The organism is Mycolicibacterium pyrenivorans, from assembly GCF_025821625.1.
GTDB lineage: Bacteria > Actinomycetota > Actinomycetes > Mycobacteriales > Mycobacteriaceae > Mycobacterium > Mycobacterium pyrenivorans.
The window spans coordinates 1-57,288 of sequence record NZ_JACKSH010000257.1; the positions used below are offsets into that span (position 1 = coordinate 1).

Consider the following 57,288-nt stretch of genomic DNA (forward strand, 5'->3'; position numbering starts at 1 on the left):
ATGTGATCCTCGAGAAATCTCATTCTTTCACCACGACAGGGCATTTCGCTGTTACAACCCGCCTCCCATCCCTACCTCATCGGTGAATCCAGGCTAAGGTCCAGCCATGAGCCTCGTCACCTATGAGCTGGACGACCACGTCGCCACCATCACGCTGAATCGCCCCGAGTCGCGCAACGCGATCAACGGCGCGATGCGCACCGACCTCAACGCGGCCTGGGATCGATTCCGCGACGACGAGGACGCCTGGGTGGGCATCCTGACCGCCAACGGCGACGTCTTCTGCGCCGGCGGCGATCTGAAGGACGGTGCCGGTTCGGTGGGCACGTTCGGCGGAACCTTCTGGGAGAAGCCCACGATCAACTCCTTCGAGAGCGGGATGGAGTTGTTCAAGCCCACCATCGCCGCCGTGCACGGTCCGTGCATCGGCTACGGGCTGACCGGGTTGCTGTTCTGCGACTTCGTCATCGCCAGCACCGAGGCCAGCTTCCGCTTCCCCGAGGTGACGCTCGGGGTACCCACGATCGTCGGGGCGATCCGCCTCCCCGACCGGGTGGGGTGGGCCAATGCGATGGAACTGCTGTTGACCGGCGAGACGATGAGCGCCGAGCGCGCCAAGGAGATCGGACTGATCTGGAGGCTCGTCGACCCCGGCGACCTGCAGGCCGAGGCGCGGGCGTGGGCCAAGACCCTGACCAGGGCGGCGCCGCTGGCCCAGCGGGCGACCAAGGAGGTCGCGTGGCGCACCGCGAACATGGGCTGGATCGAGTCGGTCCGCTTCGGCGAGACGATGCGCAAGGTGGCGGGCGCGACCGAAGATGTCGCCGAAGGCCTGCAGGCGTGGCGCGAACGGCGCCCGCCGCAGTGGCGGGCGCGTTAGGCACGGCGGCCTTCGCGTTCGGACCTTCGACGGTCAGGCGGGCGCGAACAGGCGCGGCTCCAGCCACGCGCCGTTCCTGGACCGGCGCATGGCCTTCGCGGTCGCCAGGACCGCGAGGTCGGCCAGGGGCTCGACGATGATGACCGCCAGGTACGCGGCGCCGAACAGCGCGACACTGCTCACCGTCTGGCCGGCGAAGCCTTCCCCGTAGAACGCCCAGAAGGCCACCCAGGACACGATGCCGGCCTGATAGGTCGCCGAAAGGCCCAGTGCCTGACGGTAGTTGAGGTCCACATAGGCGGTGCGTGGCGCAATGGTCCTGCGGGCGACGTACTGAAGCGCGAACAGGGGCACCAGCAATGTGGTGATGTTCATGCCGTACTGCGGGAGGTCGAACGGGGCGACGAGCACGCCCTGGATCAGCAGGCCCAGCGCGAGTCCGAACGCCGCGGGCGCAGCCCCGAACAGGAGGAACAGCGTCGATCCGAGGATGAGGTGAACTTCGGAGACGCCGACGGGGTAATGGGGCAACACCTGGAAGAACCCGAACACCATCGCTGTGGTCGCAACGCTTCCGAGCACCAGTGACGCCGAGCCGCGCTCCTTGAGGTGCTTCCAGGCCGAGCTCAATGCGTAGGCGCCGACGCCTCCGGCGGTGAGGTAACTCAGGGTGATCTTCGCCCCGTCGACGATTCCGGGCTCTATGTGCATCGGGGTTCCTTTCTTCGGTGAGGGCAGCTGGTTGGAGTGTGCTCAGTGGTGGTCGTCGGTGACGGCGTGGTCTCCGTCGTCGGTGATCAGCGGTGCGGTGAGGATCTCTCGCTGATCGACGACGTGCTCGAGTGCTGCGACCCAGTGGTCGTAGTACTGCCACTCACCACGCGACGATTCCGGGGAGGCTTCCCAACCGCCGATCGTGTCGATCAGACTCTGCTGGAACTCACTCCACGGGTAGTGGCCGAACTCGGAGAGCGCCAGCGCCAGACCGAACGCCCGGCGCTGCCAATCGTGGTCGAACGACGGGGCAGCCTGGTCGGTGGTGCAGGTTTCGTGGAGTGCTGTCATGACAGCTGCCCCGCCAGCGCGACACCGATCATCGACTCGGTGGTGACCAGGTCCATCAGCTGTTCATCGGTGAAATCCTCGGTGCCGGTGGGCCGCTCGGGAATCACAAACCACCGTGAGTGCCCGCTGGAATCCCACACCTTGATCTCGGTCTCCTCGGCCAGCTCGACGCCGACCTCGGCGAGAACGGTGCGGGGTTCCCGTGCCGCGCGGGACCGGAACACCGGATCCTTGTACCAGTACGGCGGCAGCCCCAGCACCGGCCACGGGAAACACGAGCACAGTGTGCAGATGACGAGGTTGTGCACGCCCGGCACATTGGCGACCGCCTGTAGGTGTTCGCCCTCGGCGCCGGCCATGCCCTCGGGGAGGTCCAGCTCGGCGATCGCCGCCGGGGTGTCGACGACCACGCGAGCGGCGAAGTCGGGATCCTTCCACGCCTTGACGACGATCTTCTTGCCGTTCAGCGGTGTCATCTCGGACTCGAAGTAGGACAGCACCTTGTCGACGGTCTGGCCGGTGATGACCCCCTTCTCGATCAACAGATGCTCCAGGGCCGCAACCTTTTCGGCGCTGGTCTGCTCCCGATCGGATGGGTAGGCAAACTGGTCGGTCACTTGTCCTCCTCGACGGGTTGGAGATAGGCCTCGAACAACTCGGCGTAAAAGCTGTTGGCACCGGGTTCGGCACGCGCGCCCCAGAGTTCGTCCGGGGTGAACTCGACGATGTAGATCGGCATCGGGTCGCCGATACCGTCACCGGTGTGGACGAAATAGGCGTAGTCGCCCTCGAAGATGCGGGTCACTGTGCCGGTCCGCGTCCGCAGGGCCCCAGGCAGGCGGGTGTGGGCGCCGGCCGGGACATTGGTGACGCGGACCTGCTGTCCGACCGCGAACTTCGGGTGTGCGACGTCCCGCCGGGGGCTGTCGCCGCGGCGCAGGTAGTCGATGACCTGATCGTCGATCGCCACGGCGCCCGTCTCACCGGACTGCGGTGGGGACGCGCCGAGCAGGGCGCTGATCTCGTCCTCGGAGACGTAGCCCTTGTCGATGAAGAACTGCGTGATCCCCCCGAGCCACTTCTCGTAGTAGCGAAACTTGAAGTAGTCGAACGGGTTCATCCTCTCGGCGCCGGTGCGCAGGTCCGCCCATGTCCACTCGTCCCGGAACTTCGTCGGCACGTCGGCGATCGGGTACTGGGGCAGCGCCGAACCGAGATGGTTGCTCAGACCCATCATGGCGACGTGGATGCCGAAGATCCGCTTCTCCCACTCTTCGACGAACACCCGCTTCTCGAGATTCAGCGGCTGGGGTAACCCTTCGAGTCCACCCAGGTAATGCTGCAATTTCATGCCGTCGCACCTTCCGTATCAGGACGGCCGGCCGCAGCGGCCGGCTCCGTTCTCGTCATCACGTTGGCCAGATACTCCGAGACGATCCCGAACGTCGCACCCAGCACGCAGGCCACCGCCGCCACCAGCCCGGGGTGGGAGATGCTCGTCGCCGTCACCAACTGTCCCGTCCCTGCGACGGTCGAGACCGTCGATGCGAAGCCCACCACCACCGCAGGCGTGGTGGAGAACATTCCGATCCAGGAGGCCTGCACCATCAGTGCGCTGCCGACACCGACTGCGATGGCGGTGAGGGTGAGCCCGCCGCCGAGGAGGTGGGCGGCATACAGGCTTCCGCAGGCGATGGCCACCCCCACCAGATTCGACAGCACCGAGCGGACCCAGCCGGCAGGCCCGCCGCCGACGAAGAAGAACGATGCCCAGGCCAGGAAGACGACCCAGATCGGAACGGTGATCACGGTGGCGGTGAATGCCACCGCCACCCCGCCGAGCACACCGATGCTCAGCGTCAGCGCAGACCGTGAATCCATGCAACTCCACCTTGCTCTATCGACAGATCCGGAAACGACGCCCGGCGCCCCGCTGGGCGCCAGGTGATGTGAACAACGTTGAGGCCGCTGTGTTTCCGCGCGGTAACCCAGGCTTTTCGGCTGATCACCGACATGGACATCTATTGCGCAGAACAGGACATCGCGCCGCCGGCGGCCCTGCGGCGTGACGGCCGCTCTGTACCGGGGACGACCGTCACGGACACGTCGTACGCAAATGCGGACATCGGCGCGCACGTGGTTGCGGCCTAACCCAGGCTGGGTCAATGAGTCGCGCGGGCATGGGCCAACCCCGGCGCATCGCGATGCTCGTGTTCGACGGCGTCCGCACCCTGGACGTCACCGGTCCCCTGGAAGTCTTCGACGTTGCCCGGGCGCTGGGGTGCGCCTACTCCGTGGGGCTCTACTCGACGGCGGACTCGGCCTCGGTGCGGTGCTCTTCGGGGCTGTCCCTGAACGCCGCACCCGCCTCGGAACTGGCGGCGCACGTCGACACCCTGTTGGTGCCGGGTGGTGACTGCCTGGTCACCGACGGCGTGCCCCATCATCTGCAACGGGTCATCCGCGCTCACGCAGCCGACGCCCGCCGGATCGCGTCCGTCTGTGCCGGGTCGTTCGCGCTCGCTTCCGCGGGCTTATTGAACGGCAAGCGCGCGACAACCCACTGGCGACACCTGGACGCGTTCGCCGCCCGGCATCCCTCGACGATCATCGACCGCAACTCCGTGTACACCCGCGACGGCGCAGTCTGGACGTCCGCCGGTGTGGCGGCAGGTATCGATCTGGCCTTGGCCCTGGTCAGCGACGATCACGGTGCGGGCGTCGCGCAGGAGATCTCGAAGGACATGGTGGTGCTCAGCAGGCGGATGGAGGGCCATCCACAGATCTCCGTCGCCGCCCGGACGCCTCGACCGAAACATCCGGAGCTGGAGCGACTACTGGCAACCGTCAACGCCGATCCGGCGGGGCACTACGAACTCGACACCGTCGCGGCTCGGCTCGGCATCAGCCCGCGGCACCTGGCCAGGTTGTTCAAGGCGCAGGTCGGTGTGACGCTGCACCAGTACGTCCACGAAGTCCGGTTGGAGAACGCCGTCGCCCTGGTCCTCGCGGGTGAGTCGTTCCACGCCGCGGCGCGGCGCAGCGGCCTGAGCTCCGGCGCCCGGGTTCGGGACCATCTCGCGGCGCGCAGTGTTCATGCGTCGTGACGGCGGCACCCACATCGGGGTGCCGTCGCCTCACGTCTCGATACCGGTGGTGCGGAAGCGCTTTCGGTAGGTACCTGGAGAGACGCCGAGGTTGCGGCCGAAGGTGCGGCGCATGGTGTCGGTCGTTCCGAACCCGGCCCGCCGGGCAACGGCTTCCTGACTGTGATCTCCCGTCGCCAGCAGCACCTTGGCCGCCTCGAGGCGTGCCTGTTCGACGAAACGGGCCGGCGTCATGCCCACCTGATCACGAAACATCCGCACCAGGTGCCGCTCGCTCACCGCGACCCGTGCCGCCATCGACGCGATCGAGTGGTCAGCACCCGGATCGGCGATCACGGAGTTCACGACCTCGCGGAGACCACCCCCGGTCGGGAGCGCCGACTCGGCCCAGACGCTGAACTGGGCCTGCCCGCCGGGGCGTTGGAGAAAGACCACCATCCAGCGGGCCACCCGCCGGGCCACCGCCGGGCCGTAGTCGCTCTCGACCAGGGCAAGCGCCAGGTCGATGCCCGCGGTGATCCCGGCGCCGGTGATGAACGGGCCGTCCCGCACGAACAGCGAGTCCGGGTCGACCATCACCTTGGGATAGACGCGGGCCAGCTCCTGGCAGTGGGCCCAATGGGTGGTCGCGCGACGTCCGTCCAGCAGCCCCAGCGCCGCGAGCACGAAGGCGCCGGTACACACCGACGCGACCCGCCGCGACCGCGGCGCGAGTTCGCGCACCATCCTCACCGCATCCGGTACGGCATCGGGTGTCGGCTCTTCCGGGATGTCGTGCAGACCGGGGGTGAAGGTGAAGTCCGCCGGGACCCCGCCGGGGACGACGAGTGTGTCGATCGAGTCGGGAACCTCCGCCAGCGGGATGTCGACGTTCAGCCTCGCGAACGCCGTGGTGCCGACGGCCTCGCCTGTCGGTGAGGCCAGCAGCACGGTGTAGTTCGCCCCGAAGTCGTTCGCGCGGGCGAAGATCTCCAACGGCGCCGCCACATCCTGCAGGGTCACCTTGTTGTAGAGGGCGAAGACCACCGTTCTGGCGGGACCCGCAGGCAGCCGGTCCGGCGCGCCCGGGTCATGTCTGGAACCGTCGGCCACGTGTCCTTGCCGCCCTTTCGTTGACCCCGACCAGTCCGCGGCGCATGTGGCCGATCGTTTCCGGACCCGTCGGCAACGAAGCCAGACCCTAGCTGAACGGGAGGCCCAACGTAGCGGGTTTCTGTTTCGGGAACGTTTCGATGCGGCGCTCGATGGCCTCGGTCAGACAGCCGCACGCGGCGACGGTCCACAACGCCGGTCCCAGCGCGACGCGGTCAGGGACTCACCCGGCTGCAGGGAGGCTGTCGACGGGACGGAGCCGCTCCGGTGCCTCGATGAGACGCCGGCGACGCGCGGCATCACCCAACAGCACACGTAGCTGGCGGCGGGCCCGGTGCAGCCTCGACATCACGGTGCCGACGGGTGTGTCCATCACCTCGGCGATCTCCGCGTACGAATGACCTTCGACATCGGCCAGGTAGACGACCATCCGGAACTCGTCGTTCAGGGTGGCCATGGCCGCCTGCACCTCAGTATCGGGTTGTGCAGCAATCAATGTCAGCTCAGCGGATCGTGAGCCGGTCGGCGCCGGATCGGCGCCGCCTCCGCATTGTTCGGCGACGGCATCCATCGGCACTTCCGTCACCCGCCGTTGGGCGGCCCGATAGTTGTTGATCCACGTGTTCTTCAGAATCTGGTGCATCCACGCTCTCGCGTTCGTTCCGGGGCTGAAGGTCCCGTAACTGCGGTACGCGCGGAGCAACGCGTCCTGAACCAGGTCTTCGGCGTAGGCACCACGATTGGTCAACCTCGACGCAGCCCGCAGCAGCTCCGCACGCAAGGGGACCACCTCACGCTCGAAACATGCTCGCAATTCCTCGCATTCATCCGGAGCACTACTGCTCTGCACCGACACACCTTGTCCCGTTATCGATCTCATGAGTTCGACGGTAGGGTCGTCTACGGTGCCGCGAGCGATTCTCACATCGAACACAAAGATTGCCGCGAGCCCATCCCGAATGCCGCAGATGCAGAACAGTTTTGGCGAATAGAATCCGGTGCGGCGGGGCGACATGGGCTCATGTATGAGGTCCGTTCGCGCCCGAAATGTGCAGGCACAGTCGTCATCTGCCATCCAACCGGGTGAACCGGCCGTGGTCACGTCCCTCATAGCCGATTCACATCTTCTCGCCGTGGCTCGGTCCGGTCCGGGTAGCACCGTCCGCATGTTCGCCGGGCAGCCGGCGCAACATATGAGATGTCTATGAACACCCCTGGCCAGGATCCGGCGAAGGCGCGACAATGGCTCGGTGACGTCTGCGCCGGTGAACGACCACGGACCCCGTCGCGCGATCCTGGGCCAACTCCCCAAGATGTACCGCGTCGACGGGTCGCCGATCCGCGTGCTGCTCGTCGACGACGAACGCGCCCTGACGAACCTGGTCCGGATGGCCTTGCGCTACGAAGGGTGGGAGATCGACGTCGCCCATGACGCCGCGGAGGCTGTCGACAAGTACCGGGCCAACACCCCCGATCTCCTCGTGCTCGACATCATGCTGCCCGACACCGACGGTCTCGGCGTGCTGGCGCAGATTCGTGATTCCGGCAGTTACACGCCCACCCTGTTCCTGACCGCGCGTGACTCGGTGGCCGACAGGGTCACCGGGTTGACCGCCGGCGGCGACGACTACATGACCAAGCCGTTCTCGCTCGAGGAGCTCGTCGCCCGGCTGCGTGGGTTGTTGCGCAGGACGGCCTACCTCACCCCGGCCGACGACGAGTCGCTGAAGGTGGGCGATCTCGCACTCGATGTCGCCAGCCGCGAGGTGACGCGCGGCGGCGTGTCGATCTCGTTGACCTCGACCGAGTTCGAACTGTTGCGTGTGTTGATGCGAAATCCGCGACGGGCGTTGAGCCGCAACGAGATACTGCGGCAGGTGTGGGACTACGACTTCGGCGGGCGGACCAGCATCGTGGATCTGTACGTCTCGTACCTACGCAAGAAGATCGACACCGACCGCATGCCGATGCTGCACACCGTGCGCGGTGTCGGGTACATGCTGCGACCGCCGGAATGATGCGCACCTGGCAGAGCTGGAGTCTGCGTCGCAAACTCGTGGCCGGCGTCTCGGTCGTCGTCACGATCGCTCTGGCGACGTTCGGGACGATGGCGATCCTGACGATGCGGTCCTCGTTGCTGGGCATGATCGACGCTCAGCTGTCCGGCTCTGCCGAGGGTTTCAGCAAGACGATGACGAAGTACCGGACCATGCCGTTGCCCACGGGTGAGCTGCCGCAGCCGGGAGCGATGAAACCCCTCACGCAGGTGATGGGCCAGGCACCCGGCAACGTCATCGCGCTGATCCAGGACGGCAGGGTCGTCGACTCGGCGTACTTCGTCGACGGCGAGGCGCAGCCGTTGCCGCCCGCGGCTGTCGAAGCCATCGAGAACCTGCCGCCGTCCGGCGCGGAGCCGCGCACGGTCAAACTCCCCGGCCTGGACTGGTACCGGATGGTCAGTCGCCCCGGTGACGGCGACGAGATACTCGTGACCGGGGTGTCGCGCGCACCGGCATGGGCCTCGATGGTGCGGGCGACGGCGCTCGTCTCCGGGATGACGGTGCTTGCCCTGGCCATCACGGCGCTGTTAACCGTCGCGATCGTCGGCATCGCGCTGCGCCCGCTGCGCCGAGTCGCCGCGACCGCCGCGGAGGTGGCGACGCTTCCACTCGACCGGGACAACCACGCGATCACACTGCGCGTGCCCGCAGGTGACACCGATCCTCGGACCGAGGTCGGGCTCGTCGGTGACACGCTCAACCGGCTGCTCGATCACGTCGAACGCGCGCTGGCGGACGTCGCCGCATCCGACCGGCGGATGCGGCAGTTCGTCACCGACGCCAGCCACGAACTTCGCACGCCGTTGGCCGCCATCCACGGCTACGCGGAGTTGACCCGGCAGGACAGCTCGGTGCTGCCGGAGACCACCGAGTACTCTCTGGCGCGCATCGAGGCCGAAACTCAGCGCATGCACGCTTTGGTCGCCGACCTGCTGCTGCTCGCCCGACTCGACGAGGGCCAGGACCTACACACCACCGACGTCGACCTCACCGAGATCGTCGTCGACGCCGTCAACGACGCGGCGGTGTCCGCCCCGGCCCACCGGTGGCTCACCGAGGTGCCCGACGGTGCGGTGCCGGTGCGCGGGGATCGGGCCCGGCTCCACCAGGCGCTTGCCAACCTGTTGTCCAACGCCCACGTGCACACGCCCGCTGGCACCACGGTGGCCACCGCCCTCGTCACCGTCACCTCCGAGGACGGCACCGACCACGTCGAGCTGACGGTCACCGACGACGGACCCGGAATCGACCGCGAGTTGCTGCCCCACCTGTTCGAGCGGTTCGTCCGTGCCGACAAATCGCGGTCGCGTCAGGCGGGGAGTTTCGGACTGGGCCTGTCGATCGCCTCATCCATCGTCGAAGCGCACGGCGGGTCGATCGGTGCCCACTCTGACTCCGGCAAAACGACATTCACTGTGTGCCTGCCGGCCGTTGCGGTGGCCGCCGAGTATGCGCACCTGACGTAGGTCATCCCACTCCTCATCCACCCCGAGGCTGTCGGACGCTTCGCGTACTGACCCCGAGACGATCGGCGACACAGCCCCGGCGAGACATGTTCGCGGCGTTGTCTCACTGAAGAGACGGAATATAGATGGTGTTGCTGTTGACCGCGGCTCCTGCTAGACCTAGAGGCGCAGTGTCCTAGATGACACTTTTGAGGAGGCGGGATGCGTCGTCCACCAAGCCACAGGACAGCTGCGCCTCAGGAAGAGTCGCGGCCCTCAGCGGGGCACGCCAGATTCGTCGGCCGGGTAGGCGCGCTTGCGGTGTTCCTCGGCGTCGGTGCGGCCCTCGCCATGCCAACTGCGCACGCCGAGTCCGACGGTTCGTCCTCGTCGGGCTCGTCCTCGTCGGGCTCGTCCTCGTCCGACTCGTCGGATTCGTCGTCGCCGTCCGACTCGTCGGATTCGCCGTCAACGTCGGACCAGTCGGACTCGTCGGACTCGAACGACGCGAAGACCGGTCCGGCCGCCGACAGCGAGGATGAGGCGCCGGACGAGGACGCGTCGATCACGGACCCGAGTGACCCCGACGAGCGCGACTCCCGGCGTACGCGCTCCGCCGCCGACGATGCGCTTGACGACGCAGCCGGCGAAGAAGCAGCCACCGAGGACCAGACCGTCGCCGTCGCAACCTCGGTCGCCACGGCGACGTCGGAGGTGGAGGTGGCGGCGGCCCCACCCGCTCGGTCGGCCCCCGGCGAGCCCCAGGCCCCCGTTGCCTCACCCGCGGAATGGGCTCTGGCGGCGTACACACGGCGCGAAGTTGGCCACACCACCACCGCACCCGACACCACCGCAGCCGTGACCACTCAGGTCACCGCCACCCAGGACACGGCGAACCTCGCCGACAGCGCACTGAGCAACCAGGTCAGTCCGCTGGGCACCCCCGAACAGATCGCCCGCGAACGTATCGCGATTCGGACGGCCAACTCGCTGCCGGTGGCCTTCATGAAACTGATACTGCGCATCGGGTTCCTCGCCGCGGCCAAGGAGCAGTTCGCCCTCGTCGGTGGCCCGGACGCGGCGAACCGGGAAGCATTGAACAGGGCCGTCGACGAGTACGCGCTCGCTGCGGCGTTCCAGCAGCAGATCCTCAATCCGATGGATCCGGCGGTGGTCACCCAGGTCGCGCCTCCGCACAGCTGGTATGGGATCGATGTCGCCGGCTCGCGGCTGCTGTATGACAACCCCGACACGATCTACCGCTTCATGCCGGTGAACAAGACATCGGAGTACGTCCTCACCGGCCGGCTCTACGACGGCATCCCCGCTGACACCACCTTCAGCGTGCTCGAAGGGACCGCCGGCACGACGTCGACCATCCTGACGTTGAGCGACCTCGTCATCAACGAAGACGGCACGTTCGTGATCACCGTCAGCGGTGAGGCCGCCGCTCCCGGGCAGACCAACCATCTGCAACTGACGTCCCGGTCCACCCTCATTGCCGCCCGAAACACGCTGGGTGACTGGAACACCGAGGATCCGATGGAGCTCTCGATCCACCGGGTCAGCGGCCCACGCAACAGCCTGTTCGCCCAACTCGGCGGGTTCGTGCTCCTGGGCGGGCTCGTCAACGACAGCCCGCTGCTGACCTCGCTGGTGTCGTTGGTCCCCCCGCTCCGCATTGCCGAAACACCGCTCGTCCGCGGCTCCCTGACCGCCCTGCTGCTGATCGTCCGCGGCGCCAACGAGCAGGCCAAGTACATGGCGCTGGCCACCACCGACCCGGACACCGGCGAGCTGCGGCCCCCCAATGTGATGACCCAGCCGGAGAGCAATGCCGAGTTCCTGGCAAACCAGCTGCAGAGCAACGGCTATTTTCAACTCGCCGACGACGAAGCATTGGTGCTGACCATCGATCCGGGCAATGCGGGGTTCTTCACCGTGCCCGTCTACAACGACTGGACGATCACCGACGACTACTGGAATCAGCAGACGAGCCTGAACAACGCGCAAGCCGTGGCCAACCCCGACGGTACGTACACGATGGTGGTCGCCAAGGCCGATCCCGGTGTGGCGAACTGGGTTTCGACCGGCGGGCTGAATCAAGGCATCATCTCCATGCGGTTCCAGAACCTCGACCCCGAGTCGACGGACGCACCCGCAGTGCAATCTGCGGTGGTAAAGCTGGAGGACCTCGACGAAGAGCTTCCGGCCGCCACGGTGTACGTGACACCCGAGCAGCGAGCAGCGCAGCTGGCCGAGCGTAAGGCAGGCTTCGACAAGCGTTGGGCCCCCTACGTTCAGTGACTCTCACCGAGACCCGGCCGCGCGATCACGGCCGGCGCCGTTCACGTGAGCGGCTCAGCGGTGTCCGGGTGATCAACTAATCGGGACAAAGTCCCCCAGTTTTGTTCGGTCGCCGCGGCGGCCGCATCCGCATCGCCCTTGCGGCAGAGATCGATGATCCGCTTGTGCTGGCTGATGTACTCGCGCCCGGAAAGCGGCGCACGACCTGCTCGTCGCTCAGCGCAGGTCGTGCTCGATGACCGCCTCCGCCAGCCGCCGGCCCCGCTCGATGGGCGCTGCGTCGACGCCGATCGCCAGGCCGCTGAGCATGCCGTCATAGATGAGCGCAATGTCACTGGCCGCGCGGCCAGGATCGCGCAGGCCGGCGGCCCCGGCGAGCGCGGTCAACCGGTCGATCACATGACGCTTGTGCCCGGCGGCTACGCCGATGCCGGCGTGGCCGTCCGGCAGCTGCGCGGCCGCGGCCACGTGTGCACATCCTCGACGCAGATCGGCCTCGAGTGCCCACTGCTCGGTGGCGCCGAAGATGGCCAGCAGTCGACCGACCGGATCCGTCTCCGCCTCCACATGTGCGTCCCACATCCCGCGGAATCGCTGATCGCGCTCGGCGAGGTACGCGGCCACGAGATCGTCCTTGCCGCTGAAATTCTTGTAGAGCGATCCGGTGGCCACACCGGCCTTCGCGATGACGGCGTCGACGCCGGTGGCGGCGATCCCATTGGCGTAGAACAAGGCGTCCGCGGCGCGCAGCAGGCGCTCACGGGCGGGTTGCCGAATGGACGCCATGCTGACACTATAGGCCGAGTGCAACGATCGTTCTACTCCTTGGTCGCTTCGGGATCCGCGTTGATCGGGTGCTGCTACGGGTTTGCGCGCTTCGCGTACGGGCTGTTCACGCCGGTGCTCACGACGGAGTTCGGCCTGACTTCCACGACGGTGGGTGGGATCGCGGCCGGAAGCTACGTCGGTTACTGCGCGGCGATCATCGTCGGCGCGATCGTGACCAGCCGGATCGGCCCGCGGTCGGTGGCGATCGGCGCAGGAACCATCGCCACGCTGGGGATGACCTTGGTCGCACTGGCGCCGTCCGCGTGGGTCTTGGCCCTCGGGGTCCTGATAGCCGGGACCAGCACCGGCATCGCGTCACCACCCCTGGCCGCGGCGGTCTCCCAGCGGATACCCGGCGCGGCCGGCGACCGTGCGCAGACCATCGTCAACGCCGGAACCGGCATCGGCGTACTCGTGTCGGGTCCAATCGCGTTCGCCCTGTTCGACCACTGGCGGGTCGCCTGGGGCGTGTACGCCGTTCTCGCCGCCGCCACGACGGTGTGGGTCGCGTCCAGCGTCAACGGCACCCCGGACCCCACCAACCACCGAGCGCCCACCCGCCGGTGGCGCGATGGCAGTGCCGGCCTGGTGGCCGCGTCATTGCTCACCGGCGTCGGCAGCATCGCGGTGTGGAGTTTCGGCCGCGATCTGATCAGCACCGCCGGGTCCGCGAGCGTCGCTGTCGCGTCGATCGCGTGGACGGTGTTGGGCGCCGCGGGCATTGCCGGTGCGCTCGGGGGCGACCTCATGCAACGTATCGGGACCAGGCGCGCGTGGATGATCACCACCGTCGCCATGTCCGCCGCAACCGCGGTGCTCGCGCTCGCGCCGTGGAGCCTCGTCGCGATCATGCTGGCAGTCAGCGTGTTCGGTGCGGCCTACATCGGCCTCACGGGGCTCCTCCTGGTGTGGAGCACCCGCGTCTACCCGGACAAGCCGTCCCTCGGCGTCGGACTGTCGTTCTTCATGGTTGCGTTCGGGCAAGCCCTCGGCGCACCCACCGCGGGCGTACTGATCGACGCACGTGGCGCCACAACCACTTTCATCCTGTTCGCGATGGTGGGTGTCACCGCAGCCGCCGTGCGTCCCGCTGCCGCTCGGGTGCACTCCATCGACGGTCAGCGCTGATCTCGATCGGCAGTCCGTCCCTGCGGTGCGGCACCGCAACCGTTGTCGCTCAGACGGGCGGCCAGTGCCGCAGCGCGCCGTCAACGACTCGCTGGAGATCGTCGCGGGCCGCCCGAGCGGCGTCGCCCGCCGCCAGCGAGCCCTGTACGACCAGGCATCCGATCGGCCGACTCGGCCGACCCGAGGAAGTGGCGGCAGCGCTGGCCTTCCTCGCCTCCACCGACAGCAGCTTCATCCACGGTGCGAACCTGGACATCGACGGCGGCGAGCACCAGTTCTAGGTGCCGATCAGGTCCCGTCGTGCGTTGACTTCACACGGCGACGGCGGTGCCACAGATGCCGCAGACCTCGAACTGGCGGCGCTTCCAGCGCGCGACCGGCACGAAGAACAACGTGAACTGCTTGAACTCCCGCATCCGCGTCCACTGCGTGGTGTTGTGGCAACGCGGACAGTTCCGGACCTCCCCCGCGCCAAGGTACTTCTGCTTGGTACCGAAGCCGAAGAGGAGGAACAACACGACACCAGCGTAGGCGTGCTGTCGGTGAGCGCCACGACTCGCGGGCTACGACTCGCTGACCCGCCCGTCGTCGACCACCCATGTGCGGTCCAACCGCACGTTCTGGAGCATCCGGCGGTCGTGCGTCACCAACAACAACGCACCGTCATACGCGCCGAGCGCCTGTTCGAGCTGCTCGATGGCGGCGAGGTCGAGGTGGTTCGTCGGCTCGTCGAGAACCAGCACGTTGGTGCCGCATGCCTGCAGCAGTGCCAGGCCTGCGCGGGTTCGCTCGCCGGGCGACAGCTCGTCGACCGTGCGTTCGACATGGTCTGCGCGCAGTCCGAACTTCGCGAGCAGGGTTCGCACATCGGCGGTCGACCATGACGGCACACGTTGCTCGAAGCGATCCACGAGCCGCCCGGGGCCGGTGAAATCTGCTCGGGCCTGGTCGATCTCACCGATGGAGACGTTGGCGCCCAGGCTCGCGCGGCCCTCGTCGGGCTGCCGGCGTCCGAGGAGTAGCCGCAACAATGTCGACTTACCCGCCCCGTTGGGGCCGGTGATGCCGATCCGCTCGCCGGCATCGACCTGCAGCGACACCGGTCCCAGGACGAAGTCACCCTGGCGCACAACGGCATTGTCGAGCGTCGCGACGACCGAACTCGACCGCGGCGCGGCACCGATGGTGAACTCGAGCGTCCATTCCTTGCGGGGTTCGGCGACCTCCTCGAGGCGGGCGATCCGGCTCTCCATCTGCCGGACTTTCTGCGCCTGCTTCTCACTGGACTCGGTAGCCGCCCGTCGCCGAATCTTGTCGTTGTCGGGAGCCTTGCGCATCGCGTTGCGGACACCCTGGCTCGACCACTCCCGCTGAGTGCGTGCCCGCGCCACGAGGTCGGCCTTCTTGTCGGCGAACTCTTCGTACTGTTCGCGCCGGTGGCGGCGGCCGACCTCACGTTCTTCCAGGTAGCTTTCGTACCCACCGCCGAACACGGTGGTGGTGTTCTGGGCCAGGTCCAGTTCGAGGACGCGGGTGACGGTGCGGGCCAGGAACTCTCGATCGTGACTCACCAGCACCACACCACCGCGAAGGTCTCGGACGAACTGCTCGAGGCGGGCGAGTCCGTCGAGGTCGAGGTCATTGGTCGGTTCGTCGAGCAGCACGACGTCGAACCGCGAAAGCACCAGTGCCGCAAGGCCCACCCGCGCCGCCTGTCCACCCGACAAGTCGGACATCGGCGTCAGCTCCGGTCGCACCGCGCCGGAGTCCAGCCCCAGATCGGCCAGCACCGCTGGCAGCCGCTCGTCGAGGTCCGCCGCGCCGGTGGCCAGCCAGTGGTCCAACGCCGCAGAGTAGGCCACGGCTGGGTCGCCACCCGCGGGACTGTCATCCGGATCCGCCAGGGCGGCCGCCGCTGCTTCCATGGCCTGCGTCGCGTCGGTGCAACCCGTACGCCGGGCGATGTATGCGGCCACGGTCTCCCCGGGCACCCGCTCGTGCTCCTGGGGAAGCCACCCGACGAACGCGTCGGCCGGCGCGAGGCTGACCACACCGTCGAGCGGTTCGAGATCCCCGGCCAAGATCCGCAGCAGCGTGCTCTTGCCGGCGCCGTTGGCGCCGACGACTCCGACCACGTCGCCCGGTGCGACGGTCAGGTCGAGCCCCTCGAAGAGGGTGCGGTGGGCGAACCCGCCGGCCACGTTCTTCGCGACAAGCGTTGCGGTCATGGCTCTATCGTCGCAGCGCGTCGTCGGGCCCGCCGCCGCGGGAGCACCTACCAGCCGGCGTTGCCGGCCAGCTCGATGGCGTACTGGCTGACGAAGGTTCCCGCACTTGATGCGCCGCGGCACGAACCGTCGGACTCACCGGGTCGCTTGACCCACAGGAAGGCGTCGACCTGTGGGTTGCCGGTGTCTGTGGTGGGCCGGGCGCCCAGGGCGCGACCGCTGGGGTTACACCAGTACAGCGGGTCGCCCTCGACGGGTCCGGCACCGTTGCGGGACGTGTCGATGACGAAGGGCTTGCCGCCCGTCATTCCCGAGACCGCTCCGCCGTAACCGAAGTTCTCCTCATTGGTGAAGAAGTTGGCGGTGTTGAGGCTGAAGCCGCGCGCCTTGGCCACGCCGACCTGGTTCAGCCTGTCCGCCATGACGTCGGCGGCCACCCAGCGCGGGTGGCCGGCGTCGACGTACACGGCCGTCGCCGGATTGCGGGTCAGCGAGTCGACGGCATAGCGGATCAGGTCGAAGCGTTCCTGCTGCTGGCCGGGGGACAGACAGTCGGCCATCGCGAGAGCGTCGGGTTCGAGGATCACCGCCGCCGGTCCCCCACCGATCGCGCCTGCGACACCGTCGATCCACGCCCGGTACGAATCAGCCGACCCGAACCCGCCCGCGGCGAAGCTCCCGCAGTCGCGGTTGGGGATTCCGTAGAGCGCCAGTATCGGCATGGTGCCTGCCGCCTGCGCGTCCGCGATGTACTTCGCGTCCACGGCGGGAGTGGAGAGGTGGTCCATCCAGTACGCCGTCGGCGTATTGACCACGGCGGCCAGCAGAGGGTCGGGATTGCCCGCCGCGGCACGCGTCCCCTTCGAGTTCGGGTTGACGTAGAACGGCCTGCCGACCAGCGGGTTCGCGTCACTGGCCAGGCGCACCGCCGGGCCGGGAGCGGTGTCCACCGGGGTGGGCGCAAGGCCGACACCGGCAACGACCGCTACCGCGAACAGAGGGGAGATCCACCGCGCAACTGCTTGAACAGCTGAAGACAACACCCTCAGGAAGCTAGTGCCGCTTCGTGATAATCGCCAATTGCCGGCAGCAGGTCAGACACCAGGCCGCCATCGTCGGTTTCCTGGCAGGCCCCGAGGCCGGTTACGTGACCGGCGCGAACTGGAACGTCGACGGCGGTTTCACCGTCTAGTGAGTTCGCGGCGCAGCCGGTGGGTGCAGCGCCGGCGATCGTGAGTGCCACGGCGGCAGCAGGTTAGTGTGCTTGGGTCGGCCACCGTGAACCAGCCGATAGAAATGTTGAGCAATACATGACCGCAGCAGCAGAAACGTCGGCGCTCGAAGCGCGGGTCGGCCACTACTACCAGATGGACGACACCTATCTGGTCGGCCGGGAGAAGCTGCGCGAGTACGCCCGCGCGGTGCAGGACTACCACCCCGCGCACTGGGATGTCGCCGCCGCCGCGAAGCTGGGATATTCGGGCCTGGTGGCGCCGCTGACCTTCACCTCGACCCCTGGCATGACGTGCAATCGCCGCATGTTCGAACAGGTCGTCGTCGGCTACGACACCTATATGCAGACCGAAGAGGTCTTCGAGCAGCACCGCCCGATCGTGGAGGGCGACGAGCTGCACGTCGACGTCGAACTGACGTCGGTGCGCCGGATCGCGGGCCGAGACCTGATCACCGTGACCAACACCTTCACCGACGCGGCCGGCGAGCGGGTGCACACCCTGCACACCACCGTTGTCGGCGTGACCGCCGAAGACCTCAACCCGGAGATCAAGACCGCCGTGCACAGCAAGATGATGCACGACGTGGACATCTTCGGGGTCGGCGAAGAGGAGTACCACAAGACGGTGCGCCCGGAGGGTGAGATCCGGATCGCCGACGGAGGCACCACCCGCACGCCGGGAACACCGTCGTTCGATGACGTGAAGGTCGGCGACGAGCTCCCGGTGCACCACACCCGACTGTCCCGCGGCGATCTGGTGAACTATGCAGGCGTGGCAGGCGACGCGAACCCCATTCACTGGGACGAAGACATCGCCAAGCTGGCCGGGCTGCCCGATGTGATCGCCCACGGCATGCTCACCATGGGTTTGGGTGCCGGCTTCGCCTCCGCATGGTCGGGCGACCCCGGCGCGGTCACCCGCTACGCGGTGCGGCTGTCTGCGCCCGCGATCGTGTCGGCCAACGAGGGCGCGGACATCGAATTCAGCGGTCGGATCAAATCATTGGATCCGGCGACCCGCAGCGGCGTCGTCATCGTCGCCGCGAAGTCCGACGGCAAGAAGATCTTCGGCCTGGCGACGTTGGACGTCCGCTTCCGCTGACCTGACAGCCCTGGGCGTTCACCCCGGGACGCTGGACTTCAACGACGCGAGCGCATCGGTGCTCAGCCGGGCCAGCTCGTCGGCCTCTGCCGGATCGAGTGCGGCCGCGAAGATCTCCGCCATCCGCCGGTTGGTGGCCTGCTCGATCTCTGTGTAGCGGTCCTTCTTCCCTGCGCCGTCCGCGAACGGTTCGGGCCAGCCGAACATCATGGCGTACTGATGCCCCTTGTTGAGCATGTGCGCCTCGACCGGGCTGATGCCGGAGATGGTGAGCGCGTTGAAGTGCACGCCGGCGCGCAACTCCCGCATCACGAACATCACCTGCAGTGCGCGTGCGGGGGCATCGGCGGCCAATGGCATCGTGCGCCAGCCGGCGAACAACGGCAACCCAGCGGTCGGCGTCGCTGTGATGATCTTCTCCCCCAGCGCGGCGAGGCGATCCAGCCCGGAGGCGCCCGTCAGGTACTTGCGGCCGAACTCCGCGGCTTGGTCCCAATACTGTTGTGCGGCACCGGCGGCGCCGCGCACCGCGATACCTTCCTCCCACATCGCGGCGAGCGAGGTCGGCTCGAACACCGCGAACACCGAACTGACGGTGGCGCCGCTGGCCTCACCCAGCACTCCGCCGCGGCCTGCGACGTACGCCGCCAGGGGGTTCTGATAACCGGCGGCGATGCTCTCGCCGAAGGTTTCCGGATGCAGCATGAAGACCGCGACTGCTTCCTCCATCGCCGCGCCCGCGGCAGCAGCCGCATCGGTCATGCCGGTGTCGCTCATGGCAGAGGCTCCTCTTGATTAGATGGTGGGTTATTCCGTCGCCTGGTTCGGCTCGGTCGCCACCCTGACCGGATCGTGTTCGACGACCTCGTCGGTCCCGGGCAGGTCGTCGTAGCGGGACATGTACGCATCGATCTCGCGGACGATCTCCGGGCCCGGTGTGCCCCAACCTTGCTGATAGCCGTACACAGCGGCGAGCGGTCGGTGCCCGCGGTCGCCATCGAGGATTTCGACGTCGTTCGGGCTCAGCATCGCCGGGTGCCGAACGCCGGCCGCCTCTGAGACCTTCAACAGATCGCGGCGCAACGTCAGGACGTAGTTGGCCAGCCGATGCGACTTCTGCTCCGGATCCAGCCCCCGCGCCAGCCACGTGTTCTGCGTCGCGATGCCCGTCGGGCAGCGATCGGTGTGGCATTTCTGCGCCTGGATGCAGCCGATCGCCAGCATCGCCTCCCGCGCCACGTTGATCAGGTCGACGCCGAGGGCGAATGCCACGATCGCGTTCGCGGGCAGGCCGAGCTTGCCCGAACCGATCCATGTGACGCGGTCGTTCAGGCCCTTCTCCGCGAACAGCCCGTAAACCTCGGCGAAGCCGACGCGGAACGGGAACGACACGTGGTCGGCGAAAACCAGCGGTGCGGCACCGGTGCCGCCCTCGCCGCCGTCGACCGCGATGAAGTCGACGCCGCGCTCCCCGTCAATCATCTTGTCTGCCAGCGTCTGCCAGAAACCCGACTCCCCCACCGCCGACTTGATGCCGACGGGCAGCCCGGTGACATCCGCGATCTGTTCCACGACGTCGAGCATCTCGTCGACGTTGCGGAACGCGGTGTGCCGGGACGGGCTCGCGACGTCCTTGCCCTGCTCGACACCCCGGACCCGGGCGATCTCCGCGTTCACCTTTGCGCCCGGCAGGTGGCCACCCAAACCGGGTTTGGCGCCCTGGCTCAGCTTGATCTCGATGGCACGTACCGGGGCGGAGGCGACGACGTCGACCAGCCGGTCGAGATCGAAGTTGCCGTGCCCGTCACGGCAACCGAAGTAGCCGGTGCCGATCTGGAAAACCAGGTCGCCGCCCTGTCGGTGGTGATCCGACAGGCCGCCCTCGCCGGTGTTGTGCCAGAAATCGGCGATCTTGGCGCCCTTGTTGATCGCCTCGATCGCCTGCGGACTGAGGGAGCCGAACGACATCGCCGACACGTTGACGACCGATGCCGGACGGAAGGCATGCCGGCGTCCGCGGGGGCCGCCGAGCACTTTGGCGCCCGGCACCTCGATGTCGCGCCCGTGGATCGGGGAGGCGGGTACGACGTCGGAGAACGTGGCCTGCTTGATGATCGGGTACGCGGCGTTCTCGGTGTCGTTGTCGGTGCCGAACGAGAAGTAGTTGTTCTCCTTCTTGGCCGAGGTGTACACCCAGCGCCGCTGGTCGCGGCTGAACGGCCGCTCGGAGTCGTTGCTGGTGATGATGTACTGGCGCAGCTCCGGGCCGACCGACTCCAGCAGGTACCTCATCCGCGCGATGACCGGGAAGTTGCGGCGCAGGGCGTGCTCCGTCTGGAGCAGGTCCTGCAGCGCGATACCGGCGAGGGTGGCTGCGGGAGCCAGTGCGGCGAGCCTCCGCTTCTTCATGTTCGCTCGCGCAGGTCTGTGACCTGGTAGGCATCCTCGGCGTAGCGCGACCGGATCAGCTTCTTGTCGTACTTGCCGACGCTGGTGCGTGGAATCTCCTCCACGAACGTCCAGCGTTCCGGGAGCCACCAGCGAGCGACCTTGTCTGCCAAGAAGTTCCGCAACTGCTCGGGGTCCGTCTCGGCGCCGTCCTGGACGACGACGGTGGCCAGCGGCCGCTCCTGCCAGCGTTCGTCGGGAACTCCCACCACTGCGGCTTCCCGCACCGCCGGGTGCGCGATGAGGTGGTTCTCCAGCTCGACCGACGAGATCCATTCACCGCCCGACTTGATGACGTCCTTGGCGCGGTCGGTCAGGGTGATGTAGCCCTGCGGGTCGATGCGGCCCACGTCGCCGGTGCGCAGCCAGCCGGACTGGAACTTCGACTCGTCGGTGTTGCGGTAGTAGGAGCCGGTGATCCACGGGCCGCGGACCTCGAGTTCGCCGACCGCCTCGCCGTCGTTGGGCAACAGCTCGCCCTCGTCGTCGACGATGCGGGCCTCCACCCCGCACACAGGCCTGCCCTGCGTGGCCCGGATCTGCCACTGCCTGTCCTCCGGGGTGTCCGGCGGCGGCCACGCGAGTGTCGCGACGGGGGAGGTCTCGGTCATCCCCCACAACTGGCGGATCTGCACGCTGAACTTCTCCTCGAACTCCTTCATCAGCGACACCGGCACCGCAGACCCTCCGCAGGCGACGAGCCGCAGCGAGGAGATGTCGTGGCCGGGGTTGCGTTCGAGGTGGTGCATGACGTCGTTCCAGATCGTGGGCACTGCACCTGCGACGGTGGGCCGCTGCGTCTCGATCAGGTCGACGACCCGCTCGGCGTCCATGAAGCGGTCCGGCAGCACCAGGTCCGCACCGGCCATCAATGCGGCGTACGGCAGACCCCAGGCGTTGGCATGGAACATCGGCACGATCGGCAACGCCTTGTCGGAGAAGCTCAGCCCCAGCCCGTTGCCTCCGCACACTGCCATCGAGTGCAGGTAGCTCGACCGGTGCCCGTACACCACGCCCTTCGGGTGGCCGGTGGTTCCGCTGGTGTAACACATTGCGGCGGCGGAGTTCTCGTCGATATCGGGCCAGTCGAAATCGTCGGACTCGGCGGCGGTGATCTCGTGGTAGCGCAGCACCCGCTTGCCCGAGGCCTGCAGCGGCGCCAGATCCCCGTCGCCGACGACGATCACCGTGTGCACGGTCTCCATCGATCGCAGCACCGGGGCCAGCAGCGGGACCAGCGACACATCGGCGATCACCACCTGGTCCTCGGCCTCGTAGGCTACGAACTCGATCTGCTCCGGGAAGAGCCGGATGTTCAGCGTGTGCAGCACCGCCCCCATCGATGGCACCGCGACGTAGGCCTCGAGATGCTCCTGGGTGTTCCACATGAACGTGGCGACGCGATCGTCACCCTCGATGCCGAGGCGGCGCAGCGCGTTGGCGAGCCGGGCGGCCTGCCGGCCGACGTCGCGGTAGGTGGCGTGCCGGTAGCCGTCTCCCGTTGCGGTCGTCACCGTGCGGTCGCCGTGGACCGTGACGGCGTACCGGAGTATCGCCGCCACCGTCAGCGGGGAGTTCTGCATCGTGCTGTACATCGTTGTACCGCCTTCACCCGTGTGGTCGGTTGGGCGCGATGTTAGCGCGCCCGCGGCGTCAAGGGCGGCAAGGGCCGCACACCCGCCGCAACGAGGCGCTCAGCCGTCTCCGCCCGAGAGGCGCTGGCGGAGGGTGGCCGCTCGCAATGTGAGGTGGTTGCGCTCGGCGACGGTTTGCGCCTGCGTGGCAGCAGCCACGTAAAGGTCTGCCGCCGTGGCGATCTCACCGGCCCGCTGGTGGAGGTAGGCGGCCGATGCGGTGTACCGGGGCAGCGTCGGGTCGAGTTCGGCGAGTGCGGCGAGCCCCGCGTGCGGTCCGTCCGCCTCACCGACCGCGACGGCCCGGTTGAGCCGCACCACCGGGCTGTCGGTGAGCCGGACGAGCTCGTCGTACCACTCGACGATCTGCACCCAGTCGGTCTCGTGGACGGTCTGCGCGTCGGCGTGCAGGGCCGCGATCGCGGCCTGCGCTTGATACTCCCCAAGCCGGTCGCGGGCCAGCGCGGCCTGCAGCACGGCCACGCCCTCGGTGATCAGGTCTCGTCGCCAGAGGCTGCGGTCGTGATCGGCCAGCGGCACGAGGCTGCCGTCGGCGCGGGTGCGGGCCGGGCGTCTGGCGTGGTGAAGCAGGAACAGGGCGAGGAGTCCCGTGACCTCCGGGTCGTCTGAGGTCGCCGCGAGTTGGCGGGCCAGCCGGATCGCCTCCACGGCGAGGTCTGCAACCTTCGGGTCGCCACCGGTGTAGCCCTCGTTGAACACCAGGTACAACACCTTCAGAACGGTGCGCAGGTTCCCGGGTTGATCGAGCCGGACCGCGCTCACCGTGCGTTTGGCCCGGCTGATCCGCTGGGCCATCGTCGATTCGGGCACGAGGTAGGCGTGCGCGATCTGGCGGGTCGTCAAACCGCCGACGGCCCGCAGCGTCAAGGCAACGGCCGACGCGGGGCTCAGGCTCGGGTGCGCGCACAAGAAGTACAGCTGCAGCGTGTCATCCGCGGATTCGGTCGGTCCGGGCGTCGGCTCGTCGGACACCCGGGCCTCGCACTCGCGCCGCGCGACGTCTGACCGGGTCAGATCGAGGAAGCGGCGCCACGCCGTGGTGATCAGCCAGCCCTTCGGGTCCTCGGGATGGTGATCGGAACCCGTGCCCCACTTTTCGATCGCCCCGATCAACGCCTCTTGGACGGCATCCTCCGCGGTGGCGAAATCCGCCCCGCGACGGACGAGGGCCGCCAAGACGCCGGGGATCAGGTCCCGCAGCTGAGCCTCGTCCATCGCGTGGGCGGCCGCTACTCGGTGACGGTCGGTGGAGCGGTCAGAAACGGCCGCACCTCGAGCCATTCGTGGATCGGCTTGCCGCCCGCGCCGGGTGCCGCGGACAGCTCGCCGGCCAGTTCGACGGCGCGTTCGTACGAGTCGACGTCGATGATCATCCAGCCCGCGATCAGGTCCTTGGTCTCCGCGAACGGGCCGTCGGTGACGGGCGGGTTGCCCTCACCGTCGTAGCGGACCCACGCGCCGTCCGGCGCCAGGGCCTGGCCGTCGACGAACTCGCCGCTGTTTTCCAGCCGGGCGGCGAAGTCGTTCATGTACTGGATGTGCGCCTCGACCTCCGCGGGTGTCCACTGGTCCATCGGCACATCGTTGACGGCCGCCGGCGCGCCTCGGTAATGCTTGAGCAGCAGGTACTTGGCCATGACGATTCTCCCTTCGCAAGTTGCGACCCTAGTTGGTCGCTCACCCCTGGGACGGAGCCGTCACGGCGTTCTCGACATCAGCCGCCGAATCTTTCTGATCCCGGTCCCGGGGGCCAGCGGGATGCGAGGCGGGTGATCAGCCCACGGTCGCCGTCCACCCTGACGCGATCGCCGGTCTTGAGCACCTGGGTCGCCACCAGCGTGTTGACGACGCACGGAAGCCCGTACTCCCGCGCGACGACCGCGCCGTGCGATACCGCGCTACCGATGTCGGTGACCAGTGCGGCGATCACGGTGAAGTACGGGGTCCAGCCCACGTCGGTGACTGGTGCGACGAGAATCTCCCCACGCTGCACTTCACGAGCGTCCTGGATCGACTTCGCCACGCGCACAGTCCCTTCCGCGATGCCGCGGCTTGCCGGGCGTCCCAGGATCTGGTCGTCGGTCACGGAGCCGGGGGGTCGAGCGACGATGGGTGCGGGCCGTCCGACCGAGACGTCGTCGAACTCCAGTGACTGTTGGAACGCCAGCGCATCGCGGCGCTGCAGCGCACGCTGCACCAGGTCGGCGATGTCGCCCTCGCCGACCACCAGGGGCAGTTCCGCGCGGTCGAAGAAGAAGATCAGGTCAGCATCGGGAAGGCGGCCGGAGTCCGCCAGCACCGCCCCCAGGTGGCGGTAGCCGAGCTTGAGGCGATGCGCCATCAGCGCCATCTTCGACTTGGTCTCCTCACGACCGCGGGCGCCGCCCTGCGCCAGGCGCGCAAGCAGCCTGACGGTCCGCGACCCCGGCTCTTCGACGCGCTTGCGAGTTGGAGTCTCGCCGGCGTGATCACGGGCTGCTTGCACCATGACCTGCATCATGGACCCGAGCCCCTCGGCGTCCTGGGCCCACGCGGGGTCACGCATGCACAGTTCGCGGTATCCGCGATGTCCATGTCGAGTCAGGAACTGCCGCAACGCCGCAGCGCCGGGGCCGGCCGCACTGCGCAGGCCGGTCAGAGCATCCGACGGCGCCGCGGCGAGGAACTGCTCGGCGGCGGTGTCGTCGGCGGCGATGTCCCGCACCACCGCGTGCAGTTCGTCGACCATCACGGCGCTCTCGACATCGGCGGCACCCGCCATGAGCCGGGCGGCCTCTGCTTGGCCCTCGCTCTCATCGCGACCGCCCCTGACGGCACTGCGCACCAGATAGCTCTCGAGCACGTTCGCGCCCACCGCAGCTCGTGACGAGGACCGTACGTGGACCAGCGTGACGTGGCAGTACAGATCGACACCCGACTCCAGCTGCTGCAGAACGTGTTCGGCGTCGCGACTGGTGGGGATGGGGAACGCGGCGATCTGATCACCGAGGCGCCGGATCGCGGGCCCGGCCGACAGCGCATGCGAAGTGAGGCGGACCGTGTTGATCAGTTTGGAGACAAACGGTTTGGGTGGCTTGGGCTCGAGTTCATCGATGACCCGACCGCAGATGGACATCGAGAACTGTTCCAGCGAGTTTCCGAGAATGCCCGAACTCAGTGCCGTCCCCTCGGTCATGTTCAAGAACAGGTGCCCGTAGAAGTAGCCCACTTGAAGCCATGGCTTGTCGTAGCGTTCCTGCGCCCGTGCCACCACTTGGGTCATCTGCATCGCGTAGTCGATCGCATGTCCCGACACCGATGCGGTGAGCGGGCAGAAGGCCCCCGGCATCATCTCGCCGATGTTGCATCGGGTGTAGACGTGCGCAGGGCCCGCCACGGGGGTGTCCATCTCGTTGAGGTCCCCGGGCAGCGTGGTGATCGGCCGCGCCTGAAGCCACCACAGCTGCCCGGCTCGGTCGATCGCCCATTCCAGATCCATCGGCCTGCCCCAGTGCTGCGACGCACGCAACGCACCGGCCCGAATGCGGGCGACATCCTCGTCGGACAGGACGGGCACGTCACCGACCTCGCGCACCGCCTGGGTGCCGTCCCGCGTCACCACGAGATGGTCGGAGACGGCAGATCCGTCGACGAGCGCTTCGCCCAGCCCGGCGATGGCATCGATGACCATGAGATCCCTGCGGCCGGTCGCCGGGTCTGCGGTGAAGACCACCCCGGCCGCGCGCGCATCGACCATCTGTTGGACGACCACATGCATCGTGACCGCATCCGGGCCGCCGTAGGAGGAGGCCCGTTCGGAGCCGACGGAGACCACACACTTGCCCACAGCCGCGGCGAAGCCCTCGGTGGAATCGACGCCGAGCACGGTGTCGTACTGGCCGGCGAACGACTGCTGGGTTCCGTCTTCTCCGGTGGCCGAGGACCGGACGGCCACTTGTGACGCACCCGATTCCAGCATCCGGGTGAAACGGTCGGTCACCGTGTCCGGAAGGGGATGCAGGGAGGCTTGCCCGATGACGAAACCCGTTGGGACGGACAGCCCGAGGCGGGTCAGCTCGGCCAACCCCAGCGCCTTGCCGCCGAACCGGTCGTCGACGATCTCGTCGAACTCGATCGGGTGCATCCGTCAGCCCAACGCGTCGATGATCTCGGCGAGAGCTTCGGCAGCGATGGGTCCGGGTTGATACAGACAGATCCGGTCCGAGACGCCGTCGACGCGGTCCCGGATGTGGGCGGCCACCTCGGCCGGAGTCCCGCAGGCGGCGATCGTGTGCAGTATCTCGTCGTCGATCAGCGTGGCCATCTCCTGCCATCGCCCCTGTTTGGACATGGCGTTGAGCTCTGGTTGCAGGTCGCCCCAGCCATGTGCATCCAGCACCGGCCGGTAGGCGGGCGTGGAGCCGTAGAACGATAGGAGCATCCGAGTCGACGTGTGATCCTCACCCACCGAGACGATGATCTCGGGTACCACCGCGAAGTCGGCGCCGTCCCGGCCGGCGGCCGCCAGTCCCGCGCGCACTGCGGGCATGGTCTTCTCGTGCAGGAACCGCTTCGACCCGAACGGCATCACCAGCAGGCCGTCGGCGACTTCGGCTGTCGCCCGGGTCATCTGCGGGCCGAGCGCTCCGAGATAGATCGGCGGCGGTCCGAATGGGTTCGGGCCGGGGTTGAACGTCGGCGTCATCAACGTGTGCCGGTAGAACTCACCGCGGAAGTCGAGACGCTCGCCGTTGTTCCACGTGGCGAAGATCGCCCGCAGCGCACCGACCATCTCCTTGATCCGCGCCACCGGGCGGTCGAACTCGGCGCCGTAGCGTTTCTCGATCTGCGTGCGGATTTGGGTGCCGAGGCCGAGGATGAAACGCCCCTCCGAGATCTCCTGGAGATCGTTTGCCTCGTGGGCCAGCTGGATGGGATTGCGGGGGAAGGCAATAGCGACGTTGGTCATCAGGTCCAGGCCCTTGACCGTCGAGGCCAACACCAGCGGGGTGAAGACCTCCCGCGGACCCTCGAAGGTGAACACCCCGGAGGCTCCGGCCTCCCGCAGGAGTGCTGCCCGTTCGACCGCATCGGTCGGGCCGAACAGCGCTGTCATGACCTTCATGAAGGGGTCCCTTCCGGGACGTCGGTCCAGTCGGAGAACCCCGACGGGTGGTGCGGGCCGCCCTTCCACGTGCCGAGCTGGGCAAAACGGCACGCCTGCAACGTCACTCGTCGTTCGGAGTTCATCTGGTGTGGATGTTCCAGAGCGGCCGGGAACAGGCCGCGCCACCGGAGGTCAACTGAGATTCCCTCGGTTTCAGCGACGGTCAGATGCAGTTCCTGCAAGGGTTCGACGACTTCGAGCCGGTACCCGTTCACGTTCTGATCGAGACGGTACCCGTCGATCGCGTCACTGAAGCGCACCGCGGTCTGAGTGTCTCCGCGCCGGATGACCACGTAAGCGTCCTTGACGCCCAGTCGGGGGTAGGAGCCGATCCCGGTCAGCGCCATGAAACGGCCCTCGCGATCAAGCACGTTGAAGTACGAACGATCGTAGAAGTTGCGATCCGATGTGGCCGGGGTGCCGATGGGCACCGGCGCCTGGTGAATCGGGTACTCGTCGAGCGGACTCAGGATCAACAGGCACTCCCAATAAAGATACGATGCGAGTTATATTGGAATCATGAGAACAGATCGGCCCGGAGATGACAAGGGACCGTCCCGGCCGTCTGCGGGGCGACCGCGCGACAGCAAGATCGACGCCGCGATCGTTCAAGCCACCCGGGAGCTCCTGCTGGAGACGGGTTACCCCGCGCTGTCGCTGTCTGCGATCGCGGCGCGCGCCGGGACCACGACCGCTGCCATCTACCGGCGTTGGTCGGGCAAGGCACAGCTCGTCCACGAGGCGATACTGCCTGCCGAGGTCATGGCCATGCCGAGTGCCTCCGGTGACGTCACCGAGGACATCCGCGCGCTGGTGGAGGCGACGCGGACGATGTTCGACCGCCCGGAGGTCCGGGTGGCGCTACCGGCGTTGATCGCCGACACCGTCGCCGATCCCGATGTGCACAGCCGAATGACTTCTCGTTTCGCCGAGAGTCTCGCCACCTTCCGGACCAGGATCGACCAGCAGCCCAGCGACGATGGCGACCTACCCTTGCTCGCCGAAGTCGTTGTCGGCAGCGCGATCTTCCGCATCATCGTGCGGCACGACGCCCCGCTGGACGCGGCGTGGGTGGACGACCTGACCCGCCTGGTCAGCTCCGGCTGGGCCTCGATGTCTCACGCCGCGAGCCGCAGTTCGGCACCGGGGTGAGTACTGAGCGTCACGACCACCGTGCCGCTTCCCGTTTCGAACGTGGTGTTGGCATAGCCGAAAAAACCGTAGTGCCCGTCAATCGTCGATACCGCGGTGATGTCACCACTGCCCGAGGCCCCGGTGTGGAGATTCACCCAAGAGGCGGTCACGGTGAGCGCACAGGAACCGTCGTAGGTGCCGGCGTCATAGTGGATCGCCACGCGGACACCGTCCTCGACACGTTCGTCGACCTGCACCGGCGTCACCTGAGCCTCGGCGCTGACGGTGCCGGCACACGTCGGGGACGCCACCACCGGGACCCGGTCGAGTTGCGCGAAGTCCTCGGCGTGGGCCGTTGCCGTCCACAACCAGGGCACAATCAGCGCGACGGCGAGCGCGCCGCCAACACGGAACGGACTCATGCTCCCTTATCGACGGCCACCAGGGTGGCGTTAGCGCCGTGGGCGTGAGGCGCGCAGAGCCGGAATCAAACAACGAAGCTCAGCCCTTGGCCGCGGTGCCCCGAATACGACGATCGCGTGACGCTCTGCATGGCGTCGAACTACCGTCGGCCTGGTGACGGTGTCTGGGTTGCTCGCCCGGGCCTACGCGGCTGGACTCCTCCTACTCACAATCGTTGCGGTCCCGTCGTGCGAACAAGCGGCGCACCCACCACCAGGCACCAGCACACCAACACCGGTTACGACCGCGCCGGCCGTCACGCCCGAGGGTGATTTCACCGCCGTCTCCCAACTCATGGACGATGCGATTGCGGCACATCGGCTGCCTGGCGCGGTGGTCCAGATCGGGCACGCCGGCAAGATCGTCTTTCGGCAGGCGTTCGGCTCGCGCAAGCTCCCCGTCGAACCGGGATTGACTGGGGTGCCCGCACCCGCTGAGCCGATGACCGAGGACACGATCTTCGACCTCGCCTCGTTGACGAAGAGCCTCGCGACGGCCACCGCCGTTCTCCAACTCTACGAACAAGGCCGCGTCCAGATCGACGATTCCGTGGAGACCTACCTGCCGGACTTCAACCCGACGAACGACCCGCGACGGGCTCAGGTGACGCTACGCATGCTGCTCACGCACACATCGGGCATAGCGGGAGATCTGAGCCTCGACGGTCCGTGGGGACTGGACGATGCCGACAAGGACGAAGGCATTCGCCGTGCCCTCGCCGCGTGGGTGGTGTTCGGTCCAGGGGAACTCTTTCACTACTCCGACATCAACTTCATCCTGCTTGGCGCGATCATCGAGAAGATCACCGGTGAGCCCTTGGACAATTACATGCAGGACAACGTCTTTGCCCCACTGGGCATGAACGACAGCCGCTACCTTCCCGCGGCCAAAGCATGTGGTCCGCACCAGATCCGCGGAACCGCAGTCACACTCGGCGATTACGTGCCGTGGGTCGGTCGATGTCCGGCAGGTACGTGGAGCACCGGGCTCTTGGTGCGCATCGCTCCGACGGCGCGTGACGAAGACACCCCGGGCATCAACCCCGACTACGGCCACCTCCTTCGCGGTACCGTGCATGACCCAACGGCACGCCGCATGGGTGGAGTGGCAGGCAATGCCGGACTGTTCTCGACAGCCGATGATGTCGGCCGGTTTGCCCAGGCCCTTCTCGATCGCCGCGCCGGCCGGCCCAGCACGTTCCCGTTGAGGCAATCCACCCTGGAGTTGATGACGACTCCCCAACAGCCCGGACACACCGCGGGACAACTCGAGGCGGCGAACGACGCCATCCGGCTGGCCATCGAAAAGACACCCAACACGACACATCCCCTGCTGGCCCCCAACTATCCTGCGCTCGCCGGACAGAACCTCCGAGGCTTCGGGTGGGACATCGATACGGCACATTCCAGACCGCGCGGCATGATCTTTCCCATCGGCAGCTTCGGGCACACCGGCTTCACCGGGGTGACGCTCTGGATGGACCCGGGGTCGAACACCTACGTGGTTGTCCTCGCGAACGTGATCCATCAACGCGGCGGCCCACCGATTGCGGGCCTGAGCGGTGATGTCGCCACAGAGGCAGCCCGGGCCCTGGGTCTCCTCGGGAACTAGTCAGCTCAACGGCCGCCGTGGGGCGCATTTGACCAGAATGTCACTTAGTGACACTCTGTATTCTGTCGCTAAGTGACAGGAGGTCCCGACGTCGTCACGTCTGCAGCATCAACCCCGACCGACGACAAGCAGGCGCAGGCACGCCTGCGGGTGTCCCGTCACGCCTGCGAGTTGTTCTGGGAGCGGGGCGTCGCCGCGACCACCGGTGACGACATCGCAGCCGCGGTGGGCCTGTCGACCAGAACGATATGGCGCTACTTCCGTTCCAAGGAGAGTTGTGTGGAGCCGGTGCTGGCGTTGTCGGCGAAGCGCTTCATCGCATTGGCCAACCGCTGGCCCGCCGAGCTGTCACTGGCGGAACACATGGCGGCCGACATGGTCCAGAATCCGCTCACCGAGCGGGAGATCGCCGACGAAGTGGCCGCGCTACGGATCGCGACCATGTCGGCGACCGAGCCGGCACTGCGCACCGCCTACCTGATGGTGCACGACGAGATGGAGCGCGGCTTCATCCCCGTCGTCGCCAGGCGGCTGCGTCTTCCCGACGACGACCTCACCGTGCGCCTGTGTGCGGCGGCGGTCACCGGAGCGTTTCGTGTGGTCGACGAAGACGTGGGGCGCCGGACCATCATCGACAAGGAGAAGGTCACTCAACAGGAGGCTCTGGCGTTGATCGACCGCGCCATCCGGGACGCCACCAACGGCCGTTTGGGCGGGCCAGTGGAGCCCTGAAACAGCTGAAATAGCCACCACCACAACGAAATAGAACTGCAATCGCGACCGCGGGGCGACCACGACATCTGACGGTGCGATGAACCCTGCCTGAACCAACCACGCGAAAGGACTGTCATGGCACTGCCCGAACTGATCTCAGTGGAGGACTTCTTCAACCCGCCCACTCGCGCGGCTGCGACGATCTGCCCGGACGGCACGAAGATTGCGTTCCTCGCACCCTGGAAGGACCGCCTCAACGTCTGGGTGCAGAGCCTCGAGGACTCCGATGAGCCGCGGTGCGTCACGGCCGACGACAACCGCAGCGTTCTCCACTTCGAGTGGACCGACGACCCCCGATGGCTGATCTATCTGCAAGACACCCAGGGCGACGAGAACTGGCACATCCATCGAGTCGACCTCGACGACCCGGACGCCGCCGCCGTCAACCTCACCCCGTTCCCGGGTGCGATGGCCGCACCCCTACGGGAGGTCAGGAACGGCACGACGACCGTCATGCTGAACAACCGGGACGCCACCCAGTTCGACGTCCACGAACTCGACATCGTCACAGGCGAACTCACCCTGATCGCCGAGAACCCCGGACGCGTGTACACCTGGATGTCCAGCGACAAGGGCGACCTGTTCGCCACGTCGCTGACCCCCGGCGGCGACCTCGAGTTGTCGCGGTGGGACGGCGCCGCCCTGCATCCCATCACCAGATTCGACGGCACCGACTACCCGATGGGCATCCACCCGATGGTCGTCACACCGGAAGGAACCGGTCTGTGGATGGGCTCCTACCGCGGCAGCGACCACACCCGCCTCGTGCGCGTCGACCTGACCACCGGCGAGGAGACGGAAGTCGACAGCCACCCCGAATTCGACCTCGACCCGCGGGCTATCGTCAGTCCCGCCATCCCGGCGCCGCTGATTCAGGATCGGCGCACCAGCGAGTTGCTCGGAGTGCGCTATTTCGGTGAGCGGCAGGTTATTCGGGCACTGGATCCTCAGTTCCGCGACATCCTGGCGAACCTGGAGAAGCTGTCCGACGGGGACATCGGGCGTCTCTCATCGGACCGGACCGGCCGGCGCTGGGTCGTCGGTTTCAACCACGACCGGGACCCCGGCGCCACCTACCTGTACGACCACGGCACCGGCGAGAGCCGACTGCTGTTCCGGCCGCTGCCGCACCTGGATCCCGCCCAATTGGCCGCCATGCAGCCGGTCACGATCACCGCACGCGACGGCTGGCCGTTGCACTCCTATCTGACCCCGCCTGTCGGGGTCGAGCCCCAGGGTTTACCACTGGTGCTCGTCGTACACGGCGGGCCGTGGTACCGCGACAGCTGGGGTTTCGATGCCGGGGTTCAGATGCTGGCCAACCGCGGGTATGCGGTGCTCCAGGTCAACTTCCGCGGGTCCATGGGCTTCGGCAAGGCGTTCCTCAGCGCGGCGAAGGGCGAGTTCGCGGGCAAGATGCACAACGACCTGATCGACGGGGTGACCTGGGCGGTCGAGCAGGGCTACGCCGACCGTGACCGCGTCGGCATTCTGGGCGGTTCCTACGGAGGGTATGCCGCGCTGGTCGGCGTGACGTTCACGCCCGACGTCTTCGCCGCAGCCGTCGACTACGTCGGCATCTCGGACCTGGCGAACTTCATGCGAACCCTGCCTGCGATCGCGCGACCACACCTTGCCAACAACTGGCACGCCTACGTGGGCGACCCCGACGACCCCGAGCAACTCGCCGATATGCTGGCCCGCTCCCCGATCACGAAGGTGGACCAGATCCGCACGCCGTTGCTGGTGATCCAGGGTGCCAACGATGTCCGCGTCGTCCAAGCCGAGTCCGACGACCTGGTCAACGCGTTGCGCGACCGCGGTGTCGAGGTGGACTACCTCATCCAGACCGACGAAGGCCACGGCGCCGTCAACCCGGAGAACGTCATCGAGATGTGGGAGGCGATATCCCGCTTCCTCGCAGAGCAACTCGGCGGCCGCGGATGACCGACCTGCTCGGTGTGGCGATTCGGACCCGACCGCCGCTATGTGATGGCGATCAGTTCCCTGGACCCCACCGGCGACGCCGCCGCCCGCGCGAACATCACTCAGGCCGTCAAGACGATGTTCCCGGGCGGCAAGATCTGAGACCGCCTGTGCGCCAGCTCTCGTCGCTGTTGGGCACAGCTCAGAGCGGCCAGTCGGCAGGCGGTGACGAGTAGCGCAATTCCGGCACGGGATGGAGTCGGCGCCCCTCGATCGTCGTCATCCCATCGAGCACCAGGGTGACGTAGCGTCGCCACCCCTTACCCGACGGATCCATGGGTTTACAAGACGCTGTGCAGCATCGCGATGATCCCGGGTAGGTCCTCGGGCTCGAGGTCGGCGCGAATGAGACCAGCCTCCTGCGCGCGCCGGAGAAGTTCCCGCAGCGCTTCGTCAAGCGGAACGGAGATGTCGGCAAGCACCCCGGCCCGCCGCCCTGCTGCAAGAAGACTGTGCTCCTGCGCCCCAAGGGAAATGGCCGCCTCAATGAGCTCGGTCAGCCCGTGCAACGGGTCTGCCCTGCGACGTGCCTGCTTTATCGCAGGCGACAGGTTCTCGGCAATGCTCTGATCTAGGGCCGCCCGGATCAGCTCTCCCTTGCTGGGGAATCTGCGGTAGAGCGTGCGCTCGCCAACTCCGGCGCGGTGGGCGACCGCCTCGACCGGTCCCAACGCCGCCGTTGCCGACGCCTCCCTCTACCGACGACCTTCCCGTCATGCCTCTGCCGCGCGCACCCGGATGCCCTCTGTCGCCGCCGGCAGCCTTCGCCGAATGGCGCGAGTCCGACGGCCTCCAGCTCGCTTCGTGGCGCGGTCGACCTACCTGGGTCGTCAGTAGGTACGAGGATATCCGGGCAGCCCCGGTCGATCCGCGGCTGAGTGCCGACACCATCCCCGATACCATGAAGGCCACCAGTACGGAAAACAAGTCGCCGCAGATCTTCCCGCGCATCGACGACCCCGAACATAACCGGCTGCGTCGGATGATGACCCGCGACTTCACCTTTCGGCGGACCGAGACCATGCGTCCGCAGATCCAAGAATTGGTCGACGGCTTTCTCGACGACATGATCGCCGGCGGTCCGCCCGCCGACCTGGTCCGCGACTTTGCGCTTCCACTGCCGTCACTTGTGATTTCACTGCTGCTCGGTGTGCCGTACGAAGATCACGAGTTCTTCCAGGAGAAGAGCACCCTCGGACTCGACTCCAGATCAACGGACGAGGAGAAGGCCGTATCGATCGGGGAGATCTTCGGATACATGTTCGAGCTCGTTGCACGCAAGGAACGCGAGCCGGGCGACGACATGATCACCAGGCTGCTCACCGACTACGTCGCAACAGGCGCGCTGAGCCGCGAGACCGCCACCATGAGCGCACTAATCATGTTGCAGGCGGGCCACAAGACGACGGCAAGCATGATCGCGCTCGGTACGCTGGCATTGCTTCAGCATCCAGAGCAACTTACCCGCTTGCGGGAGACCGACGATCCCGCCGTGGTGGCGAATCTTGTCGAAGAGTTGATGCGCTACCTCACCATCGTGCACAGCCTGGTGGAGAGAGTTGCACGCGAAGACCTGACCATCGCCGGTCAGTTGGTGCGGTCGGGAGACATCGTCCTCATGAACCGTCCCGCGGGCAACTGGGACGCCGCCTTCGTGGACGCCCCAGGGCGCCTCGACGCCGATCGAAACAGCCGTGGACACTTGGGCTTCGGCTACGGGGTTCACCAGTGCATCGGCCAGAACCTCGCTCGCGCGGAACTGCAAATTGCGCTCTCTTCGCTCGCACGCAGGTTACCCGGACTGCGGCTGGCGGTGCCGGAATCGGAGTTGCGCTTCCAGAACGAGAAAGAGATCTACGGCATCGACGCGTTGCCCGTCACATGGTGAACCGTGAGATCAGCCAACACTTTCAGATGCTGTGAGACCGAACAAACCTCACCGCGGCATGGGGCGCGGGTTGCGTCGGGCATGGCGTGGCCACGCCCAGGTCTTTGCTTAGCCGGTCTCCTACAGATTTTCTCGCATAATTGACCCGTACAACTCGGTCATCTCATCGGCGACACCACTTGGCACCGTGTAGTCGGTCTCATCTCGTATCTCCTCGAAGTGGTCGCGGACGTCCTCGGCCGACAGCCGGGGCCGGTACACGCCCGCGGTCCTGCCGATGAAGAATCTCGAGACGTGTCCGGCGCCTGCCGAGTAAATCTCGCCGGTGACAGCACAGTCCGCGTGGGCGAGGTACGCGACGACTGGTGCCACCAGAGCCGGATCGAGCTTCTCGAGGAACGGTCGCATCAGCGCCTCGGTCGCCGCCTGCTCATCCGCATTGCGCTGCTGGTCATTGCCGGCCATTGATGTCTCGAGCATCCGCGTCGCCGCGATCGGAGCGATCGCATTGACCTTGATACCGACCTCTGCGCCTTCCGCCGCCAGCACTCGGGTCAAGCCGATCAGGCCGGTCTTCGCCGCACCGTAGTTGCTCATCGTCTCGGCGCCCAGAATGCCCGCCGCGGAGCAGGTATTGACGACTCGGCCATAGCCCTGCTCCCGCATCACATTCCAGGCCGGACGGGTGACGAAGAAGGCACCCTTGAGATGAACGTCGATGAGCGGTTCGACGAGGTCGGGCGTCATGTCCGAGAAGGGTGAGTCGCGCACGATCCCCGCGTTGTTCACGACGATGTCGACGCGTCCCCACCGCCGCATGGCGGTGTCGATGATGGCGCTGCCCCCCTCGGACGTCGCCACGGAGTTCGCGTCGGCGATCGCCTCACCTCCGTAATCGAGAATATCCTGGACAGTGGCTGCAGCGGCATCGGCGACTGCACCCTCACCGGTCACCGATCCTCCGAGATCATTGACCACCACCCGAGCACCCCGCGCGGCCAACAGTCGTGCGTATTCCGCTCCGAGCCCCCTTCCTGCCCCGGTTATGACGGCTACCTGCCCGTCGAAGCGTAGTTCGGTCATGATCTCGGTCCGCCGTTCGGAGATGGTGAATCATCGGGAGTGATTGCAGGGAAGGGGGCGTCGTCGCAGTAGAATCCCGCGTGATGGCTACACGTCGCGGACGACCGACCCAGGCTGAGGCGAAGGCGCTCGATCAAACTGTGCGCGAAGCTGCTGTGGCCACGTTCCTCGAGTTCGGTTATGCCGGAGCGACCATGGAATCCATTGCGCAGGCGGCTGGCATCACCAAACGGTCGCTGTACGCCCGCTATGCCGACAAGCGGGCGGTGTTTGTGGACGTGATCCCATGGGCGCTTGCGCGCTACACCGGCGACGAACCCGTCGAGCAACTCCATGACGAAGATCTCGAGACCGCACTGCTTGCCCTCGGACGCGCCTCCCTCACCCGGGCCACGCACCCTCAGAACGTTCGACTCAAGCGCATCGCGTTCAACGAGGCAGCACTTTTCCCGGAGTTCAACGTCTCCGCGGAGTCGATGATGTGGGCGGGCCGTCAACGTGCCGTCACCGAGCTGCTAAGGCAACATCAGGAACTCGGCAACATCGACGTCGGCGATGTCGAGCTGGCCGCCGAGCACTTCTTGGCGCTGGTCGAAGCCGTGCCGGCGCGCATGGCTGACTTCGGTGTTTTTCGGTCGAAGAAGCAGCAAGAGCGGCACCTTCAGTTCGCGGTTCAGCTCTTCCTTCGGGGTGCTCTGCCACGTTAACCGCCCTTGGCACACGAAATCGACTGACTGACAAGGTAACTTTCCAACCCCTCGCGGCCGAGTTCGCGTCCGTACCCGCTGGCCTTCACCCCGCCATAGGGTGCAAGCGGATCCATGATGTAGCCCTCGTTCACACCGAACGAGCCCGCTCGTATTCTGGCAGCGACACTCTGTCCGCGGTCGGGGTCTGCGGTGAACACCGCGCCGGCGAGTCCGTAATCGGAGTCGTTCGCGATCGTGATCGCCTCCGCCTCGTCGCGGTAGGGGATCACCGTGAGGACCGGCCCGAAGATCTCCTCGCGCGCGACCTTCATCCCGTTGTCCGCATCGGCGAACAGTGTCGGCTGGACATACCAACCTTGCTCGAGGCCGTCGGGCATGTCGACTCCTCCGGTGACCAGGCGAGCACCGTCGGCAATCCCGCTGGCGATGTACTCCCTGACCCGGGCCTGCTGGCGTTGCGCGACCAGCGGCCCGATCTGGGTGGCGTCGTCGGACGGATCGCCCACTACGAGCCCGTCCAGTTCGGCGGCCAGTGCCTCGATGACGGCGGTATTTCCTGCCGGAACGAGGACGCGGCTCAGGGCATTGCAGACCTGACCGCTGTTGGCCAGGCTGGACATCTGAATGGCCCTCGCCGCCGACTCCGGGTCGGCATCATCGAGAATGATCGCCGCCGACTTTCCGCCGAGTTCGAGGCTGACCTGTCTGAGCCCGGCAGCACAGGCGAGAGCCACCTCCCGACCGGCCGCCGTGGATCCGGTGAATGACACCTTGTCCACCCCCGGATGGGCAACGAGATGCGCACCCGTGGCCCGTTCTCCTGGAACGAAATTCACGACGCCGGGCGGCAGCTCGGCCTTCTCGATGAACTCGGCGAGCAACAGTGCGTCCATTGAAGCCTCCGGGGACGGCTTGACCACAACGGTGCACCCGGCGAGCAGCGCGGGGATCACCTTGGCGGTGGTGAGGAACTGCGGCATGTTCCACGGCACCACCGCGGCTACGACACCGACCGGATGCTTCGCAATGCATATCTCGCCGCCGTAGAAGCCCGATCGGACCTCTTCGAATTCGTAGGCGCCCGCCACCGCGGTGAAGGCGGTGATGGCACTCAAGGGCAGCCGCGACTGAACGTGCTTGCTGAACGTGATGGGGGCGCCGATCTCGGTCGAGATGAGTTCGGCCATCTCCCGGCGACGTTCTTTATAGATGGACCCAAGGCGTCCGACCGCTTTGATCCGTTCGGCGGCACTCAGGCGCGGCCACGGACCGTCGTCGAATGCCGCCCTCGCTGCGGCGACGGCCCGGTCCACGTCGGCGGGACCAGCGGAGACCACGTGGCAGATGACGGACTCCGTATGTGGCGATACCACCTCGATCGTGGCCTGCGAGGTCGGTGTCTGCCATGTGCCGTCGATGAACAGTTCGGTTCCGGTGTACATGTCTCGCATTTCGGTAAGGGTGAACAGTCGGGACGTGGTTCGTTGTCAGTTCAGGTACAGCGGCCGCCGTTCACGCCGACGATCTGGCCCGTGATGTAGCCGGCTTCCTCAGAGACGAGGAACGCGCACGTGGCAGCGATGTCCTCCGGCCGGCCAATGCGACGGACCGGAATGCTCTTGGCGATGTCCTCGATTGATCCGCCGAGCAGACCCTTCGCCTCTGCCTGGCGCAGCATGGGGGTATCGATGGAACCCGGCGGCACAATATTTGCGGTGATGCCGTCCGGACCATATTCGAGCGCAAGGCTTTTCGTCAGTCCGTTCACCGCGGTCTTGGCAGCAACGTAGGAACCCTGAAAGGCGGAGCCGGAGTGGGTGCTTGAGGACGAGATATTGACGATTCGTCCCCAGCCCGCCTCAAGCATGTCGGGCAATACCGCCTGGGTCACGTGGAAAACGCCGTGCAGATTCACGTCGATCACTTTCTTCCACTCGTCGAAGGTGATATTGGTGAAGCGCCGGAAGGACGTCATACCTGCCGCGTTCACCAGGATGGTGATAGGTCCGAGTGCCGCGCGCACGGTGTCGAGAGCCTCATCTACCTGGTCCCGGTCTGTGACGTCGGCGATCAAGCTGAAGTCGGTGTCGGACTCCGTCAAGTCGATGGTCGCAACATGGTTGCCCTCCAATCGAAGTCTATCGGCGATCGCTCTACCGATACCCGACGTGCCGCCTGTGACAAGCGCAGTCTTCATGCCCAGGCCTCCTGTCCCTTGACGTGCGTACGCCGGAGCATCCGATCAGACGACGGGTCGTACGGAAGCGCGCGATGCAACACCGCAGTGTTGTCCCAGAGCACGGCGTCACCGATGGCCCAGTCGTGGGTATAGCAGAAGCGAGATTGCGTGGACCAGGCGAGCAGCTCCTCGAGAAGGTCGCGGCTCTCCTCAGCAGGGATCCCGACGATGTGGTCGGCCGTGGCACCGATCACCAACGACCGTCTGCCATCACGCCGTTTCCACACCAGTGAACTCTCGTGGGTCGGCGCGCTCCGCCAGCCCGCGAGCTCCTCTTCGGTCGGGTTTGGGTTCACCTTACGTTGCGCCGCCTCGAAGCTGTGTACGACGCGAAGCCCGTCGTACCGCTTGCGTTCGTGGGCTGGCATATTCTCGTACGCGGCATAGGTGTTCGCGAACTCGGTGCCGCCGCCCTCGCTGGCCAGTCGCCTACCGGTGAGCATCGTCGCGCGTGACGGGACCTCGCTGGTGGTGTCGTCGAGATGCCAGTTGAATGCGCCCTTGAGGTACTCGGCCAGCTTGTTGACCTTCTTGTCCATCGTTATTGTCGAGAGCTCCCTGCCTCCCGGAACACCGCCCTCGCCACCGAACTTGCGGCTGAAGGCCACCTGGGTGTCGTCATCGAGATGGGCACCGCGTATCAGCAGTACCCCACGCCACTTCAGCGCCTCACGGCACTGGGCGATGACCGCGTCCTCGAGCAGATTCTCAACGTCGCCGTAGTCGACGAGCTCGGCCCCGAGCTCGGCATCGAGCGCAATCGTTTCGGCCATTGTCTAGCCGCCTTTCGTTCGGTAAGTCGGCTGGGGCGTGCGCCCGGAATTTAAATATACAAACACGTGTACTTAATTCGCAAGAGGGGGTACTGTCTTGGCTGTGGACAGCCGGCCCTTCCGTTTTGCGATCCAGGCGGCGAACGCCAGTGGATCCGCCGACTGGCGTGACTTCTGTTGCAAGGTAGAGGATTTCGGCTACTCCACACTGTTCCTTGCCGACCACTACCTCGGTCCGGGTCCGGCCCAGCGCGCCGCACACACCCCGCGCCAGGACCTCGCGCCGATCGCCGCCATCGCGGCCGCAGCCGCCCATACGTCGACGTTGCGGCTCGGCTGCCGGGTGTTCTGCATCGACTACCACGTGCCCGCCGTGTTGGCCAAGGAGGCGGCGACGCTGGACCTGCTGTCCGACGGCAGGCTCGAACTCGGGATCGGAGCAGGCTGGAGCGGGTTGGAGTACGAGGCCATGGGTTTGACGTTCGAAACTCCTGGCCGTCGCATCGCGAAGCTCAAGGAAGTGGTGGCACTGATCAAGGCGCATTGTGGGCCCGACGAACTCGCGTGCACCGGCGAATACGTGAACGTCAAGGGCTACAAGGGAACACCCGACACCGTGCAACGGCCCCACCCGCCCATCATGATCGGCGGCGGCGGCAAGCGAGTGCTGACGTACGCCGGCCGCGAAGCCGACATCGTCAGCATCAATACCGTGCCATTCGCACAGCGAACCGACGAAGGCCTCACCCCCACAGAGGAAGCCATCCGACGCTACGAATACGTGCGCGCAGCAGCCGGTACCCGCATCGGCGACCTCGACATCGAAAGCTCACCCTATTTCGTCTCCATCGCCGATGATTCCGAAGACGCCTACCGACGCATTGCCGCCAAAACGGGCATGGCAATCGACGTGCTCCGCGACCACCCCAACGTTCTGGCTGGGCCGGCAGCCGCCATCGCCGAGACGTTACAGGCGCGCCGCGAGGCCCTCGGCGTCAACTACGTGACTGTCCAACAGTCCCGGGCCGAGAGATTCGCGCCGATCGTGGCGCGCCTGACGGGCACCTGACTCAATCGACTGAAAGGAAAAGATGGCGAAGCGATCGAGATTCACCGATTACCAAAACAGTTATGCCAACTACAAGTTCGAGCTCACCGGCGATGGCATCCTGTTCATGCAGTGCCATACCGATGGTGACAGCTTGGTGTGGAGCTGGGCGGCACACGACGAGATGTCGGACGCGTTCGCGGATATCGCGGGCGACCGCGAGATCAAGGTCCTAATCCACACGGGCACCGGTGAGAACTACAACGCCAATTGGGGGCGCCTACCGAACGGAGAACCGCCCGAAAACCCCATCTACCAGGCCATGCCTGACATACGCGGGCTCAACAAGCTCGATGAAAAGGCCTGGTACGCACGTCATCTCATCTTCAACGTGCTCGACGTCGACGTGCCGATGATCAGCGCTGTCAACGGACCGTGCAACATGCACTCAGAGATACCGCTGATGGGTGACATCGTGCTCGCGTCCGAAGATGCCTACTTTCAGGACGCGTCGCACTTTCCGCGCGGCCAGGTGCCCGGCGATGGCCAGCATGTCATCTGGAGCTTCCTCGCCGGACACAACAGGGCTCGCTACCTACTACTCACAGGCCAGAAGGTCGGCGCTGCCGAGGCTAAGGATTGGGGCGTGGTCAACGAAGTATTACCGAAGGACCAGGTGCTCGACCGCGCCTGGGAACTCGCCCGTGAGCTGGTCAAGCGTCCGCCACTGACCCTGCGGTACACGCGCCAGCTGTTCACCAATCCGCTCAAGCGTGCATTCATCGACGAGCTCGGCCACGGCCTGGGCCGTGAGACCTACGCGCAGCGCGCGTTCTTCCCCTTCGGCGGTGAGATGGAGCCACTTGACCGACCGTGGGACCAACAGCCCTGGACCAAAAACGGACAACACATCGAAGAAGGAGCGCGGCCATGACGGGAATTCAGCAGAAACTCGCCACGGGGAGAGGCAAATACACGCCGGAGTACCCCGAGCTCGGCACCGGCCCGGTGAACTACGAGGACTCCATCTCGGAGGAATTCTTCCAGGCCGAGCGCAAGGCGGTATTCGAGAAGAACTGGTTGTGCATTGGCCGGACCGAGCGCCTGCCGAAGAAGGGTTCCTTCTTCACCCGCGAGCTGCCCGGGGGGTTGGCGTCGATCGTCATCACCCGAGGCCTCGACGACAACTTCTACGCGTTCCACAATGTCTGCGCCCACCGCGGGAACAAGGTGGTGTGGCAGGAGCACCCGTTGGAGGAGTTGTCCGGCACTTGCCGAGCGTTCTCCTGCAAATACCACGGCTGGCGCTATGGACTCGACGGTGGCGTCAACCACATCACGAACGAGGGCGAGTTCTTCGACCTCGACAAGAGCAAGCTGCAGATGCCGCCCGTGCACTGCGAGGAGTGGGCGGGATTCATCTTCGTGAACCTCGCCAAGGATCCGGTGCCACTGCGCACCTTCCTCGGGGAAGGGTTGCTCGAGATCGAGCAGTATCCCTTCCACCTGATGACGCAGCGCTACGGCTTCTCGACCCGGATCAAGGGCAACTGGAAGCTCGCGGTGGACTCGGTGTGCGAGTGGTACCACCCACCGTACGTACATGGCCGGTTCATCGATCCCGACCTCGCCAAAGCGGAGCAACTGGTACCGCCGATCGACTCGTACCACTACGACCTGTTCCGTCCGCACATGCTCACATCGGTCCCCGGCCCGCCGCAGCTCCCGCCGCGCGAGCCGGGTCATGCCGGGGAGGCACGCCAGGAGCAGAAGTGGGTGTACCGGTTGTTCCGTGCGGGGCTCTTCGGTCCCGACGACATCCCCGACATCGGCCCGATGCCAGAGTTCCTCAACCGCGGCAACATCGCCTCGTGGGGTAACGACCAATTCTGGGTATTCCCGAACATCTCTATTCAGATTTGGGCGCGCAACTTCTACATCACCTACACCTACTGGCCGGAGACGGTGGACTCGCACATCTACGAGATCGATCTGTACTTCGTACCGCCGGCCAACGCGCACGAGCGCCTGGCCCAGGAACTGGTGGTGGACAGCACTATCGAGTTCGCCATGCAGGATGTCAACACCATCGAGGCCACGCACTCGGCCTTGAAGACCCGCGCGCAGGACACGTTCTTCCTCAGCGACCAGGAACTGCTCATCCGGCAGTTCCACACGGTCATCCGCGAGACAGTCGCCGCCTACCAGGCCGGCGAGAATAAGGAGTCATGATGGGAACCACTCTGCCGGAGGGTTTCTCCGAGCTCGAGCCGTACGTCGCCGACTGGTCCCTAGCTAAGCGGGCAGAGCGGTACGCGGCCCGCTTAGATCGACCCTTCGATGATCTGGTCGTCTTCTACGACGCGGTCGCACCCCGTGCGGAAGAAGCGATCGCTCATCTCGATGGATATAACATCAACGCACTACCAGAGGATGCCACCAGGCTGCTCCACCTGCTGTACTCGTTCATCCTGGTGTCCTACGCGGTAAATGTGTTCAACCAGAATCGGATTCCCGATTCCGGTGCCGCCTTCTTCAACATGGTCGCCGAACCGGCGGTGTGATGGAAGGGGTGAAGGCGCTGCCGCTGGCGGGGCTGCGGGTCATCGACGCAGCCACGCTGGCGGCAGGTCCCTTGGTGGCAACAACACTCGGCGAGTTCGGCGCCGAAGTCATCAAGGTGGAACAACCCGGGGTCGGCGACCCGTTGCGGACGTGGGGTGATCGACGCGCAGACATAGGGTTGATATGGAAGAGCGTCAGCCGTAACAAGCTCTGCGTGACGCTGGATCTGCGACAGGAGCCAGGTCGGAGTCTGCTTCACGACCTGCTCGCCACCAGCGACGTTTTCGTGATCAACACCAGACCGTCGACGTTGGGACGATGGGGCCTCGACTACGACACGATCCACGCCCGGCATCCGAAGCTGGTGATGATGCACGTCACCGGTTTCGGTGCGGGTGGGCCGGCAAGCGACCGCCCGGGATTTGGCACGCTCGCCGAGGCAATGAGTGGCTTCGCGCACGTCACCGGGCAGGCCGATGGTCCGCCGACTTTGCCTCCGTTCATGCTCGCCGACGGGGTTGCCGCATTGGCCGCCACGAATGCGGTGATGACAGCCCTCTACCACCGCGACACCTGCAGCGGAACGGGACAATTGGTGGACATCAGCCTCATCGAACCATTGGCCCGATTGGTCGAACAGTCCACACTGGCCTTCGACCAACTCGGACAGATTCCGCGTCGAACGGGCAACCGTGTCGATGCCAGCGCTCCGCGCAATGCCTACCGCACGTCTGACGACAGGTGGATCGCGATCTCGAGCGCATCGTCGAGCATTGCCGCGAATGTCTATCGCGCGATCGACCGTCCGGATCTCGCCGCTCGCCGCGAGTATGTGGATCCCGTTCCCCGCCAGGCGCGTTCGGTCGAGATCGACAGCCTCGTCGCCGAGTGGATCAGAGCGCGGCCGCTGGACGTGGCGATGAAGATTCTTCATGCCGAGGGGGTGGCCGCATCGGCGGTCTACGATGCACAGCAGCTCCTAGCCGATGAGCACCTGCGAGCACGAGGTACCTGGATCACGTTGGATGATCCGGATCTCGGCCCGATGACCGTGCAGGCCCCGGTCGCCCGACTGAGCGAGACGCCCGCTCACGTTGCCCACTTGGGGCGACCCCTAGGCGCCGATACCGACGCCGTATACAACGACCTACTCGGCCTAGACGCCGTGCGCCTGTCCGCGTTGCGCGCGGCAGGAGTCATCTGAGCCGAACGGAGTATCTATGCGCAAGCCCACCCGACATCTCCTCCGACGCAGCGAACTCGCGACTCCCGCGAGCAACGAGCACATGTGTGAGGTAGCGGCACGCGCGGGAGCCGACCTAGTTTTCCTCGACCTCGAGGACGCGTGCGCGCCTGCTGCGAAGGAGTCGGCTCGCACCACCGCGATCGCAGCGCTGACGCAGCTCGATTGGGGCAACACCATTCGTGCCATCCGGATCAATGGGCTGGATACCAAATGGTGCTACGGGGACATCGTTGAGGTCGTGACCGCAGCGCGCGACGCACTAGACGTGATCATTGTTCCGAAAGTTCTTACAGCGCGTGAGGTTTGGTGGGTCGATGTGCTGCTCACCCAACTGGAGGAGCAATTGGGGCTGGCTCATCCCATCGCGCTCGAGGCCCTGATCGAGGAAGCCGAGGGGCTGCTGAACGCGCAAGAGATCGCGCGTTCGAGCCCGAGGCTCGAAGCAATCATATTCGGTGCAGGCGATCTGTCTGCCTCGCTGCGGTCCCGCGTCGACGGCAACTTCCAGCCGGTCGGTGACTATCCGGGCGACTACTGGCACGCCGTCCGACTACAGGTGCTGGCCGCAGCCCGAGCCGCAGGCGTCGCTGCCATCGACGCGCCCTACCCGGGCTATCAGGACGAGGACGGCTACCGGCGGGCCGCGACGCACGCGAGCCTGCTCGGCTTCGACGGCAAGTGGGCAATCCACCCCGAACAGGTGCCCGTGGCGAATCGAGTCTTCACCCCGACAGCCGATGAACTCGCCGAGGCCCGCGCCATCGTGGCCGACTATCGCAGCGCCGAGGCCGATGGAATCGGAGCCATGGGCCGCGACGGAAAGCTCGTCGACGCCGCCTTGATGCGCCATGCAGCCAACGTGCTCCGCAGAGCAGATCCCTCGAACGACGAATGGGCCATAACCGCAGTGAAAGCGAGCCACGAATGACCGGAAGAGTCGAAGGCAGGGTTGCCTTCATCACGGGTGCTGCACGTGGGCAGGGTCGAAGTCACGCCGTCCGCCTCGCGCAGGAAGGCGCCGATATCATCGCGGTCGACATCTGTCGGGGCTTCGAGGACTCACCCGCGCCGGCGGCGACCCCGGATGATCTCGCGGAAACCGCCGACATGATCAAGAACCTCGGCCGCCGGGTCGTCACTGCACAGGTCGACGTGCGCGACTACGCGGCACTCAAGGCCGCAGTGGACGCCGGCGTCGAGGAGCTCGGGCGCCTCGACATCGTCGTCGCCAACGCCGGCATCGGCACCACCGGGGTCAAGCTTCACAAGATGGAGGAGGCCAGCTGGGAGGAAACGATCGGCGTCAACCTCGGCGGGGTTTGGAAGACCGTGAAGGCCGCTGTCCCGCAACTGAAGTCAGGCGGTCGCGGTGGTTCGATCATCATCACCAGCTCGGTCGGCGGCCTCAAGGCCTACCCCCACGTCGGTCACTACGTGGCCGCCAAACACGGCGTGGTCGGTCTGATGCGGACATTCGCAGTCGAACTGGGCGCCGAATCGATCCGCGTCAATACGATCCACCCCACGCACGTGAACAGCCCGTTGTTGATGAACGAACCCACCTATCGGCTGTTCCGGCCCGACCTGGAGAACCCGGGACCTGACGACCTCGCGCCGATCTGCCAGTCCTTCCACTTTCTGCCGATCCCGTGGGTGGAGCCGGCCGACATCAGCAACGCCGTGTTGTTCTTGGCCTCGGACGAATCTCGCTACATCACCGGCATCACGCTTCCGGTAGACGCCGGAAGCCTCTTGAAATAGGACCGATCATGACCACCGCGAATGACACCGACGTGTACTACGACCCCTACGACCTCACCATCTCGGCCAATCCGTGGCCGATATACGCGAGGCTGCGTGATGAGGCACCGATCTACTACAACGAACGCTACGACTTCTGGGCGCTGTCCCGCTACTCCGACGTCGAGCCGGCCCTGTCGAACTGGAAGACGTTCTCCAACAGCCGAAGCGACATCCTCGAACTGATCAAGTCGGACTTCGACATGCCGGCGGGGGTGATGATGTTCCAGGATCCGCCCATGCACTCCATGCTGCGCGGACTGATGGCACGCGTCTTCACACCGCGCCGCATGGCGGAGATCGAGGATCAGATCCGGGCCTACTGCGTGCGGTGCCTCGATCCGCTGGTCGGCTCTGACGGGTTCGACATCGTCGCCGAGCTGGCCTCGATGATGCCGATGCGGGTGATCGGCATGCTGTTGGGTATTCCCGAATCGGATCAGATCGCATACCGCGATAAGCAGGATGCCAATCTACGGACGAAACCCGGCTCCCCGATGAAGGTCTCGGATGCCGACGCGATCGCCGATGGCCGGATGTTTGCCGACTATGTCGAGTGGCGCTCGCAGAATCCGTCGGATGATCTGATGACCGCACTGCTCAACGTGGAGTTCGAGGACGAACACGGGGTGACTCGCAAGCTCGCCCGCAAGGAGGTGCTGCACTACACCCAGGTCGTCGCTGGCGCGGGCAACGAAACCACAGGCCGACTCATTGGCTGGCTGGCCAAGGTGCTGGCCGAACACCCCGAACAGCGTCGCCAGATCGTCGAGGAACGCACGTTGTTGGACCGCGCCGTCGACGAGACACTTCGTTACGAACCGACCGGTCCACACGTGGCCCGCTACATCCTGAGGGACTTCGAGGCGTACGGCACGACGGTCCCCGCGGGCAGCGCCATGCTGCTGCTGTTCGGTGCGGCCAATCGCGACCCGGCGCGTTACGACAATCCCGACACATTCGACATCCATCGTGACAACAAGGCACACCTGACCTTCGGCAAGGGCCTGCACTATTGCCTCGGCGCCAACCTGGCGCGCTTGGAAGGCCGCGTGGCGCTCGACGAACTCCTCAACCGTTTCCCCGAATGGGACATCGATTACGACAGCATCCAACCCGCACCCACGTCGACGGTCAGAGGGTGGGAGCGGCTACGAATCGTGCTGCCGTGAGAACCGCCTTGCACTTTCGGCCGCTCAGCCGCCGTGGGGATTCGGGTCTCGCGTCGACAGCAAGTGCGCTGTCGAGCACCGAGACTTGGCCAGGTTTGAATACGACCGCTGGCTGATGCTCCGCGTCCCCTTACACCGTCTGAGCCATCGGTTTAGGCTGGGGTGACCGGCGGGCGGAGCGTCGACCCCGCTCCCCTGGTCCAGGATCTGCTCGAAGGAGACTCATGCGTTGGCACCCGCCGAACCGGGCCACGACGCCAATGGCGATCGTCTGCGTGGCGCTGCTGGTGAACGGATGTGCGGCACCGGTGTGGGGTACGCCGCCGGCCGCTGAGAACACCCCGCCGGCGTCGGTCGTCGCCCCGCAGGCCTCGCTTCCGGCGTTACCCGAAGCCCCACCCGCCCCGCCGGCGGCGCCTTTCGACGGCCTCGATGCCCGCGTCCGGCAAGCCACCGCCGACGCGGCCGCCTCTGGGGCCGATATCGAAACCGTGGTGCTGGACCGCAACACCGGCCAGATCGTCTCCAACGGGGCCAACAGGCCCTTCCCGATCGCGTCCGTGGTGAAGCTGTTCATCGCCGACGACCTGCTGCTTCAGGAGGTGGAGGGCAAGACGGAACTCTCCGCTGCCGACCGCCAGTCACTCGACATGATGCTGCGTTCCTCCGACGACAGCGCCGCGCAGACGTTCTGGGATCGCAGCGGCGGCAATGCCGTCATCGCCCGCGTGAAGGCGCGCTATGGCTTGGCGGGGACGACGGCACCCTACAACGGACACTGGGACGTCACCCAAAGCACCGCAACCGATCTCGTCCGCTACTACGACATGCTGTTGGACGGCGCCGGCGGGCTGCCACCCGAGCAGGCCGACATCATCATCGGCAACCTCGCGCAATCCACACCCACGGGAAACGACGGGTACCCGCAGCGGTTCGGCATCCCCGACGGGCTCTACGCCGAGCCGGTTGCGGTCAAGCAGGGCTGGTTCTGCTGCTGGAACGGTGGCAACCAGCTGCACGTGTCCACCGGTGCGATCGGACCCGACCGCCGCTATGTCATGGCGATCAGTTCCCTGGACCCGACCGGCGACGCCGCCGCCCGCGCGAACATCACTCAGGCCGTCAAGACGATGTTTCCGGGCGGCAAGATCTGACGGCGCACTGACGACCGGTCAGCCGAACAGTGGCAGCGCCCGCTTGCGGGCCAGCGCGTCCACATCAACTTCCTGGCCGCCGTCCGGCTCAATGCCGCACTGCTACCCGCGCTGTACACCCGCGGCTCGATCATCAACGTGTCCTCGGCCGCGACGTTGAGTCCACCGTCGACGATGTTGCACTACGCCAGCGCCAAAGCGGCCTTGGCCACGTACACCACAGGTCTGGCTGCCGAAGCCGGGACGCGCGGCGTGCGAGTCAACACCCTCACCCCCGGCAACGTCTCCTCACCGGGTGCGGATGCCATTCGACGAGGCTCGCCGGCCGGCCGCTCCTTTCGCGACGGCCCACTGTCGAAAACGATTCTGACACAGTCTTTCCGGTGGCGACGGCGGGATCAGTCGTAGATGATGTCCAGGCCTCGGCGTTTGAGGTCGGCCAGTCGGGCGCGCATGGCGTGGAGCTGCTGGTCGGTGTGCCCGATCCAGTCGGCGATCTCGCCGACGATCAGCACGGGTTCCCCGGTCCGATAGGAGTAGGTCGGATTGCCGGGCAGCTTCTTGTCGGTCACATTCGGGTCGTCCTCTACGGGACCTTGCGGTTCCACGATGAAGATGCGGCCACGTCCGTCGCCGCGGGCCATCTCGGCTCCCCACGCGGCGGCGTCCAACGTCTTGGTCAGGTACACATGGTTCATGACGCGCCCCGACTCGTAGTTCGACAGGCGACCGGGTACCAGCAGATCGCCCGTAGACAGGTCTGCTCTGGTGCCGTGCAGGAATGCACCTGACTCGTGCACCTCGAACGGTTTCGGTGTCTGCGGCACAACGATTCCCCTCTCGGATCTTTCAGCCGCACGAGTGTGCACGGTGACAGGGGTCTTGCCGCAAGCCCCCTTTCCCGCCATATAGTGAAGGTGGCCGGCCCGGCGGGAATAGTGGTGGGGAGCAGCGGCGTTGCCGCCCGGAATGAGGGGCCTCTCCGAAACCGGGCGCCGAGAGCTTCGTTCAGCCGTGCAGGTGTCGTCCGCCCCGACCGATGGCCGTCTTATTCGATGCCCCCTCGTCGAGGAGTTGACTCTTGGGCGACAGGCGCCTGTCACACCGCCGAGGCTGCGCAAAGATGTCTGGCCGGCCGACTACCATTTCTGCGACACCCCGGGTATGCCGAGTCGGACCACCGTCATGGCCAGCGCGTTTCGGTCCTCCCTACCCGGCCCTTGATGGAAAGGACGAGCAGTGAGTTACACCGCCGCCGACATCACCGAGCTCGACGATGTCCAGCACACACGCCTGCGGCCGGCGGTGAACCTGGGTCTGGACGTGCTCAACACCGCCCTGCGCGAGATCGTGGACAACGCGATCGAAGAGGTCGCCGATCCCAGTCACGGTGGGTCATGCGTGACGATCACCCTGCACGCCGACGGATCGGTCAGCGTCGCCGACGACGGCCGCGGCCTGCCCGTCGACTCCGATCCGGTGAACGGGAAGAACGGCATCGTCAAAACGCTGGGGACCGCACGAGCGGGCGGCAAGTTCTCCGCCCACTCCGACGCTGCGAGCACCGGCGCCGGCCTGAACGGAATCGGCGCCGCGGCTGCGGTGTTCATCTCCGCGCGCACCGACGTGACCGTGCGCCGGGCCGGGAAGACCTACGTGCAGAGTTTCGGCGGGGGCTACCCCGGGGTGTTCGACGGCGCTGGGGGCCGGGGGTTCGACGCAAATGCACCCTTCACCCGGAACGACACGCAGAAGCTGCGCGGCACCGGCAACCGCAAGCCGGATGCCCACGGCACCACGGTGCGGATCCTGTTCGACGCGGCCGTGGTGCCGGATTCCACCGTGGACATCAACGAGGTGCTGCTGCGGGCGCACGCCGCTTCGCGGATGTCACCCGGGGTGCACCTGATCGTCATCGACGAAGGCTGGCCCGGCGACGACGTCCGGCCCGAGTTGCTCGAGCCGTTCAGCGGCCCGTGGGGCACCGATACCCTCCTGGACCTCATGTGCACCGCGGCCGGCACCCCTGTGCCCGGCGTGCGCGCAGTGGTGGAGGGCCGTGGTGAGTACACCACCGGTCGCGGCCCGACCCCGTTCCGTTGGTCCCTGACCGCCGGCCCCGCCGAACCGGCCACCGTCGCCGCGTTCTGCAATACCGTGCGCACTCCCGGTGGCGGATCTCATCTGACCGCCGCGGTGAAGGGATTGTCCGAAGCCCTGGCCGACCGCGCCTCGCGCATCCGCGACCTGGGCCTGGCCAAAGGCGAAGACGGCCCGGAGGCACAGGATTTCGCCGCGGTGACAGCGCTTGCCGTGGACACCCGGGCACCCGATGTGGCGTGGGACTCGCAGGCCAAAACCGCGGTGTCCTCGCGCTCACTGAACGTGGCGATGGCCCCGGACGTGGCGCGCAGCGTCACCATCTGGGCCGCCAACCCCGGCAACGCGGACACGGTGTCGCTGTGGACCAAGCTCGCGCTGGAGGCCGCGAGGGCACGCCGCAGCGCCGAGGGCGCCAAGGCCCGATCCCGGGCGGCGTCGAAAGCCAAGGGCCTGGGGACCAACCTGTCGCTGCCACCGAAGCTGCTGCCCAGTCGGGAGACCGGACGCGGCTCGGGCGCCGAGTTGTTCCTATGCGAGGGTGACTCAGCGCTGGGCACCATCAAGGCAGCTCGCGACGCCACCTTCCAGGCGGCCTTCCCGCTGAAAGGGAAGCCGCCCAACGTCTTCGGGTTCACCGTGAGCAAGGCGCGGGTCAAGGACGAGTTCGATTCGATCGAACGCATCCTGGGCTGCGGGGTCCGTGACAACTGCGATCCGGAGTCGTGCCGGTACGACCGGATCTTGTTCGCCTCCGACGCCGACCCCGACGGGGGCAATATCAACTCCAGTCTCATCTCGATGTTCCTGGACTTCTACCGGCCACTCGTCGAGGCGGGCATGGTCTACGTGACGTTGCCGCCGCTGTTCGTGGTCAAGGACGGCCAACAGCGGATCTACTGCCAGGATGAGTCCGAGCGCGATGCCGCGGTCGCCCAGATGAAGGCCACCTCGAAACGCAAGGTGGAGGTGCAGCGGAACAAGGGTCTCGGTGAGATGGACGCCGACGACTTCTGGAACACCGTGCTGGACCCGCAGCGGCGCACCGTGATTCGGGTGCATCTCGACGACGGCGAAGCGAAGTTGCACCACACGCTGTTCGGTGGGCCGCCGGAGGGCCGGCGCACGTGGATGGCGGATGTCGCCGCCCGCGTCGACACCGCAGCGCTCGACCTGACGTAGGAAGAAGTATTTGTGACCGCCACCCTGGACGTTCCGGAGCAGAACCCCGACCTGGTGCTCGACCAGAGCGCCGATGACTACTGGAACCACTACCAGCTGACCTTCGCGCTCTACAGCGTCAGCGATCGCGCCATCCCGTCCGCGTTCGACGGGCTCAAGCCCGGGCAGCGGCGCCTGCTCTACCAGATGCACGAGTCCCGATTGCTGCCAGGAAACAAACCGCAGAAGTCCTCGAAGGTCTGCTCGGCCGTCACCGGCAACCTGCACCCGCACGGCGGCGCGTCGATGTACGGAGCCGCGGCACTGATGGCCGCCGACTTCCAGCGCGTGAAAGTGATTGACGGACAAGGCGCATTCCCGCGCATCCAAGGTGACATACCCGCCGCCGATCGCTACACCGAGATGCGGCTGTCGGCACCCGGTGCGGCACTGACCGCCGAACTCAACGATCACGCCGTGCCGATGGTCTCGACGTTCGACGGTGAATGGATCGAGCCGACGGTGCTGCCCGCCCAGTGGCCGGTGCTGCTCTGCAATGGCGCGGTCGGCATCGCCGAGGGGTGGGCCACCAAGGTACCGGCACACAATCCGCGCGAGGTCATGGCGGCCTGTCGGGCGCTGCTGAAGACCCCGAACATGACCGACGACCGGTTGCTCAAACTCATTCCCGGTCCCGACTGGGGCTGCGGGGCCACCGTGGTCGGCACGGCCGGCCTGCGGGAGTACATCACCACCGGCCGGGGCCTGTTCACGGTCCGCGGCACGGTGTCCGTCGACGGGAAGAATGTCGTGATCACCGAACTTCCGCCCGGTGTCGCGAGTAACACTGTGCAGGAGCGCATCCGGGCTCTGGTCGAATCCGGTGAGCTGTCGGGCGTGGCCGACATGTCCGATCTCACCGACCGTCGCAACGGGCTGCGCATCGTGGTCACCGCAAAACGCGGCCACAGCGCCGAGACCATCCGCGACCAGCTGCTCGCCCTGACCCCGCTCGAGTCGACGTTCGCCGCCAGCCTGGTCGCCCTCGATGAGGACCGGGTTCCGCGGTGGTGGTCGGTGCGCGAACTGATCGCCGCGTTCCTGCATCTGCGCGATTCAGTGGTGTTGCGCCGCAGCGAGTACCGACTGGACAAGGTCGCCGCGCGACGGCATCTGGTGGCCGGCTTGATGACCATCCATCTTGACATTGATGCTGCCGTCGCGGTCATTCGGAGCTCCGACACCGTCGACGAGGCCCGCCAGGGCCTGCAGGACCGCTTCGCGATCGACACCGAACAAGCCGATTACGTTCTGGCGCTGCAACTGCGGCGGCTGACGAAGCTCGACGTCATCGAGCTGCGGGCCGAAGCGGAGAAGCTCGACGCCGAGTTTCTCGAGCTCACAGAATTGGTTTCGAATCCTGACGCGCGCCGGGTGGTGATCGACAAGGAGCTTGTTGAGACCGCGAAACTGTTCAAAGGCGCCGAATTCGACCGTCGCACCGTGCTGGACTTCGACGCGACCCCGGTGACGTCCGGTGCCGATGAGGACGGCGCCCGCGAGCGAAAGGTCAACGCCTCCTGGCGTTTGGATGACCGCGGTGTGTTCTCCGACAGCCACGGCGACCTGCTGACCTCGGGTCTGGGGTGGGCGGTGTGGACCGACGGCCGGGTGAAGTTCACGACCGGCAGCGGCCTGCCCTACAAGATCCGCGACATCCCGGTGGCGCCGGACATCACCGGGCTGGTGCGTTCCGGGGTACTAACCGACGGCCACCATCTGGCGTTGGTGACGCGGCGCGGGAAGGTGCTGCGGATCGACCCCGCCGCCGTCAATCCGCAGGGCGCGGCAGGCAACGGTGTGGCCGGGGTGAAGCTGGTGGCGGGCGACCCAGAGGACGCTGTGATCGCCGCTTTGCCCCTCACGTGTGAGAACGGCGAGGCCATTCTGTCGATCTCCGAAAAGGGCTGGAAGGTCACCGAAGTGGCCGACATCCCGGTGAAGGGCCGCGGTGGAGCGGGCGTCGGCTTCCATCCGTTGGTCAACGGCGAGACTGCGCTGCTGGCGGCAACGGTTTCGGCGACCGGGTTCGTGCGCGGCAAGAGGGCGGTAAGGGCCGAGAAGCGTGCGAAGGCCTCGGTCAAGGGCTCCGGTGCGGACGTGACGCCTGCCGGGTGACCGCACGGTGACGGGCCCGCGGGCTGTCAACTGCGTGTTCGGTCGCCTGGCGTCGCGGTCTCCTACGGCTTTGCCTGCGGTCCACCGCCCGCGATGCTCCTAGAATGGCGCCGTATCGGCAGTCACTGGCATCGGGTGGAGGTGAGGGGAATGGCCACGACGTTCCCTGATGCCCCGGTGCTGGAGCGTGTGCTGGACCTCGCGGCGCACGCCCCGTCGGTGCGCAACGCACAGCCGTGGCGGTGGCACGTCGACCACCGCGGCGTGCAGCTGTTCGCCGACTGGACCCGTCGCCTCGGTGACACCGACGCCGACCGCCGCGATGTGGTCCTGAGCTGCGGCGCCGTGCTGCACCACTGCGCGGTCGGGCTCGCCGCCGCCGGATGGTCGAGCCGGATCCGTCGGTTCCCCGACGACGATGTGCTGGCGGCGATCGAACTCGCCGAGCAGCCACCGGGTGACGGCAGCCTGGAGCTGGCCGGCGCCATCGCGCGCCGCCGGGCCGACCGGCGGCCGTACACCGGCTCGCTTCCCGGCGGCACGCTCGAATTGCTCGTGATCCGCGCGGAACGCTTCGGTGTCCAGCTGGCGGTGGTGCCGACCGTCAGATGGACCAGGATCGGTGACGCCGAGTTCGCACTGCGCTACGGGGACGGAGCACCGGAGCACCCGGGTGACGACGGCGTAATGCTCGTGCTGGGGACTGACACCGACACCGACGTGATGCGGCTTCGTGCCGGCGAGGCTCTCAGTTACCTGACGTTGTCGGCGGCCACCCTCGGGCTCGCCACGTGCCCGCTGACCGAGCCGCTGAGAGACACCCGGAACCGCCTGGCGCTGACGTGTGAGGCCTTCGACGGCGAGGCCCACCCGCAGGCGTTGATTCGGCTCGGGCTACAGGCCGTCGGTGATCCGCTGCCGCCAGTCGAACGACGGTCTGTCGCAGAGACGACGACGTTCAACCTCAATTAGGGCGTTTCGTCTCGTGCACAACTGGTTGGCCGCGCAGCGGGATACGTAGGGATTCAGCCGGTGAAACCCTCGCCTGATGTCGAACGGTCGTGGTGGGTGTAGGTCAGCGGGATCTGCTGACCGCGGGCAATCTTGTCCAGCATGTCGATACGCGCGCGCGCCGGCGCGCCGCTCGCGTTCCTGCGCTCTCGGCCGGGATTAGACCACGGCAAACTGTCGGCCACCATCGCGATACCGACGTTGAGCCGGGTGAAGCTCTCGAAGATCCGCACCCGGCGCTGGAAGTTGTAGCCCAGCGGCTCGAACAGCGTGCCGACGATCATGGCCTCGATCTGTTGGTATCCGAACACCACGCCGGCGGGGGCGAGCGCAATGGTCGCCGTGATCTGGTTGGCGTAGCGGGCCACCAACTTCCTGGCCCAGTCGGGAAGAGTCTCCGTCAGCGTCTCGATGTGGGAGGGACCCGCAATGGCGTCGACGAGTTCGGCCCGCCATGGCGACGGATTGCCACCCCTGGCCAGGACGTAGTTCAACGATTTGATCAACTCCACACCGTTGGCGGAGTGGAGGCGCTCGGGCGCGCCCCACAGTCGCCCGTTGTACGACGAGTATTCAGCGAGATCCTCGAGCTGCTGCCGGGTCAGCTTGCGCCCGAACGCATGGTCGACGAGGCGGCCGAGCAGCATTCCGCTGCCGAAGCCGAGCAGCGACGTCACAGGAATGGGCTCCCCGAACTTGAGGTAGACGTCGTCACCCCACTTGCGCCGCAACCCTCGACTTACCAGTGCGTGCATCAACCGGCACCCGCACGACATCCTGGAACGCAACCGAGCGCCGATCGAAGATGTCCGGCAACGTGAACTGAGCGAACACCCGAGCCGTCTCGATGAAGCGGCGCGGGCCGTCGTCCGCGAAACGACCGGTGGCACCGGTGGCCGCGGAGATGTCGCCGGTCATCGCGGTCTCGTAGAACGCCCACCCCTGGATGATGGTGGTGGCCGCCCTGGTGCTCGACATCGCCAGCATCCGACCCCGTTCGGCGGCGACGAGATCGAACTGGCTGGCCAGCCGATCCAAATGGTCGAAGAGATCGACAAACTCCTGCGGGGGATCCTCCAGCGTTTCAATGCCCTGGGTCAGGGCCTGCTCGAACAGCGCCCGGCCCTGCTCATAGCCGAGGCGCTCGAACGCATCGACCGCACCGACCATGTGCTCGTCGGCCTGCCAGAAGTAGTCGTCCCGCATACGCGTGATGTCGTTGGGTTCGACCTCTTTGTCGATGTCGATCCAGGTCCCGAACATGAACTCGCGCATGTGACGCCACTGGTCGGCGAAGTGGTCACGACCTGGCGGGATGGGCCGCAACGGCCTCTCTGGATGATCCCGTCGGTTGAAATCGACGTCCTCGACGAGGATCTCGGGACGCTCACCGGTCACGGTCATGCAGCCATCCAATCTCGGAGGTAGAGGACACTGATTAAGACGTTATTTCACCCTGCCGCCGATG

51 protein-coding genes and 4 pseudogenes are annotated in these 57,288 nt (G+C 66.4%); 28 read left to right on the plus strand and 27 right to left on the minus strand.

All coding sequences use genetic code 11. The annotated features are described in order from the left end of the window. Positions 1–106: 106 nt before the first annotated feature. Positions 107–880 (plus strand): enoyl-CoA hydratase/isomerase family protein, encoded by a 774-nt coding sequence (locus H7I57_RS28060; RefSeq protein WP_264027705.1) that lies wholly within the window; start codon positions 107–109, stop codon positions 878–880. Positions 881–913: 33 nt separating this feature from the next. Here the strand turns inward: H7I57_RS28060 and H7I57_RS28065 are convergent, their stop codons facing one another. From H7I57_RS28065 to H7I57_RS28085, 5 genes are read right to left on the minus strand one after another with little or no spacing between them, the layout of a single operon-like run. Further along, a complete protein-coding gene (locus H7I57_RS28065; RefSeq protein ID WP_264027708.1) occupies positions 914–1,591 on the minus strand; it encodes an energy-coupling factor ABC transporter permease in 678 nt (225 codons plus the stop codon). A gap of 42 nt (positions 1,592–1,633) precedes the next feature. Beyond that, positions 1,634–1,945: a nitrile hydratase accessory protein gene (locus tag H7I57_RS28070; RefSeq protein ID WP_264027710.1), complete on the minus strand. Its 312-nt coding sequence runs from the start codon at positions 1,943–1,945 to the stop codon at positions 1,634–1,636. Next, a complete protein-coding gene (gene nthA / locus H7I57_RS28075) occupies positions 1,942–2,562 on the minus strand; it encodes a nitrile hydratase subunit alpha (protein ID WP_264027712.1) in 621 nt (206 codons plus the stop codon). The genes H7I57_RS28070 and nthA overlap by 4 nt, the downstream gene beginning before the upstream one ends. Continuing rightward, positions 2,559–3,296: a nitrile hydratase subunit beta gene (nthB, locus tag H7I57_RS28080; protein WP_264027714.1), complete on the minus strand. Its 738-nt coding sequence runs from the start codon at positions 3,294–3,296 to the stop codon at positions 2,559–2,561. Before nthB ends, nthA begins: the two co-directional genes overlap by 4 nt. Beyond that, entirely contained in the window at positions 3,293–3,826 is a 534-nt protein-coding gene (locus H7I57_RS28085) for a DUF1097 domain-containing protein (RefSeq protein WP_264027715.1), read from the minus strand. The genes nthB and H7I57_RS28085 overlap by 4 nt, the downstream gene beginning before the upstream one ends. Before the next feature lie 284 nt (positions 3,827–4,110). Here H7I57_RS28085 and H7I57_RS28090 point away from each other — a divergent pair, with 284 nt between their 5' ends. After that, positions 4,111–5,052: a GlxA family transcriptional regulator gene (locus H7I57_RS28090; RefSeq protein WP_264027716.1), complete on the plus strand. Its 942-nt coding sequence runs from the start codon at positions 4,111–4,113 to the stop codon at positions 5,050–5,052. Positions 5,053–5,082: 30 nt separating this feature from the next. On the opposite strand, the gene H7I57_RS28095 is transcribed toward H7I57_RS28090, so the two are convergent. Together H7I57_RS28095 and H7I57_RS28100 are read right to left on the minus strand one after the other, a co-directional pair. Further along, positions 5,083–6,144, minus strand: a complete 1,062-nt coding sequence (locus H7I57_RS28095) for a GlxA family transcriptional regulator (RefSeq protein ID WP_264027718.1) — start codon at positions 6,142–6,144, stop codon at positions 5,083–5,085. A gap of 223 nt (positions 6,145–6,367) precedes the next feature. Beyond that, positions 6,368–7,159, minus strand: coding sequence for a sigma-70 family RNA polymerase sigma factor (locus H7I57_RS28100; RefSeq protein ID WP_264027720.1), 792 nt, complete (start codon positions 7,157–7,159; stop codon positions 6,368–6,370). A 298-nt stretch (positions 7,160–7,457) separates the two neighbouring features. Here H7I57_RS28100 and H7I57_RS28105 point away from each other — a divergent pair, with 298 nt between their 5' ends. From H7I57_RS28105 to H7I57_RS28115, 3 genes are all read left to right on the plus strand, one after another. Further along, the gene (locus H7I57_RS28105) at positions 7,458–8,162 is read left to right on the plus strand and encodes a response regulator transcription factor (protein ID WP_264027819.1); all 705 of its coding nucleotides are present in this window, start codon (positions 7,458–7,460) and stop codon (positions 8,160–8,162) included. Beyond that, positions 8,162–9,670 (plus strand): sensor histidine kinase, encoded by a 1,509-nt coding sequence (locus tag H7I57_RS28110; protein ID WP_264027721.1) that lies wholly within the window; start codon positions 8,162–8,164, stop codon positions 9,668–9,670. Before H7I57_RS28105 ends, H7I57_RS28110 begins: the two co-directional genes overlap by 1 nt. Before the next feature lie 330 nt (positions 9,671–10,000). Beyond that, positions 10,001–11,956, plus strand: a complete 1,956-nt coding sequence (locus H7I57_RS28115; RefSeq protein ID WP_264027722.1) for a DUF1214 domain-containing protein — start codon at positions 10,001–10,003, stop codon at positions 11,954–11,956. Positions 11,957–12,172: 216 nt separating this feature from the next. Here the strand turns inward: H7I57_RS28115 and H7I57_RS28120 are convergent, their stop codons facing one another. Further along, complete coding sequence (locus tag H7I57_RS28120; RefSeq protein ID WP_264027724.1) at positions 12,173–12,742, minus strand: TetR/AcrR family transcriptional regulator; 570 nt, start codon at positions 12,740–12,742, stop codon at positions 12,173–12,175. A gap of 18 nt (positions 12,743–12,760) precedes the next feature. On the opposite strand from H7I57_RS28120, the gene H7I57_RS28125 reads away from it, so the two are divergent. Both H7I57_RS28125 and H7I57_RS28130 read left to right on the plus strand, forming a co-directional pair. Next, positions 12,761–13,912: an MFS transporter gene (locus H7I57_RS28125; protein ID WP_264027726.1), complete on the plus strand. Its 1,152-nt coding sequence runs from the start codon at positions 12,761–12,763 to the stop codon at positions 13,910–13,912. 161 nt (positions 13,913–14,073) lie between these two features. Next, the gene (locus H7I57_RS28130) at positions 14,074–14,193 is read left to right on the plus strand and encodes an SDR family oxidoreductase (protein WP_372510480.1); all 120 of its coding nucleotides are present in this window, start codon (positions 14,074–14,076) and stop codon (positions 14,191–14,193) included. A 30-nt stretch (positions 14,194–14,223) separates the two neighbouring features. Here the strand turns inward: H7I57_RS28130 and H7I57_RS28135 are convergent, their stop codons facing one another. From H7I57_RS28135 to H7I57_RS28145, 3 genes are read right to left on the minus strand one after another with little or no spacing between them, the layout of a single operon-like run. Beyond that, the gene (locus tag H7I57_RS28135; RefSeq protein ID WP_264027728.1) at positions 14,224–14,430 is read right to left on the minus strand and encodes a zinc-ribbon domain-containing protein; all 207 of its coding nucleotides are present in this window, start codon (positions 14,428–14,430) and stop codon (positions 14,224–14,226) included. Positions 14,431–14,475: 45 nt separating this feature from the next. Further along, positions 14,476–16,140 carry an ABC-F family ATP-binding cassette domain-containing protein gene (locus H7I57_RS28140; RefSeq protein ID WP_264027729.1) on the minus strand — a complete coding sequence of 555 codons (1,665 nt, stop codon included), beginning with the start codon at positions 16,138–16,140 and terminating at the stop codon, positions 14,476–14,478. A 47-nt stretch (positions 16,141–16,187) separates the two neighbouring features. Beyond that, on the minus strand, positions 16,188–17,180 hold the full coding sequence (locus H7I57_RS28145) for a glycoside hydrolase family 6 protein (RefSeq protein WP_264027820.1): 993 nt from the start codon (positions 17,178–17,180) through the stop codon (positions 16,188–16,190). Positions 17,181–17,245: 65 nt separating this feature from the next. Between H7I57_RS28145 and H7I57_RS28150 the strand changes: the two are divergent. Together H7I57_RS28150 and H7I57_RS28155 are read left to right on the plus strand one after the other, a co-directional pair. Continuing rightward, positions 17,246–17,332: pseudogene (locus tag H7I57_RS28150) on the plus strand (oxidoreductase); the annotation flags it as partial. A gap of 118 nt (positions 17,333–17,450) precedes the next feature. After that, positions 17,451–18,476: a fused (3R)-hydroxyacyl-ACP dehydratase subunits HadA/HadB gene (locus H7I57_RS28155; protein ID WP_264027730.1), complete on the plus strand. Its 1,026-nt coding sequence runs from the start codon at positions 17,451–17,453 to the stop codon at positions 18,474–18,476. Positions 18,477–18,494: 18 nt separating this feature from the next. Here H7I57_RS28155 and H7I57_RS28160 read toward each other — a convergent pair whose 3' ends face one another. From H7I57_RS28160 to H7I57_RS28195, 8 genes and pseudogenes are all read right to left on the minus strand, one after another. After that, entirely contained in the window at positions 18,495–19,253 is a 759-nt protein-coding gene (locus tag H7I57_RS28160) for an SCO6745 family protein (protein WP_264027731.1), read from the minus strand. A gap of 30 nt (positions 19,254–19,283) precedes the next feature. Then, positions 19,284–20,885 carry an FMN-binding glutamate synthase family protein gene (locus tag H7I57_RS28165; RefSeq protein ID WP_264027733.1) on the minus strand — a complete coding sequence of 534 codons (1,602 nt, stop codon included), beginning with the start codon at positions 20,883–20,885 and terminating at the stop codon, positions 19,284–19,286. Further along, positions 20,882–22,519, minus strand: coding sequence for a fatty acid--CoA ligase (locus H7I57_RS28170; protein WP_264027735.1), 1,638 nt, complete (start codon positions 22,517–22,519; stop codon positions 20,882–20,884). The genes H7I57_RS28165 and H7I57_RS28170 overlap by 4 nt, the downstream gene beginning before the upstream one ends. 99 nt (positions 22,520–22,618) lie before the next feature. Beyond that, positions 22,619–23,794: an RNA polymerase sigma factor gene (locus H7I57_RS28175; protein WP_264027736.1), complete on the minus strand. Its 1,176-nt coding sequence runs from the start codon at positions 23,792–23,794 to the stop codon at positions 22,619–22,621. A gap of 14 nt (positions 23,795–23,808) precedes the next feature. Continuing rightward, positions 23,809–24,216 carry a YciI family protein gene (locus H7I57_RS28180; protein ID WP_264027738.1) on the minus strand — a complete coding sequence of 136 codons (408 nt, stop codon included), beginning with the start codon at positions 24,214–24,216 and terminating at the stop codon, positions 23,809–23,811. A 77-nt stretch (positions 24,217–24,293) separates the two neighbouring features. After that, entirely contained in the window at positions 24,294–26,702 is a 2,409-nt protein-coding gene (locus H7I57_RS28185) for a PEP/pyruvate-binding domain-containing protein (protein WP_264027740.1), read from the minus strand. Positions 26,703–26,705: 3 nt separating this feature from the next. Continuing rightward, positions 26,706–27,683: a TIGR03617 family F420-dependent LLM class oxidoreductase gene (locus H7I57_RS28190; protein WP_264027742.1), complete on the minus strand. Its 978-nt coding sequence runs from the start codon at positions 27,681–27,683 to the stop codon at positions 26,706–26,708. A 59-nt stretch (positions 27,684–27,742) separates the two neighbouring features. Then, positions 27,743–28,201 (minus strand): annotated as a pseudogene (locus H7I57_RS28195) (Rv3169 family protein); the annotation flags it as partial. 43 nt (positions 28,202–28,244) lie between these two features. Between H7I57_RS28195 and H7I57_RS28200 the strand changes: the two are divergent. Beyond that, positions 28,245–28,877, plus strand: coding sequence for a TetR-like C-terminal domain-containing protein (locus H7I57_RS28200; protein ID WP_264027744.1), 633 nt, complete (start codon positions 28,245–28,247; stop codon positions 28,875–28,877). On the opposite strand, the gene H7I57_RS28205 is transcribed toward H7I57_RS28200, so the two are convergent. Continuing rightward, on the minus strand, positions 28,844–29,281 hold the full coding sequence (locus H7I57_RS28205) for a hypothetical protein (RefSeq protein WP_264027745.1): 438 nt from the start codon (positions 29,279–29,281) through the stop codon (positions 28,844–28,846). The genes H7I57_RS28200 and H7I57_RS28205 overlap by 34 nt on opposite strands. A gap of 151 nt (positions 29,282–29,432) precedes the next feature. On the opposite strand from H7I57_RS28205, the gene H7I57_RS28210 reads away from it, so the two are divergent. The 3 genes from H7I57_RS28210 to H7I57_RS28220 all read left to right on the plus strand — a co-directional run bounded on the left by H7I57_RS28210 (position 29,433) and on the right by H7I57_RS28220 (position 33,653). Then, the gene (locus H7I57_RS28210; RefSeq protein ID WP_264027822.1) at positions 29,433–30,932 is read left to right on the plus strand and encodes a serine hydrolase domain-containing protein; all 1,500 of its coding nucleotides are present in this window, start codon (positions 29,433–29,435) and stop codon (positions 30,930–30,932) included. 72 nt (positions 30,933–31,004) lie between these two features. Continuing rightward, complete coding sequence (locus H7I57_RS28215) at positions 31,005–31,664, plus strand: TetR/AcrR family transcriptional regulator (RefSeq protein ID WP_443678345.1); 660 nt, start codon at positions 31,005–31,007, stop codon at positions 31,662–31,664. Positions 31,665–31,781: 117 nt separating this feature from the next. Then, the gene (locus H7I57_RS28220; RefSeq protein ID WP_264027746.1) at positions 31,782–33,653 is read left to right on the plus strand and encodes a S9 family peptidase; all 1,872 of its coding nucleotides are present in this window, start codon (positions 31,782–31,784) and stop codon (positions 33,651–33,653) included. Between the two features lie 181 nt (positions 33,654–33,834). Here the strand turns inward: H7I57_RS28220 and H7I57_RS28230 are convergent. After that, positions 33,835–34,357: pseudogene (locus tag H7I57_RS28230) on the minus strand (TetR/AcrR family transcriptional regulator); the annotation flags it as partial. Positions 34,358–34,407: 50 nt separating this feature from the next. Here H7I57_RS28230 and H7I57_RS28235 point away from each other — a divergent pair. Next, positions 34,408–35,580, plus strand: a complete 1,173-nt coding sequence (locus tag H7I57_RS28235; protein WP_264027825.1) for a cytochrome P450 — start codon at positions 34,408–34,410, stop codon at positions 35,578–35,580. A gap of 120 nt (positions 35,581–35,700) precedes the next feature. Here H7I57_RS28235 and H7I57_RS28240 read toward each other — a convergent pair whose 3' ends face one another. Beyond that, complete coding sequence (locus H7I57_RS28240) at positions 35,701–36,663, minus strand: SDR family NAD(P)-dependent oxidoreductase (protein WP_264027753.1); 963 nt, start codon at positions 36,661–36,663, stop codon at positions 35,701–35,703. A gap of 83 nt (positions 36,664–36,746) precedes the next feature. Between H7I57_RS28240 and H7I57_RS28245 the strand changes: the two genes are divergently transcribed. Further along, the gene (locus H7I57_RS28245) at positions 36,747–37,370 is read left to right on the plus strand and encodes a TetR/AcrR family transcriptional regulator (protein WP_264027754.1); all 624 of its coding nucleotides are present in this window, start codon (positions 36,747–36,749) and stop codon (positions 37,368–37,370) included. Here H7I57_RS28245 and H7I57_RS28250 read toward each other — a convergent pair. Genes H7I57_RS28250 through H7I57_RS28260 form a run of 3 tightly spaced genes read right to left on the minus strand, consistent with a single transcriptional unit; the run spans position 37,367 to position 40,385 of the window. Continuing rightward, positions 37,367–38,815, minus strand: a complete 1,449-nt coding sequence (locus H7I57_RS28250) for an aldehyde dehydrogenase (protein WP_264027826.1) — start codon at positions 38,813–38,815, stop codon at positions 37,367–37,369. The two genes, H7I57_RS28245 and H7I57_RS28250, sit on opposite strands and share 4 nt — an antisense overlap. 50 nt (positions 38,816–38,865) lie before the next feature. After that, positions 38,866–39,570 (minus strand): SDR family NAD(P)-dependent oxidoreductase, encoded by a 705-nt coding sequence (locus tag H7I57_RS28255; RefSeq protein WP_264027755.1) that lies wholly within the window; start codon positions 39,568–39,570, stop codon positions 38,866–38,868. Further along, positions 39,567–40,385 carry a TauD/TfdA dioxygenase family protein gene (locus H7I57_RS28260; protein WP_264027756.1) on the minus strand — a complete coding sequence of 273 codons (819 nt, stop codon included), beginning with the start codon at positions 40,383–40,385 and terminating at the stop codon, positions 39,567–39,569. The genes H7I57_RS28255 and H7I57_RS28260 overlap by 4 nt, the downstream gene beginning before the upstream one ends. A 103-nt stretch (positions 40,386–40,488) precedes the next feature. Between H7I57_RS28260 and H7I57_RS28265 the strand changes: the two genes are divergently transcribed. The 10 genes from H7I57_RS28265 to H7I57_RS28310 all read left to right on the plus strand — a co-directional run bounded on the left by H7I57_RS28265 (position 40,489) and on the right by H7I57_RS28310 (position 49,778). Next, on the plus strand, positions 40,489–41,454 hold the full coding sequence (locus H7I57_RS28265) for a TIGR03621 family F420-dependent LLM class oxidoreductase (protein WP_264027757.1): 966 nt from the start codon (positions 40,489–40,491) through the stop codon (positions 41,452–41,454). A gap of 22 nt (positions 41,455–41,476) precedes the next feature. Further along, positions 41,477–42,367, plus strand: a complete 891-nt coding sequence (locus H7I57_RS28270) for an enoyl-CoA hydratase/isomerase family protein (RefSeq protein WP_264027758.1) — start codon at positions 41,477–41,479, stop codon at positions 42,365–42,367. Then, positions 42,364–43,665: an aromatic ring-hydroxylating oxygenase subunit alpha gene (locus tag H7I57_RS28275; protein ID WP_264027759.1), complete on the plus strand. Its 1,302-nt coding sequence runs from the start codon at positions 42,364–42,366 to the stop codon at positions 43,663–43,665. Before H7I57_RS28270 ends, H7I57_RS28275 begins: the two co-directional genes overlap by 4 nt. Beyond that, a complete protein-coding gene (locus H7I57_RS28280; RefSeq protein WP_264027760.1) occupies positions 43,665–43,997 on the plus strand; it encodes a hypothetical protein in 333 nt (110 codons plus the stop codon). The genes H7I57_RS28275 and H7I57_RS28280 overlap by 1 nt, the downstream gene beginning before the upstream one ends. Beyond that, positions 43,997–45,202 (plus strand): CaiB/BaiF CoA transferase family protein, encoded by a 1,206-nt coding sequence (locus H7I57_RS28285; RefSeq protein ID WP_264027761.1) that lies wholly within the window; start codon positions 43,997–43,999, stop codon positions 45,200–45,202. Before H7I57_RS28280 ends, H7I57_RS28285 begins: the two co-directional genes overlap by 1 nt. 16 nt (positions 45,203–45,218) lie before the next feature. Beyond that, on the plus strand, positions 45,219–46,172 hold the full coding sequence (locus tag H7I57_RS28290; RefSeq protein ID WP_264027763.1) for an HpcH/HpaI aldolase/citrate lyase family protein: 954 nt from the start codon (positions 45,219–45,221) through the stop codon (positions 46,170–46,172). Then, positions 46,169–47,005, plus strand: coding sequence for a mycofactocin-coupled SDR family oxidoreductase (locus tag H7I57_RS28295; RefSeq protein WP_264027764.1), 837 nt, complete (start codon positions 46,169–46,171; stop codon positions 47,003–47,005). Before H7I57_RS28290 ends, H7I57_RS28295 begins: the two co-directional genes overlap by 4 nt. 8 nt (positions 47,006–47,013) lie before the next feature. Next, positions 47,014–48,216 carry a cytochrome P450 gene (locus tag H7I57_RS28300; RefSeq protein ID WP_264027766.1) on the plus strand — a complete coding sequence of 401 codons (1,203 nt, stop codon included), beginning with the start codon at positions 47,014–47,016 and terminating at the stop codon, positions 48,214–48,216. A gap of 224 nt (positions 48,217–48,440) precedes the next feature. Continuing rightward, positions 48,441–49,370 (plus strand): serine hydrolase, encoded by a 930-nt coding sequence (locus H7I57_RS28305; protein WP_264027768.1) that lies wholly within the window; start codon positions 48,441–48,443, stop codon positions 49,368–49,370. Between the two features lie 111 nt (positions 49,371–49,481). Then, positions 49,482–49,778 (plus strand): SDR family NAD(P)-dependent oxidoreductase, encoded by a 297-nt coding sequence (locus H7I57_RS28310; RefSeq protein WP_264027827.1) that lies wholly within the window; start codon positions 49,482–49,484, stop codon positions 49,776–49,778. Here H7I57_RS28310 and arr read toward each other — a convergent pair. Continuing rightward, a complete protein-coding gene (arr, locus tag H7I57_RS28315) occupies positions 49,769–50,197 on the minus strand; it encodes an NAD(+)--rifampin ADP-ribosyltransferase (protein WP_264027769.1) in 429 nt (142 codons plus the stop codon). The two genes, H7I57_RS28310 and arr, sit on opposite strands and share 10 nt — an antisense overlap. Positions 50,198–50,609: 412 nt before the next feature. On the opposite strand from arr, the gene H7I57_RS28320 reads away from it, so the two are divergent. From H7I57_RS28320 to H7I57_RS28330, 3 genes are all read left to right on the plus strand, one after another. Further along, the gene (locus H7I57_RS28320) at positions 50,610–52,652 is read left to right on the plus strand and encodes a toprim domain-containing protein (RefSeq protein ID WP_264027770.1); all 2,043 of its coding nucleotides are present in this window, start codon (positions 50,610–50,612) and stop codon (positions 52,650–52,652) included. Positions 52,653–52,664: 12 nt separating this feature from the next. Then, complete coding sequence (locus H7I57_RS28325) at positions 52,665–54,809, plus strand: DNA gyrase subunit A (RefSeq protein ID WP_264027772.1); 2,145 nt, start codon at positions 52,665–52,667, stop codon at positions 54,807–54,809. A gap of 150 nt (positions 54,810–54,959) precedes the next feature. Further along, positions 54,960–55,781, plus strand: a complete 822-nt coding sequence (locus tag H7I57_RS28330) for a nitroreductase (RefSeq protein ID WP_264027775.1) — start codon at positions 54,960–54,962, stop codon at positions 55,779–55,781. A 53-nt stretch (positions 55,782–55,834) separates the two neighbouring features. Here the strand turns inward: H7I57_RS28330 and H7I57_RS28335 are convergent. Beyond that, positions 55,835–57,224, minus strand: a pseudogene (locus tag H7I57_RS28335) (oxygenase MpaB family protein). Positions 57,225–57,288: the final 64 nt, after the last annotated feature.

Coding starts and splice junctions, on each gene's coding strand:
- H7I57_RS28270 (WP_264027758.1), top strand. CDS start 41,477: ATGGCGAAGCGATCGAGATTCACCGATTACCAAAACAGTTATGCCAAC.
- H7I57_RS28120 (WP_264027724.1), bottom strand. CDS start 12,742: ATGGCGTCCATTCGGCAACCCGCCCGTGAGCGCCTGCTGCGCGCCGCG.
- H7I57_RS28070 (WP_264027710.1), bottom strand. CDS start 1,945: ATGACAGCACTCCACGAAACCTGCACCACCGACCAGGCTGCCCCGTCG.
- H7I57_RS28155 (WP_264027730.1), top strand. CDS start 17,451: ATGACCGCAGCAGCAGAAACGTCGGCGCTCGAAGCGCGGGTCGGCCAC.
- H7I57_RS28190 (WP_264027742.1), bottom strand. CDS start 27,683: ATGAAGGTCATGACAGCGCTGTTCGGCCCGACCGATGCGGTCGAACGG.
- H7I57_RS28305 (WP_264027768.1), top strand. CDS start 48,441: ATGCGTTGGCACCCGCCGAACCGGGCCACGACGCCAATGGCGATCGTC.
- H7I57_RS28300 (WP_264027766.1), top strand. CDS start 47,014: ATGACCACCGCGAATGACACCGACGTGTACTACGACCCCTACGACCTC.
- H7I57_RS28205 (WP_264027745.1), bottom strand. CDS start 29,281: ATGAGTCCGTTCCGTGTTGGCGGCGCGCTCGCCGTCGCGCTGATTGTG.
- H7I57_RS28065 (WP_264027708.1), bottom strand. CDS start 1,591: ATGCACATAGAGCCCGGAATCGTCGACGGGGCGAAGATCACCCTGAGT.
- H7I57_RS28240 (WP_264027753.1), bottom strand. CDS start 36,663: ATGACCGAACTACGCTTCGACGGGCAGGTAGCCGTCATAACCGGGGCA.
- H7I57_RS28220 (WP_264027746.1), top strand. CDS start 31,782: ATGGCACTGCCCGAACTGATCTCAGTGGAGGACTTCTTCAACCCGCCC.
- H7I57_RS28140 (WP_264027729.1), bottom strand. CDS start 16,140: ATGACCGCAACGCTTGTCGCGAAGAACGTGGCCGGCGGGTTCGCCCAC.
- H7I57_RS28290 (WP_264027763.1), top strand. CDS start 45,219: ATGCGCAAGCCCACCCGACATCTCCTCCGACGCAGCGAACTCGCGACT.
- H7I57_RS28200 (WP_264027744.1), top strand. CDS start 28,245: ATGAGAACAGATCGGCCCGGAGATGACAAGGGACCGTCCCGGCCGTCT.
- H7I57_RS28160 (WP_264027731.1), bottom strand. CDS start 19,253: ATGAGCGACACCGGCATGACCGATGCGGCTGCTGCCGCGGGCGCGGCG.
- H7I57_RS28260 (WP_264027756.1), bottom strand. CDS start 40,385: ATGGCCGAAACGATTGCGCTCGATGCCGAGCTCGGGGCCGAGCTCGTC.
- H7I57_RS28100 (WP_264027720.1), bottom strand. CDS start 7,159: ATGTCGCCCCGCCGCACCGGATTCTATTCGCCAAAACTGTTCTGCATC.
- H7I57_RS28255 (WP_264027755.1), bottom strand. CDS start 39,570: ATGAAGACTGCGCTTGTCACAGGCGGCACGTCGGGTATCGGTAGAGCG.
- H7I57_RS28250 (WP_264027826.1), bottom strand. CDS start 38,815: ATGTACACCGGAACCGAACTGTTCATCGACGGCACATGGCAGACACCG.
- H7I57_RS28235 (WP_264027825.1), top strand. CDS start 34,408: ATGCCTCTGCCGCGCGCACCCGGATGCCCTCTGTCGCCGCCGGCAGCC.
- H7I57_RS28275 (WP_264027759.1), top strand. CDS start 42,364: ATGACGGGAATTCAGCAGAAACTCGCCACGGGGAGAGGCAAATACACG.
- H7I57_RS28280 (WP_264027760.1), top strand. CDS start 43,665: ATGGGAACCACTCTGCCGGAGGGTTTCTCCGAGCTCGAGCCGTACGTC.
- H7I57_RS28170 (WP_264027735.1), bottom strand. CDS start 22,519: ATGTACAGCACGATGCAGAACTCCCCGCTGACGGTGGCGGCGATACTC.
- H7I57_RS28110 (WP_264027721.1), top strand. CDS start 8,162: ATGCGCACCTGGCAGAGCTGGAGTCTGCGTCGCAAACTCGTGGCCGGC.
- H7I57_RS28165 (WP_264027733.1), bottom strand. CDS start 20,885: ATGAAGAAGCGGAGGCTCGCCGCACTGGCTCCCGCAGCCACCCTCGCC.
- H7I57_RS28185 (WP_264027740.1), bottom strand. CDS start 26,702: ATGCACCCGATCGAGTTCGACGAGATCGTCGACGACCGGTTCGGCGGC.
- H7I57_RS28295 (WP_264027764.1), top strand. CDS start 46,169: ATGACCGGAAGAGTCGAAGGCAGGGTTGCCTTCATCACGGGTGCTGCA.
- H7I57_RS28060 (WP_264027705.1), top strand. CDS start 107: ATGAGCCTCGTCACCTATGAGCTGGACGACCACGTCGCCACCATCACG.
- H7I57_RS28175 (WP_264027736.1), bottom strand. CDS start 23,794: ATGGACGAGGCTCAGCTGCGGGACCTGATCCCCGGCGTCTTGGCGGCC.
- H7I57_RS28245 (WP_264027754.1), top strand. CDS start 36,747: ATGGCTACACGTCGCGGACGACCGACCCAGGCTGAGGCGAAGGCGCTC.
- H7I57_RS28115 (WP_264027722.1), top strand. CDS start 10,001: ATGCCAACTGCGCACGCCGAGTCCGACGGTTCGTCCTCGTCGGGCTCG.
- H7I57_RS28330 (WP_264027775.1), top strand. CDS start 54,960: ATGGCCACGACGTTCCCTGATGCCCCGGTGCTGGAGCGTGTGCTGGAC.
- H7I57_RS28105 (WP_264027819.1), top strand. CDS start 7,458: ATGTACCGCGTCGACGGGTCGCCGATCCGCGTGCTGCTCGTCGACGAC.
- H7I57_RS28090 (WP_264027716.1), top strand. CDS start 4,111: ATGAGTCGCGCGGGCATGGGCCAACCCCGGCGCATCGCGATGCTCGTG.
- H7I57_RS28180 (WP_264027738.1), bottom strand. CDS start 24,216: ATGGCCAAGTACCTGCTGCTCAAGCATTACCGAGGCGCGCCGGCGGCC.
- nthB (WP_264027714.1), bottom strand. CDS start 3,296: ATGAAATTGCAGCATTACCTGGGTGGACTCGAAGGGTTACCCCAGCCG.
- H7I57_RS28085 (WP_264027715.1), bottom strand. CDS start 3,826: ATGGATTCACGGTCTGCGCTGACGCTGAGCATCGGTGTGCTCGGCGGG.
- H7I57_RS28285 (WP_264027761.1), top strand. CDS start 43,997: ATGGAAGGGGTGAAGGCGCTGCCGCTGGCGGGGCTGCGGGTCATCGAC.